Raw genomic sequence first — 55279 nt, forward strand, 5'->3', positions numbered from 1 at the left:
CGCCGGTCCTGTGGAAGTATCTGTACCGCTACGCGAAAAAACACCAGGCGCGGGGAAATGGATTTGGTTACGGGATGGTCTATCCCTCCAACCCTGATAGCGTGACGCGAACGCTGTCTGCGCGGTATTACAAAGATGGCGCAGAAATCTTGATCGATCGTGGCTGGGATATGGCCCTGGGTGAGCGTGATTTCGACGATCCGCAGAACCAACAATATCGCCCACGCAGATTAACACCCAGAGAGTGCGCCCGGTTAATGGGCTTTGAGACGCCTCAGGGTTATCAGTTCCGTATCCCGGTGTCAGACACCCAGGCGTATCGTCAGTTTGGCAACTCTGTTGTGGTTCCCGCATTTGCCGCCGTGGCCAAATTGCTGGAACCGAAAATTAAACAGGCCGTTGCGCTGCGCCAGCAAGAGAGTCAGCATGGCGGACGTACACGATAAGGCGACGCGCAGTAAAAATATGCGGGCGATAGCGACCCGCGATACGGCGATCGAACGGCGCCTCGCCAGCCTGCTGACTGAACAGGGAATTGCATTTCGCGTGCAGGATGCCACTCTTCCCGGACGTCCGGATTTTGTCATCGACGAGTACCGCTGCGTCATTTTCACCCACGGGTGTTTCTGGCATCACCACGATTGCTACCTGTTCAAAGTGCCTGTCACTCGCACCGAATTCTGGCTGGAGAAAATTGGCAAAAACGTCGAACGGGACAGTCGGGATCTTCTGCAACTCCAGGCGCTGGGGTGGCGTGTATTGGTCCTGTGGGAATGCGCCTTGCGCGGGCGGGAGAAACTCGATGACGCGGCGTTATCTGAGCGAATTGAAGAGTGGATCTGCGGGGGCGGGGCCGCTGCGCAGATCGACACTCAGGGGATTCACTTACTGTAGTGATTATTTGGATTCAGCCGCGACGATAACCGGTTTTGCCGGAAACAGATATTTCCCTAGCGTGACCAGTACCACCGCAAAAACAATCACTCCCAGCGCCAGCCATTCGATAAACGCGAGGCTTTCACCGCCAAGCCCTGTTCCCAGCAATACCGCGACAACCGGGTTCACGTAGGCATAACTGGTTGCCAGAGCGGGACTGACATTGCGTATCAAATACATGTATGCGTTGATCGCGATGATGGAACCAAAAAGGGCAAGATAGCCCACGGCTAAAAAGCCGGAAAGTGTTGGTGTGGCGGTGAGTTTCTCGCCCGAGATAAAAGAGGCGCACATAAGCACAACCCCTGCGGCAAGCATCTCAATGGCACCCGCCATCATCCCGACAGGTAACGCAATACGTGAACCGTATACCGAACCAAATGCCCAACTCATTGAACCAATCAGAATCAATACCGCGCCCCAGGGATTTCCGCTTAAGTTTCCACCGCTGTTAAGCATGATGATCCCCGCAAGGCCAATAGCGATCCCTGCCCACTCTAATTTTCGCGTTTGAATACCAAAAAAGCAGCTAAAGCAGAGGGTAAAGAGCGGAACGGTAGCGACCACGACGGCGGCGATACCGGAAGGCACGTTCTGATGTTCCGCGACGGTGACAAGTCCGTTCCCGACCGCCAGCAACAGGATGCCAATCAGCGCCGCGTTCAGTAGTGGGCGCAGGGGAGGGAGCTTGTGCCCGCGAAGGAGTAAAAATGCCGTCAGGAGAATCCCCGCCGACAGGAAACGCACGCCAGCCATCATCAACGGCGGCCAACTTTCCACCCCAATACGAATCACGAAGTACGTGGAACCCCAAATAATGTACAGCGCGAAAAGCGCGCTAAAAAGTGGTAACAACTGCCTGAAGCGCATAAATCCTCACGGTGGAAATAAAAAGGAGCAACATAGTAAACTGCAAAACTATGTGTCTGGCGAGATTTATAATTACTCTGTATTGTTAGAAAAATGTTGCTAAGTCGGTCGGTTTCAGCTTTACCGGTTTTACTTCATACTTGCAGTGTCAAAAAGAAAAACACAGAGGGAATTATCTTGGCAGGAAGTAGCTTATTAACGTTGCTCGACGATATCGCCACGTTGTTGGACGATGTCTCTATGATGGGAAAACTGGCTGCGAAAAAAACGGCCGGTGTGTTGGGCGATGATTTATCGCTTAACGCGCAGCAGGTCTCTGGCGTGCGGGCTAACCGTGAGCTTCCTGTGGTCTGGAGTGTGGCTAAAGGCTCGCTGGTTAACAAAGTGATCCTGGTGCCTCTGGCGCTGCTCATCAGTGCTTTTATTCCCTGGGCCATCACCCCGTTACTGGTGATTGGCGGGGCATTTCTCTGCTTCGAAGGCGTGGAAAAAGTGCTCCACACTCTAGAGGCGCGAAAACACAAAGAAAGTCCGGCAGACCGTCAGCAACGTCTGGAGGCCATCGCCGCGCAGGATCCTCTCACCTTCGAAAAAGACAAAATTAAAGGGGCAATTCGTACTGACTTTATTCTCTCCGCCGAAATTGTAGCTATTACCCTGGGGATTGTTGCGCAGTCGCCATTGCTGAATCAGGTGCTGGTGTTGTCGGGGGTTGCTCTGGTTGTCACCGTCGGCGTTTACGGACTGGTGGGGATCATCGTAAAACTGGACGATATAGGTTTCTGGCTGGTGGAGAAAACCAGTGCGGTGGCACAGTTTGTGGGGAAAGGCTTGTTAATCGTTGCTCCCTGGCTGATGAAAGCATTGTCCATTGTCGGGACGCTAGCGATGTTTTTGGTAGGGGGCGGAATTGTGGTACACGGTATCGCGCCGTTACACCATGCCATAGAACATTTTGCCCAGCAGCAAACCGCGTTTATTGCACTCATCCTGCCGACGCTGCTTAACCTCGTGCTGGGCTTTATCGTGGGCGCCATTGTTGTTGCCCTGGTAAAAGCGATTGCGCGCGTTCGGGGCGTATCGCACTAATTGCACCCTGGCAAAGTACGCAAAAAAGGCCATCGTCGTCTAAGGTGAAACAGTTTCACCTGAAGAGGAGGCAGGTATGGTGTTTGTTGTCAGCGAGGAAGTGACCATGAAAGATGGCGGGCCTCGTATGATTGTCACCGGTTATTCCAGTGGAATGGTCGAGTGCCGTTGGTATGACGGATTTGGCGTAAAACGGGAAGCATTCCATGAGAATGAACTCGTGCCCGGTGACGGAAGGCGAATTCGGGAAGAAGCCTGATGAAGAAACGCCCGGTGAATGCCGGGCGTTTTATTTTTAGTAAACAAAAATACGGTTGTAATGCAACACATGGCGGCCGGGTTATGTCAGGATAAGGACATTCAACTACCAGGGAGTCGTCAGAGTGCCGCACGAGACAACGATGGAAAGCAGGAGCTGGCTGAAAAGGTCCCTTCGACGTTTCAGGCCAGGACACGTCGTAAATCTCTGTTTTGTGGCGGTGATGATCTTCTCTACCTTGCTCACCTGGCGTGAAGTCGTTGTACTTGAAGACGCCTATATTTCCAGCCAGCAAAATCACCTGGATAGCGTCGCGAACGTCCTGGACCGACAACTGCAATTCAATGTCGATAAACTGATTTTTTTGCGAAACGGTATGCATGACGCGCTGCTTACGCCGCTCGATTTTGCGATATTACATGGCGCCGTTACCCAATTTGAGCAACTGCGAAAGCAGCGTTTCTGGCAGTTAGAGCTCGACCGTCGTCGCACCCTGTCACTTAATGGCGTTTCTGATGCGCTTGTCGAGCAGGGCATTCTGCTCACCCGTGATAACGCGAATCTGGCGAATGAGCTGACGGCCGCACTAGAGGCCGGTTATCTGATGCGTCTGGCCCATTCAACTGCCCCAATGGCACATCAGGCGATGTATGTCTCGCGCTCTGGATTCTATGTGGCAACACAACCCACCACGCACGGCGCGGATATTCTTACCCGCTATTATGACTATGTGACTCAGCCGTGGTTTAAACAGCAGACGCAACGACTGAATCCGCAGCGCGGCGTCCGCTGGTTTACGTCCCCGGCGAACCCGGCCCGTGAAGGGCAGCAAATGGTCACGGTCAGTGTGCCGTTGGATCATGAAAACTACTGGTATGGCGTGCTGGCCATGGACATCCCTGTTTTATCCATAAAGCGTTTTCTGGAAGACGCCATCGTAAAAGACGTGGAAGGTGAGTACCAACTCTACGACAGCCAACTCCGTTTGCTGACCACCTCAACCTCCGAGAAGCGCAAGGTCAATGTGTTTGATGAGCGTGAACAAGCCATGCTCGTCGAAGACATTGCGAAAGACACCGTAGGCGGTAAGCATGTAGGAAGTCGCTACATCAGTTGGGAACGACTGGACAATTTCGATGGCGTGCTGGTGCGTGTGCATACCTTAAAGGAAGGGCTGAGAGGGGACTTTGGTAGTATCAGTATCGCATTGGGCCTGTTGTGGGTGCTTTTTACGGGCATGTTACTGATTTCGTGGGGTGTTATCCGGCATATGGTCAGCAACATGTTTGTGATGCAAAACTCGCTGCAATGGCAGGCCTGGCATGACACCCTGACCCGGCTGTATAACCGGGGTGGACTGTTTGAAAAGGCGCGCATCCAGGCTAAACGCAGCCTGGAGGGGAGACAGCCTTTCTCGGTGATTCAGCTCGATCTGGATCACTTCAAGAGTGTGAATGACCGTTTTGGGCATCAGGCTGGCGATCGGGTGCTTTCACACGCGGCAGGATTAATCAGCGGAACGCTGCGCGCACATGATCTTGCCGGGCGTGTCGGTGGTGAGGAGTTCTGCATTATTCTGCCGGGGGCAACACTCTCCCAGGCTGAGCGGATTGCGGAGCGTATTCGCCGTCGGATCAATGGCAAAGAGATCCTGGTCGCGAACAGCACCACTATCTGGATTAGCGCCTCGTTTGGCGTCAGCAGTTCGCAGGAAACGGGCGATTATGACATTGAACAGCTACAGTCGCTGGCAGACCAGCGGCTTTACTGGGCCAAACAGACCGGACGTAACCGCGTGTGCGCCAGTGATGCCGATCAGAGCATGGCGATGAAATAATCCATCCCTTCGCGCCAGCCCTCCGGGCCTTCCTGTTGCGTATGGTATACCCGTTGCGGGGTATCCGCCTTTAACCTGACGCCTTCGCGGTTTAGCCCTTTCACGATCACCGCATAGTCCATAACATCCAGAAGCGGGGCATCATTCGGCCCATCTCCCAGACCCAGGGTGATAGGGTGTTTCTTCCATTGCCGCTGATACTCACCTGTCAGCCAGTTTGCCGCCAGATCTTTGCCAACGGACGTGTCCAGTACATGCCAAAAGCGCGCGCCGTGAAGAAATTGCAGGCCAAGCTCGTTGAGCTTTGCGGCAAACTGCGCCATTCGTTCGTCACTGTCACGCCAGATAAGCGAAACTGAAGCTTCATGCAGACGCGTCAGCGCTGACTGGGTGCGGCTAAGTCCGGTCCATTCGGCAATGACCAGCTCATCAACATCGTCGAATGTCGTAAATTTATAGCGTCCTTTGTCGCGAAGTTTGTTCAGCACCATGCTGATGTCTGCGTGGGATGTGCCGGCGATTTGACGAGGATAATCAGGGTGGCTCTGCCAGTGGGTGTCTAACTGAATGACGGCACCATTTTCCGCGATGAACGGTAACCCTTGCAGGTCGAGCGTTTTTTGGAGATACAGCATCTCTGCGGCGGTTTTGCTGCTACACAGGATCACCGGAATATGATGTTCGCGCAGGGCGGTCAGCCAGTCCGCTGCAGGCTGCCATTCATAAGTATGACTATCCAGTAAGGTGCCATCCAGATCGGTAAAAATCAGCAGGGGATTATGGAGTGATAGCATTTTTATACCTCGACACCTGTAAGACCACAGCCTTACAACCAGGATAAATCTTAAAACTCAATACCTTTGTAGAGACTACCAGACAGGGAACGCTCCCGGCATACCCTGACGGTACGTAGGGGATTTCTCAATTCAGCCACAATCATTAATAAGAATAATCATTCATGATAAAAATATTTGCTTGTCTTGCAAAAAAATTGCAGATAAGGTTTGGAGCACATCAGATTTCCTGGTGTAACGAATTTTCAAGTGCTTCTTGCATAAGCAAGCTTGATCCCGGTCCTCAGGACCGGGATTTTTTTCGCCTAAAGTCAGCGATTGACTTCCGTTACGCTGAAGTCATGAATATCGAGCTCGAAAGCGTCGGCTAATTCATGCCATGTATGGTCATCACGGCCATCGACGCTGGCTCTATCAGGGTCGTTCTCGCTTCGATGAATTTCGCTCTCGCTGATTTCATTAATTGCCGCCAGCAGGGCGTCAACATCGATACTGACATCGCGATTGGCCATATCGCTGAACTCTTTCGCGGTTTTCATCTTCGATACCTCATTCAACCGTGGCACTTATAAGTATAGACCGTAGAGAAAACCAGCAATCGCGCGGAGCAGACACTGCCAGTAAAACGAAATTGTTCTACACTGGCACAAAGCCACAGGAGGATTACGATGAAGGTGAATGATCGGGTGACAGTCAAAACGGACGGCGGTCCTCGCCGGCCTGGCGTGGTACTGGCGGTAGAAGAGTTTAGTGAAGGCACAATGTACCTGGTTTCGCTGGAAGACTACCCGCTCGGTATCTGGTTCTTTAATGAATCGGGCCATCAGGATGGCATCTTTGTGGAAAAAGCAGAGTAACGCGTAACGTCAGCACGTTTTACCCGGACTGGTGGCAACCCCACCAGTCCGGATGCTTCAGCGCATGTTAACAAAAATACCGTTTGTGACATTATCTGTCAGACGTACCACGTGATAGATAACCTGCTTATTATGCGTTTTTATCTTTCGTTTAATATTCCCCTTATGGGATGACACGGTCTTCGCTTTGATATTCATTTGATCTGAAATCTGAATGGTTCCCTGACCGGCCATCCACATGCGTAACATACTGGATTCAGTCCGGCTTAAAGATAACGTCGGTAAATTAACACCTTCGGAAATATCTGTCTCTTTTTTAAGAATATCGCCAAGGATATCATCCAGTGAATCTGGCTTGATTGATTTAGAACTGATCAATAAATTTTTTCTGACTACCAAATACTCATCGAAATGCACATTGGCAATTGCCATAAAAACGATAAATAACGTATTGGGATGTTGATTAATGATTTGCTTTATTTGCTGACTGTTAGATGGATCATGGATAAAACAGTCCTCATTAATAAACACCACAGATGGCTGGTGTGAATCACAAGCGATGGCGAGTTCGTCAACGGTTTCAATGTCGTTGATTTCCCTTTTCTTCACCCCTCTGCTTACCAGATACCCGGTTAACCCTAGCCGGGTGTAACTGCATAGATCCATAATAATCGTTGACATGGCATACCCTCACTCAATGCGTAACGATAATTCCCCTTACCTGAATATCTTTTAGTAACCCAACTGAACAATAATAGTGGTTCAATATGACAGTTCTGCGATTTTTCAGGCGGACTTACTATCCCGTAAAGTTACGTATAATTTGCCTGGAATTATCTTAAAGTAAAGTAAATGTTGCGTTATGTGAGTGAGGTAAAAACAAATAACAGGCGGCAGATATATCCTGGTAGATGTTTTCGAAATTTAAATTTCGGATAATCCTTAGCAAAACAGGATAAATACTGTGGGTTATTTATTTCGCGGAAGTTCGCTCACCACATCAGCCAATAAATTGAAAACTTCGCCGAATAAGTGTTCGCAAAAAGGCGCAATTAATGGCATGAGGGCAGCCATTAACGAAATACCGATGGTTAATGTTAATGGGAAACCAATCACAAAGATCGACAACTGCGGCGCCATACGATTTAACAGCCCCAGCGCCAGGTTGAGCGTCAATAGCACGGTGATAACCGGCAAGGCCAGCATAAGCCCGTTGATGAAGATCATGCCGCCTGCCCGGGCGAGCGCCAGAAACGCATTACTGTTAACCGGGTTGTCGCCGACAGGAAGGGTATGAAAAGTATCGACCAGCAGCGAAATCAGCCATAAATGCCCGTTAAAGGTCAGGAAAAGCAGCATCGCGAGCATGTCGATGATTCGTGCAAGCACGGGCATATTGAGGTGGCTGGCAGGGTCAACAAAGGTGGCGAAAGAAAGCCCCATCTGTAATCCCATCAGTTCACCGGCGGTACGCACGGCGGCAAAGGCAAATTGCATGGTAAATCCCAGAGCTATGCCTACCATGATTTGCTGCATTGCCAGCCACAATGCGCTGGCGGAGAAAATTGGCACCTCGGTGGCGGGAAGCGAAGGGGCAATCACAAAGGTGATCATCATCCCCAGTCCCAGCTTTACCCGTTTAGGTACCGCGCGCTCACTGAGTATCGGTGCCGTCGAAATGAGCGCCAGCACGCGCAGCAGCGGCCAGAAATACAGATTAAGCCAGTATAGCCACTGTTCGCTCGTTACCTGCAACATCGCGCGTGTTACCCGATGATGTAGGGTAAATTGTTGAATAACGTCCGCACGTAATCCAGCAACAGGTTAAGCATCCACGGACCGGCAACGATAATGGCAATAAATACCGCCACTATTTTCGGAATGAAAGACAGCGTCATTTCGTTGATCTGGGTTGCCGCCTGCAAAATGCTGATAATCAGACCCGTGACCAGAGCGACAAGCAGGAGGGGGGCGGCAAGCGCGAGAGCGACTTTCATCGCCTCGGTGCCCATCATCATGACCGATTCAGGCGTCATTTCGTCCCCTAGCTGTAAAAGCTTTGTGCGAGAGAGCCAACCAGCAGCTGCCAGCCGTCAACCAGGACAAAAAGCATCAGCTTGAACGGCAACGCAATGGTGGCAGGGGGAACCATCATCATCCCGAGCGCCATCAACACGCTGGCGATCACCAGATCGATGATCAAAAAAGGAATGAATATGGTAAAGCCGATCTGGAATGCAGTTTTCAGCTCGCTGGTCACATAAGCCGGGAGCAGGATGCGCATCGGAACCGCTTCCGGCCCCTGCAGCGGCCCGCTATTCGCCAGACGCGCAAACAGCGCCAGGTCAGCCTCGCGGGTCTGGCGTAGCATAAATTCGCGCAGCGGCTGCGCGCCTTTCTCCAACGCCTCCTGCATGGAAATCTTCTCTTCGCTGAACGGCTGATACGCATCGACGTAGATTTTATCAATCACCGGCGACATGATGAAAAACGTTAAGAACAGCGCCAGTCCTAGCAATACCTGGTTTGGCGGCGCAGACGGTGTTCCCAGCGCGTTACGCAGCAGGCCAAAAACAATGATGATGCGGGTAAAACTGGTCATCATCAGCAGGATCGCGGGCAGGAAGGTCAGCGAGGTGATGAACACCAGCGTTTGCACGGGAAGCGTCCAGCTTTGTCCGCCGCCGGGTAATGGCTGACTGACCAGTCCCGGTAACTGAGCAAGCGCGGCGGGAGAGAAAAGCCATACACCCATGAGCGTGAGGGATAACAAACGACGCATCAGGATCTCCCGGGACGCTTTAGCAAGTTCTTCATCATGGCCTGAAAATCAGCAGGAGAGGCCGGTGTTTCGTCTGCACTCCCTGCGGCGGCAGGCAGGGTGTGGAGTAAATTGACAGAGGACGCCGTGACGCCAAGTACCAAACGCGCATCGTCAACCTCCACAATCACCACCCGTTCACGTGGGCCGAGCGAGGCGCTGGCAGACACGTTGAGCCCACGGGCCTTGTTTCCCCTGGGCGCGAACCCCAGGCGTTTAATCACCCAGGCGGCGGCCAGTATCAGCACAATAATCCCCAGCAATGCGCCGCTAACCTGAGCGAGCGGCGAACCGGGAACGGCCGCAGGTTGTGAGACAATGGCCTGGGTTTTCATGATTAACGGCTCAGACGACGCATACGCTCGGACGGCGTAATGATGTCAGTGATGCGTACACCGTATTTGTCGGCGACCACCACGACTTCACCTTGCGCGATCAGATAGCCGTTGATCAGAATATCCAGCGGCTCTCCGGCCAAACCGTCAAGTGCGACAACGGAGCCTTGCGTCAGACGCAGCAGCTCTTTGATCGTCATGCGGGTACGGCCCAGTTCAACCGTCAGTTTGACCGGAATATCCATGATCAGGTCGATATCCTGCAATGTGCCGCTCACATCGCCGCCGCCCAGTTGCTGGAACACGGCATCGGCCGCGCTTTTGCCTGTCGGTGTTTTTTGCTCGTTTAACGCGTCAGCCCACAGATCGTCCAATGCGCCATTGTTGTCATCGGACGGATTATTCATGTCACTCATTTGGGCTGTTCCTCATTCAGCGAATTCAAAATCGGGTTGATCAGATGTTCTACACGTAACGCATACTGACCGTTCACGGTGCCATACTGACTGGTCAGCACAGGTACGCCGTCCACATGAGCAATAATGCGGTCGGGTTTTTCAATCGGCAGTACGTCGCCGGGTTTGAGTTTCAATATCTGGGAAAGACGCAGCGGAACGTCGGCAAAGTTTGCTACCAGCTCCAGTTCTGAGTGCTGAACCTGACGCACCAGATTGTCGCGCCAGTTCTGATCCTCATGGCGTGAGTTTTCCAGCGGTGGGTTAACCAGCAGTTCCCGCAGCGGTTCAATCATGCTGAAGGGGAGACAGATATTGAACTCGCCGGTCAGGTTGCCAATCTCAACGTGGAAAGGGGTATTGACCACAATGTCGTTCGGAGAGGTGGTGATATTGGTAAATTTCACCTGCATCTCGGAGCGCACATACTCCACTTCCAGTGGATTAATGGCTTTCCAGGCGTCGCTATAGCCTTCCAGCGCCAGTTTCAGCATACGGTTAATAACGCGCTGCTCGGTGTGCGTAAATTCCCGACCTTCAACTTTGGTCGGGAAACGACCGTCGCCGCCGAACAGGTTATCCACCGCAATAAACACCAGGCTCGGAGAGAACACCACCAGACCCGTACCGCGTAGCGGTTTCAGGTGGATCAGGTTCAGGTTCGTCGGCACCGGTAAGTTGCGCGCAAATTCGTGGTACGGCTGAATACGGATAGCGCCAACGGTGATATCCGGGCTGCGCCGCAGCAGGTTAAACAGCCCCATACGGAACTGGCGTGCGAAACGTTCGTTAATGATCTCCAGTGCTTGCAGACGCTCACGTACCACGCGGCGCTGAGTGTTGGGATCATAGGGACGAATATCGTTTTCGCTTACGATGCCCGTCGTCGGTTCGTCTTTGGTATCGCTGTCGCCGTTGAGCAGCGCATCGATTTCAGCCTGAGAAAGAATACTATCGCCCATGTCTTTACCGCAGAATAAAAGCTGTATAAAGAACGTCGGTGACTTCCTGTTTCGGTTGTCCAGCAACGAGCGGAGTAGAGAGCGTCTCTTTAATGGCGTCAATCAGTTTTTGTTTGCCGTCTTCCGTAGAGAGCGCGGAGGCATCCTGGCGGGAAAACAGCAACAGCAAACGGCTGCGCACTTCAGGCAGATATTCACTGAGGCGCGAGCGGGTCACTTCATCTTTCAGTCGTAGCGTCACGCCGATATACAGCACGCGGTCCGCATCGCCCAGATTGACGGTAAACGTATCCAGCGCGAAAAACACGGGGGCGGCTGGCGGAGCCGGTTGTGCACTGGCGCTGACAGACGGATGCGTCTGCATACGCCAGTAGCTATAACCCGCAGTCGCACAGGCGGCGAGGGTAATTAGCACCAGCAAAGGGATCCAAATAGAGCGTTTGCTCTTTCTGTTCATCGCGGAGTCAGTCATCTGATACGGGCTTCCTGTTTCGGTACAGCTTATAGGCTGATTATCCCGTGTCCTGTTCCCGTCAAAGCGCGGAAAAGACACGGATAATCATGCTACCTCTGGCGTTAGGCGAAGATATCCACCGCGCCATTGCCGCGGGACGCGTTCTGCAATGAGGCCGGCACGGCCAGATTGCCGTCATCGTCGGCGAGCGGGGACTCTTGCCCCTGAGAGCGGGCGGTCTGTTGTTGCTGGGACGGTGCCTGCTGCTGCCCGCTAAAACTTTCGCTACTGATACTGCTTTGACCCAGTTGGATCCCGCTTTCCGCCAGCTGTGTACGTAAGACCGGTAATGCCGCCTCCAGCGCGGCGCGGACGTGGCTATGCGCCGACACCATCTGCAAGTGCGCCTGGTTGTCATCAAGCTTCAGCGAGATTTGCACCTGACCCAGATCTTCCGGGTGCAGGCGCAGTTCGGCACTCTGCTGCCCCTGACGGGTGAACAACGTAATGTGCTGGCTAAGCGATTGCTGCCATTCATGGCTGCCTAACGGCGCGCTGAGCACCGGCGCGGCCACCGTCGGAAGTGGCTGCGGTTGTGCTGCCGGACTGCTGACCGCCGTCATTGCCAGGCCGGGCGTCACCGGGGAAGGACTGCTTTCGAGATCGGCTTTAGCGGTGGCTGCGGCGACCAGCGGCGTCAACGGCTGAGGCTGACCGGTCTCTGCGCCAGCGCTGTGGATTGCAGTATCCGGCTTCCCTTTTTTCCCGTCATCAGAGGGGAACGTAAAGGCGAGCTCCTGAGCTGTCTGACGCGTCTCGCCACGCAACGCTGTGGTCAGCGAGGTACTGCTTTGGGTCGCAGCGCCGCTGTTGGCGGGCGTTACGATCTGTTGCCCGGGCAGCATGGCAAACAAGGCGCTCAGATTTGCGAGGTCTTCGTCGCTGAGGTGCGGTGTTTTTTCGTCCGTTTGCGCGGATTTGTTCAGTGCCGTCAGCGCGCTGTTTTTCATCGTCGGCGTGAGCGTGGAAAGCCACTGCTGCGCGTCGGTCAAGGTGGTCAAGGTTTCGTCTGCTGCCAGATCCGGGCGCGCCAACAGGTCGGCCAGTTTTTCGGCAGGAGACACCTCGCCATGTTGAGACAACAGGCCTTTTTGCAGCGGGTTACCCGCAGTTTGTATGTCGGCAAACGACAACGGAACCGCTTTCCCCGGCGTGTCGTCCGCGCCTAACGCGCCTGCCAGCAGCGCCAGGAAATCCTGCGCGGCGTCGCCTGTTGTTCCGGCTTTTGAGCCGCCGGTCACGTCTGTCTCCGTCGTTACCAGTGGGGGCAATGTGATCATTCAGGTTTCCTCATGGCTGCACGCTGAGCAAATTCATCCATCTTTTTCTGATCCAGGCGGTTTTCAGCCAGTAAGGCTGCCGCGGTTTGTCGGTCTTGTAAGGTTTGCCAGGCCTGTAGCCGCTGTCGCTTTTCACGCCAGCTATTCAACGCAACGTCGACTTTTTGCGTCCACTGGTTGAGTTGATGGCGATGCTGCTCTATGGCCTTTTCCAGGGTCTGGATAAATTGCTGGTAATTGATCCAACGGTTGCTGGCAATCCCTTGTCCCATATCGGTATTGAGGTTGGTGCGGTATTCATGCTGATAATCGATCAGCATCTTCAGCTGTTCTTCCGCCTGCTGAAATCCGCGCCGCATTTCACCCAACAGGAGTGCGGCATCATCCACCTCCTTTTCAGCCAAATCTTTCAGCGTTGCCAGTGCGCCGTGTTGTGCCATGACGTTTACCCTCCTGCTTTATCACACCGTCGGGAAAATCAGATCCAGAGCCTGAAGGGAATCTTCCCAGTCCGCCCGTTCAAAAATACCTTGTTGCAGAAACGCCTCGAGCTGGGGCCACAACGCAATGGCTTTATCCAGCATCGGATCGCTGCCTTTGGCATAGGCGCCAACGCTGACCAGATCGCGGTTACGCTGGAAGCTGGACAGCAGCTGTTTGAAATTGCGTACCCGCGCGTAGTGTTTCTCGGTAATGAGCGCAGTCATTGCACGACTGATCGACGCCTCAATATCAATAGCCGGATAGTGCCCGGCCTCGGCAAGACGACGGGATAACACGATGTGGCCATCAAGGATCGCGCGCGCGGAGTCAGCAATCGGATCCTGCTGGTCGTCGCCTTCGGTCAGCACGGTATAAAACGCGGTGATGGAGCCGCCGCCGTGAATACCGTTCCCGGCACGTTCGACCAGCGCGGGCAATTTGGCAAAGACGGAAGGGGGGTAGCCTTTCGTCGCGGGCGGTTCACCGATCGCCAGCGCGATTTCACGCTGCGCCATCGCATAGCGGGTTAATGAATCCATAATCAGCAGCACGTGCTGTCCGCGATCGCGAAAATCCTCTGCGATACGGGTGGCGTAGGCCGCCCCTTGCATCCGCAGCAGCGGCGACACATCCGCAGGCGCGGCGATCACCACTGAGCGTGCGCGTCCGTCGGTGCCAAGAATATTTTCGATAAAATCTTTTACTTCGCGGCCACGTTCGCCAATCAGACCCACGACGATCACGTCTGCGCGGGTATAGCGCGCCATCATGCCGAGCAGGACGCTTTTCCCGACCCCGGAACCGGCAAACAGTCCCATACGTTGACCGCGGCCAACGGTTAACAGGGCGTTGATCGGACGCACGCCGGTGTCCAGCACATGCTCAATCGCTGTACGCTGGAGTGGGTTAAACGGTGGGGTAATGAGCGCGCCCGTTTCGGTGGTTTCCGGAGAGGGGAGGCCGTCCAGCGGCTTACCGGCACCGTCCAGTACGCGTCCAAGCAGCGCTGGGCCCAGCGGCAATTGCTTGCCACTTTGCAGCCCATCGCCGTGACCATTTCTGGCATAAACGCGGGCCCCCGGCAGAATGCCTTCAACCTCTTCCAGCGGCATTAAAAACAGGCGCTGGCCGTTAAAGCCGACAACTTCGCACTCGACTTCGTTGGTTTCAGTCCCATCCTGACGCTCAATAATGCAGGTTGCGCCGAGCGGGAGTTGCAGCCCTGTTGCCTCCAGCACCAGTCCGGTGGCGCGGGTCAGCCGACCGTAGCGACGCACGGCAGGCAGTTGTGTCATTTTGGCTTCGAAGTTGTCCAGCGTGTTCAGCCAGCGGGTCAGGCGGGTAGTCATCAGACGACTCCGGGCGCTGCCAGACGGCAGAGTTCTTGCCAGCGCGTGGCGACGCTGGCGTCAAGGTCGCCTTCATCCGCGGAGACTTTACATCCGCCATGATGCAGGGTGGGATCGCCGCGCAGACGCCAGCCGTGCAGACTGAGGGTCGCGCCGAGCATCTCTTCCACGCGTTGTAAATCATCGGGATGGACGCGCAACTGCGGCTTGCCGCTGAACAGTGGCTCCTGTTGTAACAGCTGTTGGATCTGCTTAATCAACGCGGCATTGTCCACCACCGGCGTCTGACCAATCACCTGACGCGCCGCTTCCAGCGCCATCTGCATCAGGCGTGAAGCAATAACGCTGTCCAGCGCATCCAGCGTGTTCTGAAACTCGCTGACCAGTTGCTGCATACGGGCGTGAATCGGCGCCTGCTGGGAACGCGCCTGCGCCTGGCCCTGTTCCAGACCCTGCGCCATACCTTCCTGGTATCCCTGCTGGTGGCCGGACGTTCGACCTTCCGCCAGACCGGCATTGTAACCCTGCTCATGGGCCTGGATTTTCAACTGCGCCAGCTGTTGCTCGAGCTGCTGTTCGGCGCTCAGCGCGGGTTCGTCCTCGACATCAGCAGAGAGCGCATCGTCGTCCTGCTGTGCAGGGACAAATTCCGCAAGCGGCGGGGCGAGATCGTCCGGGGTCCAGATCTTCCACGGCAGTTCGTTAGACATAGGTATCCTCGCCGCTGCCAATTACCATCTCGCCGGTTTCCGCCAGACGGCGCACAATCAGCAGAATCGCTTTTTGTTCGTTCTCGACCTGAGACAGGCGTACCGGACCACGGTTGGCGAGGTCGTCGCGCAGGATGTCTGCCGCACGTTGCGACATATTGCGCAGGAACTTCTCGCGCAGCGGCTGCTCCGCACCTTTCAGGGCGATCAGCAACGACTCGGAATCCACTTCCTGCAGCAAACGCTGGATGCTGCGGTCGTCGACATCCACCAGATTTTCGAACAGGAACATTTCGTCGATAATTTTCTGCGCCAGTTCGCCGTCGAATTCGCGTACCGCAGTAATAACCGCTTCTTCCTGCTGGGTTTTCATCAGGTTGATGATTTCTGCCGCCGTTCTCACGCCGCCCATTTTGCTGCGCTTGAGATTCTGACCGTCGAGCAGGCCGTTCAGTACTTCCGTCAGCTCCGCTAATGCCGCAGGCTGTACGCCGCCGAAGGTGGCGATACGCAGCATCACATCGTGGCGCAAGCGTTCGTCGAACAACGCCAGAATATCCGCCGCCTGGCCGCGTTTGAGATGCACCAGGATGGTGGCGATAATTTGTGGGTGTTCGTCGCGGATGAGGTCGGCGGCGCTCTGTGGTTCCATAAAGTTGAGCGTTTCAATGCCGCTGGCGGTATCGCGGGTTTCGAGAATATCTTCCAGCAGGCTGGCGGCACGTTCTTCGCCCAGCGCTTTTACAAGCACCGAACGCAGGTATTCATTAGCGTTGATATTCAGCGCCGCAAACTGTTCGGCTTCCTGCTCAAACTCCGCCAGTACGTCCGTCAGCTGTTTGTTGGAGATCTGGCGGACATTCGCCATTGCCGCACTCAGGGTTTGTACCTCGCGTTGGGAGAGGTGTTTGAACACCTCCGCCGCGCGATCCTCGCCAATGGTCATCAGCAAAATGACGCTTTTATCGGTGCCGGAAAGGTTATTACTCATGATCGTTATTCATCCACTGGCGAATGACCAGCGCCACGACGCGCGGATCGTTGTCTGACATTTCGCGAATACGCTGGCTCATCACTTCGGCGCCCAGACGTTGATTCGCCCGACGCTGCTGCGTTTGCTCGTCTTTGCTGAGGCGAACCTCGACCGCTTCTTCGGTTTCCTGACGAACTTGCGCCTGTTCCTGCGCCGCTTTCGCTTCTTCAGCACGGCGGGTCAGTTGCGGACGCACCGCTTTACGCCACAGGATCCAGGCAACCAACAGCACCAACAGCCAGCGACCGCCAGAGATCAGTTGTTCGATAAAGACCTGCTGTTTCCAGAATGGCAGTTCACCCGCGTTTTCATCCGTCGCGCTAAACGGCGAGTTCACTACATTCAGCGTATCGCCGCGCTTGTCGGAGAATCCCATCGCTTCACGGGTTAACGCCTCAATCTGTTTCATCTGATCGGCTGTCAGCGGTAACGGCTTACCGTCGGGCAACGTTTTATAGTTGACCACCACCGCGACAGAGAGACGCTGGACATCACCGACGTTCATCTTTGTGTGGCGAATGGTACGGTCTACTTCATAGTTGCTGGTTTCATTACGCTGCGTACTGCGCGGCCCCGCCGAGCTGCTATTGCTGGTCTGCTGGGCGTTTTGACCATTTTGCGGATTGGCTGGCGGCGTGCTGATCGGCCCTGAGTTGGCTGGCGCCGGCTGATTAGACAGTGCGCCTGGAACGCCGCCGGGATACCCAGAACCGACCTGCTCACTGAGGTTAAGCTGGCGCGAACGCAGCACCGCTTGCGAATCATCGCCATTTGGACGGTACTGTTCTTCTGTCTGTTCTTTGTTGGCGAAGTCCAGTTGCGCCGTGACCTGCGCATGTACGTTGCCGTTACCGACGATTGGCGCGAGGATCGATTCGATACGGCGCTGCACGCGGCCTTCCACATCGCTGGCGTATTTCAGCTGTGCGTCGTTGAGATCGCGGCTGCTGGTATTCGACTGGGTTAACAGATGACCCGCCTGATCGACCAGCGTGACATTCCCTGGCGGCAGACCAGCGACGGCACTGGAAACCAGATGCACCACGGCGCTAATTTGCCCTTCATCCAGCGCGCGTCCCGGCTCCAGATTCACCGTGACAGAGGCCGAAGGGGATTTCTGTTCGCGCACAAACAGCGATGGCTTAGGCATCGCAAGATGAACGCGCGCGTGTTTCACCGGTCCCAGCGTTTCGATGGTTCGGGCCAGTTCGCCCTCCAGAGCACGCTGATAGTTGACCTGCTCGCTAAACTGGCTGATACCGAACTTCTCCTGGTCCAGCAGCTCGAAGCCGACAGAACCGCCTTTCGGTAATCCTTGCTGAGCCAGGCGCAGACGCAGTTCATGCACTTTATCGGCGGGAACTTCAATCGCACCGCTGCCTTCCGTAAAACGGTAGGGGATGTTCATCTGGGTCAGTTGCGTGACGATAGCGCCGCCATCCTGATCGGACAGATTGCTGAACAGCGTGCGGTAATCGGGCGCTTTTGCCCACAGCACCATCGCAACCACAATGGCAATAGCGGCAGCTCCCGCTACAATCAGGGGGATTCTGGGATTCGCGCGTAGACGGTTAAGCCACTCGAGAGGTTTAGGTAGGGTTGCAGTCGATGCAGTCGCACTCATCTCGCACCTCGTGACTGATCGTGGACGGCGTTTTTTGCAAAGTGGAACAAGACTCACTCCCGGGTCAGCAAACTCGAAAAATTGACGGTCTCATTATTTGCGGTTTCGAATTTTTCTATGCCTCAAAAACCGAGGTTTTTTATCGTTATTTAGCGCCTTTATCTTATTGACAAGCTGTTAATCTCTGCTGCGTAAAAAATCATCCAGGGGAACAGAATGTCAGCAATACAGGGGATTGAAGGGGTCATCAGCCAGTTACAGGCAACGGCGATGTCCGCGAAAGCGCAAGATGCCCTCCCACAGCCGACCGTGAGTTTTGCCGGTCAGTTACATGCGGCGTTGGATCGTATCAGTGATACATCCACTGCGGCTCGCGCGCAGGCAGAAAAATTCACGCTGGGTGAGCCAGGGATTGCGCTGAACGATGTGATGGCCGATATGCAAAAAGCCTCCGTCTCTATGCAGATGGGTATCCAGGTGCGTAACAAACTGGTGTCGGCATATCAGGAAGTGATGTCCATGCAGGTGTAGCGTAAAGCCTGCATTTTCAACACGCTATACATTGGTATTGTTTTTAAGCGCAATAACGGTAGCGTCGTTCGGTCTTGATGGACTGACGCCGACGCTTCCGCCTCTTCAGATTGCATTGATATCATGCAAACCCATTCTCTATTTTGGTATTTCGCATTCACCGCATTAATTTTCTTTGCGCACAACGTATGCTCTTATTATTAAGCATTCATTTAAATTATGTTTTGGTTAAATACTATCAAAATAAGTAAAGTTTCTTTTATGAGCAATATGGAGTGAAGGGTCATGATTTTGCTACTAAAGAGACAAAATGATAAAGGCGAGTTTGAGGCGTGTATTAATGATGTTGTGGAATATGCCAAAGTAAAGTTTATTATTATCAAATTAATTAGAACTTTCGATTTAGTCCCACTTCCTAATGTTATCTTAATATAAGCACGTTAAACATATCCTAAACGAATTTACGTCCCTGTCTGTTTCGGGGCGGGTACACCTCTGTTTAGTGGAATAACTATGAATTTGGATAACTTGTTTGCGGAAGAAAAAGCGGCCGGTGATTTTTGCTTCGATGGTCAGGTAGCCGGTGTGTTTGACAATATGGTCGATCGTTCTGTGCCATTTTATCAGGAGATCCAGCGGATGACCGGGGAGATGGCGGCAAGCTATACCGTACCGGGAACTCAGCTGTATGACCTGGGATGTGCGACTGGCACGACGCTGGCGTTGCTGGACAATCTGCTGCCGAACAGCGTCTCCTTTACCGGGATTGATAACTCGCCAGAGATGCTGGACAAATGCCGGGATAAATTCGAACAGCTGGGATCGTCCCGCGATGCGCGCTTTCTCTGTCATGACCTCAGAGAGATGTCGGCGCTGAATAACGCCTCCGTGGTGACCCTGCTGTTAACGTTGATGTTTGTCCGTCCTCTGCACCGCAAAATGCTGCTCTCCTCAATTTGTCAGGGAATGAATTCAGGTGGCGCATTAATTCTGGTCGAAAAAGTGGTTTGTGAATCACCGGAGCTTAATCGTCAGTACATCAATTATTACTACAACATGAAACGTCGCCACGGCTACAGCGAACTGGAAATTAGCCAGAAACGCGAAGCGCTGGAAAATGTCCTCATCCCCTTTACTGAAGCTGAAAATCGACAAATGCTGCACGACGCCGGGTTTAGTGGCGTCGAGGTATTTTTCCGCTGGTATAACTTCTGCGGAATGGTGGCTATTAAATGAGGGTATCGGTTGGTAATTTTCTATTTCGCACCCGCAACACGTTATTTCCTTTTTTATATTTAACGCTGTTTCTGGGGCAGACGAGCGCCGTTGACGCACCCACCGCGATGCTGGTTCTCGGGGGACTGATTGTGTTGGCCGGGCAAGGAATACGCATTCTGACCGTGGGGCTGGATTACATTGTGCGCGGGGGGCGTAATCGCCAGGTGTATGCCGATAATCTGGTGCAGAGCGGATTATTTGCGCACTGTCGCAACCCATTGTACCTGGGTAATCTTTTGTTAATCATTGGATTTGGCGTGATGGCCAATAACCTGTGGTATCTAGCTATCACGATGCCGGTCCTCTTCCTGGCGTACACCTGTATTATTGCTGCGGAAGAACGCTACCTTGAGGGGCGTTTCGGTGAAACATATCGGCAGTATTGCGCCCGGACGCCGCGCTTGTTGCCACGTCTGACAGGGTTGCCTCAGACATTGCGCACCTTTTCTTTTCACTGGCGTCGGGTGGTCGTGAAAGAATACAGCACGCTGTGCATTACCCTGTTGATGCTGGTGGCGCTGAGCGCCCGGGGGCTGAACACGGATCCGCAGGACTGGATGATTTCAGGGGCGCTTGCGCTGGCCGTGCTGTTGGCCTGCTTAGGGGTTCGCATGCTGAAAAAATCCGGGAAACTCAGCGCGAGTTCTGCACGCTGACGGGTGATAGAGAGACTCCCGTTGCACGGCGCAACGGGAGAATGTTGTTACTTCTGAATCAAATAACGAATCGTTGGGCCATCCTGCTGAATATCCAGCACCGTATAGCCGTGGTTGCGCGCATCTAACGGAATGTTATTAATGGATTGCGGGCAATCGCTGACCACTTCCAGTATTTCCCCTTTTTTCAGTTGCGGCATGGCTTCCAGCGTGGCAACCGCCGGATAAGGACACGGTTCGCCGACCATATCGAGGCGATAATCCGGTACGATCTCTTTCATACAGATTCCTTAGCAGGCGTCAGCCCGGCACGACGGAAGAAACGTTTTTCCCAGCCAATGATAAGCATCAGGGCGGCAAACAGCAGCAGGTAAGTGACCAACAATCCGCCCAACGGACCAAACGTGTTGAGCAAGTTCACTTTATCCCAGCTGGTAGCCAGCGCGGGAGCGAAATCATCCCAGTAATATGCCAGCAGGGTGGAGCCTATCACGTTGCCTAACCCGACCCACCAGTAGTGGACCTGACCTTCGACCGCACGGTACATCCAGCCGGTTTCGCAACCGCCCGCCAGTACGATGCCAAAGCCAAACAGCAGGCCGCCGATGACCGCGTTCGGGCCCGCCCACATGATCTTCGCCTCTACGCCTAACTGCACGTAGCTGAAGATGCCGATGGCGCTGACCGCCATACCGAAGATGATCGCTTTCGCCATATGGGTACGCCCGGTGATCCACAGATCGCGAAACGCCGAAGTGAAACAGATTTGTGCGCGTTCAATCAGCAGACCAAATCCGACGCCGAACAGCATCGCCAGCCCCAGTTTCGGTTTATCCATTGCCGTCAGCAGTGCCCAGCCGATCATCCCGATAAAAACCAGCATGCCCAGACGGAAGCGGCGACGGGCCTGATCCGGCTTTTGCGTCAACGGAGAAGCCGCAGAGACTTTCTGCATTTTCACCGGGATACGAAAAATGGGCAGCAGGGTGAAGCGGGCGCCGAACCAGGAGCCTATCGCCGTAGCCAGTGCAAAGAACCAGGCATGGAGGGAAAACTGCGGAATGCCCGTGAAAAAGGCGGCCAGATTACAGCCCATTGCCAGACGGGCGCCGAAACCGGCGATGATTCCGCCTATAATTGCTTGCATGATGCGAATACGGCTGCGGGGCATGCGCAATTTGACGTTGTTGGCCCACAGCGCTGCGGCAAAACAGCCGCCGAACATGCCGAGGATCATCATGCCGTCGATGCGGGTCAGGGGAGAGCCTTCCAGATGAATGATTTTGTAGTAACCCCACTCTTCGGCGTGAACATCAAACAGTTGCAGGACTTGACCGCCCCAGCGGGTAAATTCTCCCGTCACCGCCCAGAAGGTGCCGGTGATGCCGAAATAATAGGTGGAGAGAATACCTGCTGCGATGACCGCAGGGGCCGGGGCCCAGAATTTAATCAGATAAGTGTGTTTGAAGTGGTGCCAGGACATACTTTTTAGCCTCTGAACTCAGAAGGAATATAAAGAAGTGCGGATAGTACACCGAACAGATTTTTTTCCCACGACTAAAAAGAAGTAATACCGATGGGATCAAAGTACAGCGTGTACCCAGAAAGGCTGGCGACATCAGGGCTTTAATGCCACAATCCCATTTTCTTCGCATGCAGGATGAATGATGAAAAAATTAGCAATCGTTGGTGCACTACTGGTTCTTGCCGGGTGTGCCGAGGTGGAAAATTATAACGATGTGGTGAAGACGCCAGCGCCAGCCGGTCTGGAAGGCTACTGGCAGTCGAAGGGACCGCAGCGCAAGATGATGAGCCCTGAAGCCATTGCCAGCCTGGTGGTGACAAAACAGGGCGATACGCTGGATTGCCGCCAGTGGCAGCGTGTGATTGCCGTGCCGGGGAAACTGACAATGTTTTCAGGCGAGCTAACCAACGTGACGAGCAAACGTGAGATCTATCCGATTGAACGTACCGGGAGCACGCTGACGTATGATGGCATGACGCTGCAACGCGTGGATCGTCCGACCGCTGAGTGCGCCGAGGAATTACAAAAATCGCCACTGGCGACGCCGTTGCCCTGACAGGCAAACCCCGGCGGTATCGTGCTGCCGGGGTGGTATTTTATAAGGCCTCTTCAATCACCCACACGCTGACGCTTCCCCCGTTGCAGTAAAACGTCGCTTCGCCGTTTTCATCGGTGAGCACACTTTCCTCGCGGTTTCCAAGAAAATCACGCCAGGTTTTATTACCGTAATTCGCGCCTAAGGTGATCGTCTTCTCGCCGTCGTCGCCATTCGAGAGCACCACCACACATCCCGGGTCTTCCTGGGTTCCGCTACGACTGAACGCGATACAGTTAGGGTGATCAAACCAGAGCGTCTGGATGCCGTGGGCGAAACGCTGACGGGCCAGAATCAGCTCATCGAGTTGTTCAATGACCGGCATATCAATGGGGTAAATTTCCCCGTCGCCGCCCTCGTCTTCATAGTGGGCACCGTATAAGTCGGGATAGAAAACAGACGGTACGCCGTTTTCCCGTAGCAGGATCAGCGCATAGGCCAGCGGCTTAAACCACGGTTCGACGGGGGCTTCCAGCGCCTGTAAGGGCTGAGTGTCGTGGTTAGCGACCAGCGTCACGGCATGAAACGGATCGGCTTCGACCAGCGTTCCGGTAAAAATCTGGCTCATGTCGTACTCGCGCCCCTGACGCGACGCTTCGTGAAACTTCATCTGCAAAGGGGCGTCGAACAGCATGGTTTTCCCGTCAACCTGGTTGATATAGGTTTGCAGTTTGTCCACCTCATGCGACCAGTATTCCGCGACGATAAAAAGCGGTTTTGGCGCCACTTCCTGGACGTGCTCGATCCACTCTTTGTAAAACCAGGCGGGAATGTGTTTGACGGCGTCCAGGCGGAAGCCATCGCAATGGGTTTGTTCCATCACCCAGCGCGCCCAGTATTTGATCTCTTCTGTTACCGCGTGATTGCGAAAGTCGATATTTTCGCCCATCAGATAGTCGAAGTTACCCAGTTCGTCATCGACCTGGTCGTTCCAGCCTTCGCCGGTGTAGTCGTTGACGATTTTAAAAATGCCGTCTTCGGTGGGGTTTTCGATATGGTCGATGCCGCTAAAACATTTGAAGTCCCAGATGAACTGCGAATACTGACCGGCGCGGGCAGGGAAGGTGTAGCGCGTCCAGCCTTCACATTCGATGATCTCGTCATCAATCTGCGTGCGGTCCTGCTCGTTGACGCGCTGTACGCGGATGGCTTCTTTCTCATCCGCCCCCATTTTGTGGTTGACCACCACATCCAGCAGGACGGCAATGTCATTGTGCTTGAGCGCATCAATCGCGCCCAAAAGCTGGGCTTTGTCGCCGTATTTGGTGGCAATGGTGCCTTTCTGATCAAACTCACCGAGATCGAACATGTCGTAGGAGTCATAACCCACGGAATAACCGCCAGAAGCGCCTTTATAGGCCGGGGGCAGCCAGACCATATTGATACCGATATCGTTGAGTCCGCCCGCGCGTTCGGCCAGTTCAAGCCACAGCTTGCCGCCCTCAGGGTAATACCAGTGGAAGTACTGCAATAACGTGGGGTTTTTCATCTTCCGTGCTCCAGAAGTCGTTTAGCCGACTTCTGGAGTATGGAAGATAATTGATACTAAGCGGGATTTTATTGTGGCGCGGCAGGGGCGTCGGGAACCAGCAGCATGCCTGAGAGACGACCATAGGCATGGTTGAGTGATTGCTGGCGCGTCGACTGGCCAATCAGGTTGCTCAGCTCATCCAGGCGCTGTTGCAGCAGGACTTTCAGACGCTGTTCGTTATCCAGCGTCTGTTTGATATAGCCCGCAATCAGCTCCTGCACACTTCGCGTAATCCCCGGTGGAGTTTGTGTTTCCACAACCGTTTCAATGCTTTGTAGATAGGAAACTTCCTGTTCCAGTAACAGATCCCATTCACCCCGCTGCGCAAGTTCCAGCAGCGATTGACTGAGCAGCGCAATGCGCTGCCAACGGTTGATAAACTCCACGGCTAAGGTCATTAACGAGACTCCTGGGAAGATACTTTCGGTGAGATCTGCTTCCAGGCTTCTGCAATATTGCCGAGTAACCCTTCCACTTCTTCAATGGCCTGACTGTCATTACGTAAGTTTGCTTGCAGCAAACGGCGGATCATATAGTCGTACAGTGACGACAGATTGGTGGCGACGTCGCCGCCGTTCTCCTCATCCAACCCGGCTTTAAGTCCATTGTCGATAATGTTGATGGCTTTGCTTAACGCCTGGCCTTTAGCAACAGTGTCGCCCTGCTGCATAAACAAGCGCGCACGCACCAGGGCGCTGTTGGCGCCGTCAAACAACATTTCGATCAGCTGATGCGGACTGGCGCTCATTACGGCGCTTTCCACGCCGATTTGTGCATAGGCTTTTGTACCGCTAGCGGTATACATGGTTACCTCGTGTTATCAGGAGCTGCTCATGGCAGAAAACTGCTGGCTCAGGTAGCTACTTGTGCCATTGAGTTTGCTCATCATGGTATCCAGCTGCGTAAACTGCGCCTTATAACGGGCGACGGTGTCGTCGATACTGGCGCTTACTGCAAGATACTGTTTGGTCAGCTTTTTCAATGTCGCATTAATACTGTCCTCGGCGCTGTCGATAATGCCATCATCGGCGAGGTAGGCTTTCACTTCGGTGGCAATTTTGGTGGTAATACCGGTTTCTTTACCGTCACCGACCAGCAACTGGCGCGTTGCCGTCGTATTCTCTTTTAGCGCTTTATCCAGCTTCTCGTCGTCAATCTTCAGCTTGCCGGTTGTCCCGTCAGTGGTAATGCCGATTTCACTTAAGGTTTTGAACGGGCCGTCGCTGCCGCTGTTGGTAAACTGCGCGCGGATCCCGGTCTGGATCGTACGTACCACGCTGTCGCCAATCAGCGCACCGTTGCTCTGATCCTGCGTTTCCGCGCCCGGATCCACTTCGGTGTATTTCGTCAGGGAGGTAAAGGTATCCATCAGCGAGTTGTACGCATCCACCCAACCTTTAATCGCTTCTGTCGCTTTGTCATTACTTTTGGTGACGGTAAGGCGTGCGTCAGTCACCTCTTTGGTCAGATTGAGCGTGACGCCCTGCGGCGCATCGGTAATGGTGTTGCTCGGGCGTTCAATATCGATGCCGTTAACGGTCAATTGCGCATTCTGCGCGCTGACCAGCTGTTTCATATTGCCGGTGCCCGTTGTGCTGTCGTAGGCCAGCAAATCGTTGAGCTTGCTGTCGCCTTCCACGGAAACGGTCATTTGATTCTCGGTACCGGTGTCGGACGTCAGCACCAGTTGATAATCGCCTTCTTTTACTTTAACGATGCTCGCGGAAACACCGCTGTCGGCATCGTTAATCGCGTCACGAATACCTTCCAGCGAGGTCTGGTCTTTCGTGAGTTTAATTTCCAGCGGCTCTTTGCGGCCTTTTTGTTCAATTTTGAGGGTGCGGCTTTCTGCGGAGGTATCGCCCAGCGCATCTTTTGTTGAACTGATATCAATATTGGTACTTAGCGATTGTGCCTGCGCCAGTTTATTGACGCTGATGGTATAGATGCCAGGTGCTGCGCCTGCGGTGGTGGTGGCGGTCAGGTCTTCGGTGCTACTGGTCACGGTGGTGCTCTTAAACAGATCGGCATTATTCAGCGTGGTATTGGCTGTCTGGAATTTTTCCAGCGCGCTTTTCAGCGTGCCATAGGCCGTCAGGCGCGCAGTGTTAGCGCTCTGCTGTTGCGTGATCGGCGTTAAACGTCCTTTTTCTGCAGTGGTCAGGTTCGTCAACAATGCATCCAGCGGTAAATTTGAGCCGACGCCCAGTGATGAAATCGAAGCCATGCCTTATTCCTTGTGATTGCAAACAGTAGTTAACCGCGTTATCGGCAATCTGTTGGCAAAGTTTAATAATAGTTTCAGGAAAATAATGCGCGGAATAATGGTGAATAAAGAGGGTATTTCGTGGACTAAAAAAAAGAGGGCAGAAATTAAAAATTTTCTAAAGTTCGAATTTAAGGTGCCGATACAAGGGTTACGGTAAGAAACCGTGGGCAACAGAACAGCCCAATAAACATCAAGTTGTAATTGATAAGGAAAAGATCATGGCACAAGTCATTAATACAAACAGCCTGTCGCTGTTGACCCAGAATAACCTGAACAAATCTCAGTCTACTCTGAGCTCCGCTATTGAGCGTCTGTCTTCCGGTCTGCGTATCAACAGCGCGAAAGACGATGCGGCTGGCCAGGCGATCGCTAACCGTTTCACCTCTAACATCAAAGGTCTGACTCAGGCTTCCCGTAACGCTAACGACGGTATCTCCATTGCGCAGACTACCGAAGGCGCGCTGAACGAAATCAACAACAACCTGCAGCGTGTACGTGAACTGACTGTTCAGGCAACTAACGGAACTAACTCCGACAGCGACCTGACCTCCATCCAGAACGAAATCACCCAGCGTCTGAGCGAAATCGATCGCGTATCCGGTCAGACTCAGTTCAACGGCGTGAAAGTACTGGCTCAGGACAACACCCTGAAAATCCAGGTTGGCGCAAACGACGGCGAAACCATCGATATCGATCTGAAAAAAATCGATACTCAGAGCCTGGGTGTGGCTGACTTCCGCGTGAACGGCGCGCAGAAAGCGACCGCCAGCGACCTGATCTCCAAATTTGGTGCGACCGGTACTGATAACTACAGCGCTACTGTTGGTGGTGCTGCTGCAACTGTAAATGTTGACGTTAAGTCTCAGAATGTCACTTCTGGTGGTAATGCGCTTTATGTCAGCGCGGCCGATGGTAGTCTGGTGACTACAGCGACCACCCCGAATACGGCTTCTGCTGCCTATACCACTACTGCAACGGCTAACGGTTCTGCAACGAGCATGGCGGCGCTGGGGGCGAGTGCGAAAGTCGGTGATAAATTCAGTTTTGACGGTATGGAATTTACCAAAACCGCGGATGGCACTGATCCAGAGTTTGGTAACGGTAGTTATACGGCTAAGGTTGATGGTAAAACAGTAACCTTTACCGTCGACTCTTCAACCGCTGCTGCGGGCACTGGGGCAAAAGTCAGCACTGACGTTGATCTGTATGCAAGCCAGAACGGTACTCTGACTACTGCTGCAACGACCGCGAACAAAGCTGCGACTGTCACTGACCTGCAGAACGCTAATGCAACCAAAACCGGTAGCACCCTGAAATCAAGCGGCGCTACCTATGATGTTGATGTTGATGGCAACGTAACCACTGGTGCAGGTGCCAACAAGAAAACCATGTACATCACTACCGGCACCAACGGTAGCGCTAAACTGGTTAACGAAGACGTTGCGAAAGCCAGCACCAGCACTGAAGATCCGCTGGCTGTCATTGACAATGCGCTGGCACAGGTTGACGCACTGCGTTCTGACCTCGGTGCGGTACAGAACCGTTTCGATTCTACCATCACCAACCTGGGCAACACCGTCAACAACCTGACCTCTGCTCGTAGCCGTATCGAAGATGCTGACTACGCGACCGAAGTGTCCAACATGTCCAAAGCGCAGATCCTGCAACAGGCGGGTACCTCTGTTCTGGCACAGGCCAACCAGGTTCCGCAGAACGTTCTGTCTCTGCTGCGTTAATTCACACTTTTCGCGCAAACCCCGCTTCGGCGGGGTTTTTTACGCCCGTCATTTACCCGTAACCCCTAAATAACCCCTCATTTCACCCACTATTCATCCGATTAAAACCCCTGCAGAAACGGATAATCATGCCGATAACTCATTTAACGCAGGGCTGTTTATCGTGAATTCACTGTATACCGCTGAAGGTGTAATGGATAAACACTCGCTGTGGCAGCGTTATGTACCGCTGGTGCGTCACGAAGCATTGCGCCTTCAGGTGCGTTTGCCCGCGAGCGTAGAACTGGACGACCTGCTACAGGCAGGCGGCATCGGGTTATTAAATGCAGTTGACCGATATGATGCTCTGCAAGGAACGGCATTTACCACTTACGCAGTGCAGCGTATTCGTGGAGCGATGCTGGATGAACTACGCAGCCGGGATTGGGTGCCGCGTAGCGTCCGACGCAATGCTCGCGAAGTGGCGCAGGCGATGGGGCAACTGGAACAGGAATTAGGGCGTAACGCGACGGAAACTGAAGTGGCGGAGCGTCTGGCGATTCCTGTGCAAGAGTATCGTCAGATGTTGCTCGATACCAATAACAGCCAGCTCTTCTCCTATGACGAGTGGCGGGAAGAGCATGGCGATAGCGTCGAGCTGGTGACTGAAGAACATCAGCAGGAAAACCCGTTACAACAACTTCTTGAAAGCAATTTACGCCAGCGCGTGATGGATGCCATTGAGGCACTGCCGGAACGTGAACAACTGGTGTTGACGCTCTATTACCAGGAAGAGCTCAATCTCAAAGAGATTGGCGCTGTCCTGGAGGTTGGCGAGTCACGGGTGAGTCAGTTGCACAGTCAGGCGATCAAACGTCTACGCACCAAGCTGGGTAAGTTATAGGCGGCGGTTATCGCGCCGCTGAAAAATGCCGCACAACGAATTGACTACCAGGAGTTCTCATGACGGTGCAGCAATCTAAAAGACGGCCACTAAGCCGCTACCTCAAAGATTTTAAACACAGCCAGACGCATTGCGCGCATTGCCACAAACTGCTCGACAGGATCACGCTGGTCCGTCGTGGGCAGATTGTGAACAAAATTGCCATTTCCAGACTGGATTCGCTGTTTGATGATGCCGCCTGGCAGCAGGAGCAAAAAGAGTGGGTCGCTCTGTGCCGTTTTTGCGGTGATCTGCACTGCAAAGAGCAGAGCGACTTTTTCGACATCATCGGCTTTAAACAATTTTTGTTTGAGCAGACCGAAATGAGTCATGGCACGGTGCGCGAATACGTCGTCCGCCTGCGCCGACTCGGCAATCATCTCACGGAACAAAACATTACCCACGATGTGGTGCAGGACGGTTTTCTTGATGAAAGCCTGTCTCCCTGGTTACCCGAAACCAGCACCAATAACTATCGGATCGCACTGCGCAAGTATGAACAATACAAAGCGCATGCCGTCCCTGGACAGATGCAGAATTCCTGCTGTTCCGCGACTTCTGATATATATTAAAAAAGCATAAGATGTAGCGGAGTCGTTTTTGTGATTAACGGCAAACCCTCTACACTACCGTGATAAATAACAACTTTCGGGGTAACTATGAAATTAGCACTTCTGGGACGTCAGGCTCTGATGGGTGTGATGGCTGTTGCACTCGTCGCCGGAATGAGCGTGAAGACTTTTGCAGATGAAGGTCTGTTAAATAAAGTGAAAGAGCGCGGTACGCTGCTGGTAGGACTGGAAGGGACATATCCTCCGTTCAGTTTTCAGGGCGATGATGGTAAGTTGACCGGTTTTGAAGTAGAGTTTGCGCAGGAGTTGGCGAAACATCTGGGGGTTAAAGCTGAGCTGAAACCGACCAAATGGGACGGTATGCTGGCATCGCTGGATTCCAAACGTATTGATGTCGTCATTAATCAGGTGACCATCTCCGACGAACGTAAGAAGAAATACGACTTCTCTACCCCGTATACCGTTTCGGGTATCCAGGCGCTGGTGAAAAAAGGCAATGAAGGCAGCATTAAAACTGCGGCTGACCTGAAAGGTAAGAAAGTGGGTGTGGGTCTGGGAACCAACTACGAAGAGTGGTTGCGCCAGAACGTTGAAGGTGTCGACATCCGCACTTACGATGATGACCCGACCAAATATCAGGATCTGCGCGTGGGGCGTATCGACGCTATCCTGGTGGATCGCCTGGCGGCGCTGGATCTGGTGAAGAAAACCAAAGACACGTTGGCGGTGACCGGTGAAGCGTTCTCCCGTCAGGAATCGGGCGTTGCGCTGCGTAAAGGTAACGACGATTTGCTGAAGGCGGTGGATGCGGCGATTGCCGACATGCAGAAAGATGGCTCGCTGAAAGCGCTGTCTGAAAAATGGTTTGGTGCAGATGTGACGAAATAATCGTCAACAATGCAAAAAAAAGGCGCTTTAACGGGCGCCTTTTTTATTTCATCCGAATGAACGTGCATAATAAAAAGAACACCACAACACAATAAACATCGGAGGCTATATGCCACTGCATAATTTAACGCGCTTTCCACGTCTGGAATTTATCGGCGCGCCAACGCCGCTCGAATACCTGCCGCGTTTTTCTGACTATCTGGGACGCGATATTTTCATCAAACGGGATGACGTTACGCCGATGGCGATGGGCGGCAATAAACTGCGTAAGCTGGAGTTTCTGGCGGCGGATGCGCTGCGCGAAGGGGCGGATACGCTGATTACGGCGGGCGCGATTCAGTCTAACCATGTCCGCCAGACGGCGGCGGTGGCGGCAAAACTGGGATTGCACTGCATTGCGTTGCTGGAAAATCCCATTGGCACCACGGCGGAAAATTATCTGACTAACGGTAACCGCCTGCTGCTCGATCTGTTCAATGTTCAAATCGAAATGTGCGCCGCGTTGAACGACCCGGAAGCACAACTCCATGAGCTGGCAACCCGCGTTGAAGCGCAAGGATTTCGCCCTTATGTGATACCGGTTGGCGGCTCGAACGCCCTGGGCGCATTGGGCTATGTGGAAAGCGCACTGGAAATTGCCCAGCAGTGTGAAGGCGCGGTACAACTTTCTTCCGTGGTGGTGGCGTCAGGCAGCGCCGGGACGCATGCGGGGCTGGCGGTGGGGCTGGAACAACTGATGCCGGAGGTTGACCTGGTAGGGGTGACCGTTTCGCGTAAAGTTGCCGACCAGCAGCCTAAAGTGGTGGCCCTGCAACAGGCGATTGCCAAAGAATTAGAACTGACCGCATCGGCGGAGATCCTGCTGTGGGATGACTATTTTGCGCCGGGCTACGGTATGCCGAATGATGAGGGGATGGAAGCGGTGAAACTGCTGGCGCGTCTGGAGGGCATTTTGCTGGACCCTGTTTATACGGGGAAAGCGATGGCGGGCCTGATTGATGGCATCAGCCAGAAACGCTTCAAAGATGAAGGGCCAATTCTGTTTATTCATACCGGTGGCGCACCTGCGTTGTTTGCCTACCATCCTCACGTATAACAACCAGGTCGAAAAACGCGAATGCAAGAAAGTATCCAACTGGTGATTGATTCTCTGCCGTATCTGCTCAAAGGGGCGGTGTTCACGCTGCAACTGAGTATTGGCGGGATGTTTTTTGGTCTGCTGCTGGGGTTTATTCTGGCGCTGATGCGCATGTCGCCGCTGTTGCCTGTCCGGTGGCTGGCGCGCTTTTATATCTCTATTTTCCGGGGGACGCCTCTGATCGCCCAGCTGTTTATGATCTACTACGGTCTGCCGCAGTTTGGTATTGAGCTGGACCCTATCCCGGCGGCGATGATCGGCTTGTCGCTCAATACGGCGGCGTACACCTCTGAAACGCTGCGTGCGGCGATCTCCTCCATTGACAAAGGTCAGTGGGAGGCGGCGGCGAGTATCGGCATGACGCCGTGGCAAACGCTGCGCCGCGCCATCTTACCGCAGGCTGCCCGTGTGGCTTTGCCGCCGCTGAGCAACAGTTTTATCAGCCTGGTGAAAGATACCTCGCTGGCGGCGACGATTCAGGTGCCGGAACTGTTCCGTCAGGCGCAGTTGATCACCTCGCGTACGCTGGAAGTCTTCACCATGTATCTGGCCGCCTCGTTGATCTACTGGGTGATGGCGACGGTGCTATCGGCACTGCAGAACTACTTTGAAGACCAGCTTAACCGCCAGGAGAAAGATCCAAAATGAGTGCCATCGAAGTCAAAAACCTGGTGAAAAAATTCCATGGGCAGACGGTGCTGCACGGCATCGATCTCGAGGTCAAACCGGGTGAGGTCGTCGCCATTATTGGGCCAAGCGGTTCGGGCAAAACCACCTTACTGCGCAGCATCAATCTTCTGGAAGTGCCGGAAGCTGGCACGATCAAAGTGGGGGATATCACCATTGATACCGCCCGCTCCTTAAATCAGCAGAAGGGATTGATTCGCCAGTTGCGTCAACATGTGGGTTTTGTATTCCAGAACTTCAATTTGTTTCCGCACCGTACGGTGGTGGAGAACATCATTGAAGGTCCGGTGATCGTCAAAGGTGAATCAAAAGCGGAAGCAACGGCCCGTGCGCATGAGCTGCTGGCAAAGGTAGGGCTGACCGGGAAGGAGACCAGCTACCCGCGGCGCTTATCCGGCGGGCAGCAGCAACGTGTGGCGATCGCGCGTGCGCTGGCCATGCGCCCGGAGGTCATTTTGTTTGATGAACCGACCTCTGCGCTCGATCCTGAGCTGGTGGGGGAGGTACTCAATACTATCCGCCAGCTGGCACAGGAAAAACGGACCATGGTGATTGTGACGCACGAGATGAGTTTCGCCCGTGATGTGGCTGACCGGGCGATATTCATGGATCAGGGACGAATTGTGGAACAGGGTCCTGCAAAATCGTTATTTAGCCATCCGCAGCACCCACGCACTCGCCAGTTTCTTGAGAAGTTTCTGATGAAATAAATGGTCTTGCGATACTCGCCCGAAATAATCCTCTTCTGGGCGAGTATATTTGAATAAATATGACTCCATCCCGCCTGGTTAATGCATTTTCACCCTAATAATGATGGGTATATTGAAATAAAGTTCAAGTAATCCTCTTCCTGACCGATATTTTATTCATATAAACTCCATTTATGTGGTAGCGTGTTTACTCATTTAAAATGATAATCAATCTCAGAGGTGGTATCCCCTGATATGCAGGAAAATGATTTCTTCACCTGGCGACGGAGTATGCTGATACGCTTTCAGGAAATGGCGACGGCAGAAGATGTTTATCGGGAATTACAGCACCAGACGTGTCAACTGGAGTTCGATTATTACGCATTATGCGTTCGTCATCCGGTCCCGTTTACACGACCAAAAATCTCTCTTCAAACGACATATCCTCAGGCGTGGATTACCCACTATCAGTCTGAAAACTATTTTGCTATTGATCCGGTGCTGAAACCGGAAAACTTCAAACAGGGACATTTACCCTGGAATGACGCATTATTCAGTGATACCCAGACACTGTGGGATGCGGCACGCTCCCACGGTTTGCGAAAGGGGATCACCCAGTGCTGTATGCTGCCGAATCGTGCGCTGGGGTTCCTTTCCGTCTCACGGTCGAACGTACGCAATGTGCCCTTTGCCTCTGATGAAGTCGAGCTGAAACTGCAGCTACTGGTGCGTGAGAGCCTCTCCGTGCTTACGCGGCTGGAAAATGACATGGTCACGACGCCGGAGATGCGTTTTAGCAAGCGAGAAAAGGAAATCTTAAAGTGGACGGCTGAAGGGAAAACGTCGTCTGAAATCGCCATGATCCTGTCGATTTCGGAGAACACCGTCAATTTTCATCAGAAGAATATGCAAAAGAAGTTTAACGCACCAAACAAGACGCAGATTGCCTGCTATGCTGCGGCTATCGGTTTGATTTAAATGTAATTTTTGTGTTCTGGCGCAAAACCGGCCGAAAGCGCTGCTCTCAGCCGGTTTCATCTTATTGTCGGTAAGCTTGTTTAATTTGCTTAACAGTGTTGGAAAATACCGCTGCTTGTGATTTGTCTTCAATCAGCGCGATCTGTTTTTCCATTTTAAGAATCACGCGCCCTGCGTCGGCTTGTCCCACTGCCTGCAGCATCAGCGTTAACATGGCTTTCAGGCAGGTGACTTCGTTAGCCAGTTCTTGATTATTCTCGGCAGTGGAAAAATCAGGCGTACTCATTTATTTTCCTCGTTCTGTTACAGTGAAAAAGTGCGATGGCAAATGTTAAGGCGGCGGAGTATACCATAAGCCGCGCTAAAAATAGCAGTGGTTGTTTTTTCGTCGAAACTTCAGCCTGAGCCATTAAAATAAACAACGTCTTGCAGTGGATATATTTTCTTCACCCATTGTTTATGACGCGTATTTTACTCGTTAATTATTGTTACAAAGTTGCTTCCTATTTATCATTTAAGCCGAAGGGCGTGAATTTTTTGTCACTATTCTGAAACTTCAAGAGAGATATAGTCGATGGGAATGGCTGTTTTACGGGGAAAGTTTCCACATTCCGTACAATCTAATTTCCAAAAACGAGAACAAAATCTAAGGGGCGGTGTTTTTTGCGTTTCAAAGTTGAGATAAAACCCGCTAATATATGGCCGAGTAACTATCAGTAGCGTTATCCCTATTCTGGAGATATTCCTTTGATCAACGTTCTTCTTGTTGATGACCACGAACTGGTGCGCGCAGGGATACGACGCATTCTGGAAGATATAAAGGGCATAAAAGTCGTCGGCGAAGCATGTTGCGGTGAGGATGCTGTTAAATGGTGTCGCACAAATACCGCTGACGTCGTGTTGATGGACATGAACATGCCCGGAATTGGCGGTCTTGAAGCGACGCGTAAAATTGCGCGTTCAACGGCTGACATTAAAGTGATCATGTTGACGGTCCATACGGAAAATCCGTTGCCCGCCAAAGTCATGCAGGCGGGTGCAGCAGGGTATCTGAGTAAAGGTGCGGCTCCGCAGGAAGTGGTGAGTGCGATTCGTTCCGTGTTCTCCGGGCAACGTTATATTGCTTCCGACATTGCACAGCAGATGGCCCTTAGCCAGATCGAGCCAGAAAAAACGGAAACCCCGTTTGCCAGTTTGTCTGAACGCGAGTTGCAGATTATGCTGATGATCACCAAAGGCCAGAAGGTGAATGAGATCTCAGAACAGCTGAATCTCAGTCCTAAAACGGTGAACAGTTATCGCTATCGGATGTTCAGTAAACTAAACATTCATGGTGATGTAGAGCTGACTCACCTGGCAATTCGTCATGGCCTGTGTAATGCGGAGACGTTAACAAGTCAGTGAGCCTTCAGTTTGACGCGAAAGCGTTTTTAAAAACCGTTACCAGCCAGCCCGGCGTTTATCGTATGTATGATGCTGGTGGTACGGTTATTTATGTCGGTAAAGCGAAGGACCTGAAAAAACGGCTTTCCAGCTATTTCCGCAGCAACCTTGCTTCGCGGAAGACCGAAGCGTTGGTCGCGCAAATTCAGCAAATTGATGTGACGGTCACCCATACGGAAACCGAAGCGTTACTGCTTGAGCATAACTACATCAAGCTGTATCAGCCCCGCTATAACGTGCTGTTGCGTGACGACAAATCCTATCCCTTTATTTTTCTGAGTGGCGATACGCATCCGCGTCTGGCTATGCACCGTGGTGCCAAACATGCCAAAGGCGAGTATTTTGGCCCGTTCCCAAACGGCTATGCCGTGCGTGAAACACTGGCGCTACTGCAAAAAATCTTTCCGATTCGTCAGTGTGAAAACAGCGTTTACCGCAACCGCTCGCGCCCCTGTCTGCAATATCAGATTGGACGTTGTCTTGGTCCCTGCGTGGGGGGGCTGGTCAGCGAGGAAGAATACGCCCAGCAGGTCGAGTATGTCCGTCTGTTTTTATCCGGCAAAGACGATCAGGTTTTGACGCAGTTGATCGCGCGGATGGAAAACGCCAGCCGCAATCTGGAATTTGAAGAAGCCGCGCGCATTCGCGATCAAATACAGGCTGTGCGTCGTGTCACCGAAAAACAGTTTGTGTCGAATACAGGCGACGATCTTGATGTTATCGGGGTAGCTTTCGACGCGGGAATGGCCTGCCTGCACGTGCTCTTTATACGCCAGGGCAAAGTGCTGGGCAGCCGCAGCTATTTCCCTAAGGTGCCCGGTGGGACCGAAATGGGCGAAGTCGTGGAGACGTTTGTCGGGCAGTTCTATCTGCAAGGCAGTCAGATGCGAACGCTGCCGGGTGAAATCCTGCTGGATTTTAATCTGAGTGACAAAACGTTGTTGGCGGACTCTCTGTCGGAACTGGCCGGACGTCGGGTCAATGTGCAGACGAAACCACGTGGCGATCGCGCAAGGTATCTCAAGCTGGCGCGTACCAATGCCGCGACAGCGCTGACGACGAAACTTTCTCAGCAGTCAACCATTACCCAGCGTTTGACGGCGCTGGCGACGGTGTTGAAACTACCTACGGTAAAACGCATGGAATGTTTCGATATTAGTCACACCATGGGCGAGCAGACGGTCGCCTCCTGCGTGGTCTTTGACGCCAACGGACCACTGCGTGCTGAATATCGTCGTTACAACATCACCGGCATTACGCCTGGCGATGATTATGCGGCGATGAATCAGGTGCTGCGTCGACGTTATGGCAAAGCGATTGAAGAAAGTAAGATCCCGGACGTTATTCTGATAGATGGCGGAAAAGGGCAGCTTGGGCAGGCGAAAGCGGTCTTTGCTGAACTTGATGTACCCTGGGACAAACAGCATCCATTGCTACTTGGGGTAGCGAAGGGCGCCGATCGTAAGGCGGGTCTGGAAACACTGTTCTTCGAACCGGAAGGTGAGGGGTTCAGTTTGCCCCCGGATTCTCCGGCGCTACACGTTATCCAGCATATTCGCGATGAGTCTCACGACCATGCGATCGGCGGGCACCGTAAAAAACGGGCGAAAGTCAAAAACACCAGTACGCTGGAAACCATCGAAGGCGTTGGTCCTAAACGTCGGCAAATGCTGTTGAAATATATGGGTGGTTTGCAAGGATTACGTAACGCCAGCGTAGAAGAAATTGCAAAAGTGCCGGGTATTTCGCAAGGTCTGGCAGAAAAGATCTTCTACTCGTTGAAACATTGAGGTCTCTGTAGCAACATAGGGGTAAATTCTCTGACAACAGATAGTTACCCGTCACTATGCAATTTAATATTCCTACATTGCTCACGCTGTTTCGCGTCATACTGATTCCCTTCTTTGTACTGGCGTTTTATCTGCCATTCAGTTGGGCACCGTTTGTGTGTGCGCTCATCTTCTGTATTGCAGCCGTAACTGACTGGTTTGATGGTTATCTGGCGCGTCGCTGGAATCAAAGTACCCGCTTTGGCGCGTTTCTTGACCCGGTGGCAGATAAAGTGCTGGTCGCTATCGCAATGGTCCTGGTGACAGAACACTACCATAGCTGGTGGGTGACATTACCCGCCGCAACGATGATCGCCCGTGAAATCATTATTTCCGCATTGCGCGAATGGATGGCGGAACTCGGTAAACGCAGCAGCGTGGCCGTCTCCTGGATCGGGAAAGTCAAAACAACATCACAAATGGCGGCGCTGGCATGGTTGTTATGGCGTCCAAACATTTGGGTAGAGTATGCCGGGATCGCGTTATTCTTTGTCGCAGCCATACTGACGCTGTGGTCGATGCTGCAATATTTGAGCGCTGCACGCGGGGATTTGCTTGATCAGTGATCGTTTCGCCGCAAATTTCAGCAAACGATCGTGAGTGACGAAAAATATCGTTGACTCAGTGCGTCAGGTAAGTAGAATGCAACGCATCGAACGGCAGCACAGATTGCCAGACGATAACAAAATCAAGTGATTAACAAAGTTACTTGGTGATGCGGGAATAGCTCAGTTGGTAGAGCACGACCTTGCCAAGGTCGGGGTCGCGAGTTCGAGTCTCGTTTCCCGCTCCAGTTTAAAGACATCGGCAATTGCGGGTGTCTGGCTGAAAAGCCTGAAGAATTTGGCGCGTTAGCAAAGCGGTTATGTAGCGGATTGCAAATCCGTCTAGTCCGGTTCGACTCCGGAACGCGCCTCCACTTTCTTCCCGAGCCCGGATGGTGGAATCGGTAGACACAAGGGATTTAAAATCCCTCGGCGTACGCGCTGTGTGGGTTCAAGTCCCACTCCGGGCACCATGGGAAAGACAAGTATAATCAAAGCAATAAGCAGTGTCGTGAAACCACCTACGGGTGGTTTTTTTGTTTTTGTACCTTCCCTTCACCATTGTTTCGCCATTCGACTTCGCCATAAGAATAGGGCCTCAGCGCATGTGTTTTAATGTGCATTAATCCACTGGGCTACAATCGGTCCAGGTTGTGCAGGGATCTTTTCAAATCCTTAACGTAGTCGTGATGCACATGGAAGAAATAAACAAGCTCTATTCCAAACTACATAAAATCCAGAACAAATCTGGTCGTGAATTTTTTGAACGCTCAAAACTGATAATGGCTTCAATTTTTACGGTATTGTTTTATGATAATTATCCAGTGGCCAAACGATCAACTAAAGCCAACAGTTTGATATAACTCATATTATGAGCCGAATGTTGCTCATAGCATGCAATTTTAAGGGGATTGTAAAATGCGAGTTTTAATCGCAGCGGTGGTGTTTATTTGTAGTGTTTTAGTTCCAGCCCATGCGGATGGCTGGTATATCAATAAACGTGGCGAACCCACGGTCATGTCGGAAGATGGGTACTGGTACATGATACTTTCAAGAACTGTCAAGGGCGATATAAATGCTTACCTTTTGCCCCGTAGCAGAGCTGAATGTCAATCATCCGGAAGCACATCCAGCATGTACGTGAATGGGACTAAGTTGCGTTGGTGGCAAAACTGCGATCCAGAAATGGGGATGTACTGGTACGCCTATACACAGGCAGGAATCAATCACCTCATTGGTGAATTTATCCGCCGTCAAACAGTTACTATTCGGGACGGCAAACTAACAATACTGTTTTCCGCTGCGGGGTTCAATAGCACAGCGCGTCAGTTCATTGATGATGTTTCTGATCCTGGATTATAAGATGGAGTAGACGAGCTTTTGAGCTTAACGTCTTTGGCCATTATTTCAATGGGGACGTCTCTACTGCCGCAGGTGTTTTGTTTATCTCAAGCAGTAGAAGGTTTGACTGAAAGATTTTTCATCATGAGTAACCTTCTCTGCTAAAACCATTGTGATTGCTAAATTGGCAAAGTGAGTATGCCGGAAGATCTCAAAATGTGAATGGCTCGATTATGCGGGATACTTACAGTGTCACTTCTAACATAGCGATCTGTTCCGCTGTATCGGCTTTCCGGTTCGTCTCTGGCCTGATTCAGTCTGCATAGCCCTTGATGAATCTACCCATCTTAGGAATGTATTCGCTCTGGTTAATTGACCATTCGCATTTTCTGGATTAACCGTTTGCGGATGGGCCGATCATCTTCAGCAGCATTATTGAGGTTAACGTTCATCTCACCTTGCACTGAATTCCAATGCACGTAGCTTCCAACCCTTCAATTTCGCTGACTTTCCATTTTGCCTTGTGATACTTCTAAACCCACAAACTCAACTGGATTCGTTGGCGTTGATATGTTTTGCAGAAAGTTTCGCTTCCAGCATTTTAAGGCAAAACGGTAACGCAAAGGCGCTCACAGCACAAAGCAAGATAAGCGTTTTTATTCCGCCGCTGCTAAATCCCTAGTCTGATAAAAGCAGTGAAGAGATAAAGAATGCTGCCGTTGTACTCAGCGACATCAGCGCAGCCTGCAGGGTCAAAAATCCGGCCCGGTTATTTTCATCCGTAAAACGGATTGATACTGCTGAGGAAGCGACCAGACTGGAGTATGAAGCGCCCAGAAACATCACAATGAAAGCCCAGTATGCGCTGATATTGCATAAAGGGAAAAGGAGACTTATTCCAAACAGCAGAGTGGACGCAAAACCTAGCCCAAATCCCGTAAAAGATGTGGAAAGCCTGCCCGTCATCTTTGTTGCAACAAACTCTGCCACGCTTCCAACGACAAACAACCATTCTGGCGCATGCATTGTTTTTAAAAGCAACGGAACCAGTATAGGGACAATCAGCATGGGGCTGAACAGTGCCAGCGCATTTCCTGAAGCAAAAAGCAGCATCTCGGGCGACACGTGCAATGTTTTTCCAGGTAAACCGTTAAACTCCGGTTCTGGTATGTCCTTCAGAATAAGGGGTAAGGCAGCAAAGCAGAGCAGGGCTGCCAGCACAAGTGCGACTCGCCAGTTGTAATATTCGTAAAGAAAAAGTACACAGGGCATGCCCGCGATACTGACCACTGAAAAAGAGGTAATTATCGTGGCCAGCATACGTGTGCGCAGCTGCTCTGGTGAAAGTTTGATCACTAATGCCGTCCCCACACCCATAGTGGTGCCACCGATAAGACCGGCAGAAAAACGCAGCGTCAGCAAAACAGGATAACTGTCAGTCGTCAGTATCATCAGAGTCAGGCCACCAAGTAAAAACATATTACTCAAAAGAAATTTTTTCTGGTTGAAACGGTCAATCCAGTGCCAGGTGGTTATGCCAGAAATGACGGAGGTTAAGGTATAGATTCCGGATACGTAACCAGCCCGCATACTGGTAATGCCTGCCTCAAACGTCAGCCGCTATATTGCCCAACCGGAAGCACGGCTTAGTATTCGGTTGATTGAGCGCAGTACCCGGAATCTTCATAGTTATCCCAGACATACTTTGAGACTTCACGAGGCCAGGCACTGCCATTCCGCTCTTGAATACACTCAATGATCTATTGTTTCATGCTTTCCCTGGTTACCATCATATCTCCTGAGCTATTCCCGTTAATAATATACCAGTGATACTGCTTTTAGCTGTGAGTTCAACGGGTTAATGCAACACTGCCGACGTAAGCGATGGCTACCGAAGCCGTGATGATTTATACGGTATATGTCTATTTACGCCAAAGGAAGGACACTATGGCGATGGCTATAGTGTCCCGACACTGATGGTTTAAAACGGTCCCCAGTTAATCGCCACGCCAATCAGCAGCATGATGACGCAAATGACAAACCAGATGGCGATCACGGGTGCCACAAAACGCAACCATTTGCCATAAGGCACACCGGCAGTGGCTAATACGGCCATCAGAACACCGGAGGTTGGGTTCATGCAGTTGACGATACCTTCACCGAGCAAGACTGCCTGGACCATCACTTGACGCGTCAGACCAAGGTTATCGCCAAGCGGAGAGAAGATAGGGATCAGCAGTGCCGATTCACCGGAACCTGAAGAGATCCCAAAATGAATCAACGCGGCGCTGATAAACATCCCGAGGGTCGCCGCATGTATCGGCACCGGCTCCAGTAAATCGGATAAGCTCCCGACAATCGGATCCAGTACGTTGCCTTGCTGCAACACTAGCGAGATGGCTGCGGCCATACCGACGATAAATGCGCCTTTTACCAGCTTCGAACAGCCCGCGAGAAAGGTATTCGCAATCTCTGATCCGGACAGGCGTCCAATGAGCCCTACGATTATCGTCAGCAGGATAAACATCGCTGACATCTCATTGGTGCCCCAATGGAATTGTATCGTCCCGGCTATAAACAAGATCAGTGCCAGCACGGTGATGGCTAAAACCCATTTATGGCGTCCCGTAACGTTCAACACTTCATTGCCTGAAGCTTCCAGAGTGGGGCGCACAGAACCCTGCTGTCGGCTACGGCGAATTGACCAGATCAAATAGGCGGCAGCGGTAATGATAAATAACAGGCAGGTGATACCACGCAGCAGCATGCCGGAAAAGAGCGGTAACTGCGCCAGATGTTGTGTGAGCCCCGTCGTTGCAGGATTGAGGATCGCCACATTAAAGCCCGCCGCGCAGGTCAGGTAGACCAACGATGCCCCCAGTATTGGCGGTAATCCCATCGAACGCGCGATCAGCAACCCAATGGGCACAAACGCGACCACGGCATTCACCACGACGCCAGTAGTACCCAGCAGGCCGAAGATGGCGGCAAAAATCAGCACGAGCCATTTGTCGCTGAGTTTCGTGCTGTGCGATAAAGAATTAAGCGCAGTCGCAATGGCGCCGGTTTTTTCGATGACGGCTAGCACGCCACCCGTAAACAGAATCAGAAAAATAATCGACGCTTGTTTTACCATGCCTTTGGCTATCGCCGTGAAGATTTCCAGCGGATAGACGCCACTTTGCGCAACGGCATGCAGGCTGCCTTTCACCGCAAACTTGATACCGTCGCGCGTTTCATAATCATAAACGCCAGCGGGAATAATCCAGGTCGCGACGGCGGCAAGCACCAGGATAATAAACAGCAACAGATAGGGACTTTGCCCTTTATCCTGCAAGGAGACCGGAGGTGAGTACGAATCAACGTGGGATTGCGTCATGATTTCCCCCTTCAGCAATGATCCCCGCCACTAATGCCGCGCGTAGTGGCACATTGGCGATGTTGATATGTTCATGCTTAGCATGGATTCCGGAACCGGTCGCACCAAGGCCATCCAGGGTGGGTAATCCGAGCGCGGCAGTAAAATTACCGTCGCTGCCGCCGCCAACGCTTTCACCTTCCACGGTGAAGCCTAGTGCTTCCGCCACATGCTGCGCCCGTGTAAATAACGTACGCGCTGCGGCCGTCTGCCGCATCGGTGGACGACCCTGCCCACCGCTGACCTGCAGCGTGATACGCGGATCGTAGGGGCGCAATTGAGAAATTGCTTCATGAATACTCGCAGCTTCTTCTTGCGATGTGACCCGGGTGTCTATGCCGAGATACGCGCGATCGGCCACCACATTGAAGCGGCTGCCACCGTTGGCAATCCCTACGTTGACGGTAGTGCCACGCTCAGGTGCATTGAGGCTATTCAGGTAGAGAATGTGCTGCGCCATCTCTTGTATTGCGCTGGCACCTTCTTCTGGATTATTACCGGCATGTGCCGCCAGCCCGTGGATAGTTATTTCATAGTGGCCCGTGCCTTTTCGCGCGACTTTAAGCGCGCCGCTGCCCGCGACGGCTGGTTCAACGACTAACACCTGCGCGGAACCGCGCGCATGTGTTTCAATCCATTCACGCGAACTCGGGCTGCCCAGCTCTTCGTCACTGTTACACAGGAAAACGATACGTTGGTGCCCGAGCAAGTTGAGCTGTTGCAACGCGCGCACTGCCCAGATGGCCTGCACCAGCCCGGATTTCATATCCAGAATACCCGGCCCGTATAATTTACCGTCTTCCTCACGAAGAGACAGCACACCCTTGTCCCATACCGTATCGAAGTGACCTATCAGCGTCGTTTGCGGCCCGTCGCTACCGAGAGTGAATTTGCGGTGGTTGCCGTAGTGTACTTGTTCATCGATTTCCGCCTGCACGCCTAAACGTTGCTGGAAAATGTCCTCCAGCACCCGACCACACGCATCAACCGCCGTTTTATCATGTGATGGCGATTCTGCCAGTACTAACCGTTTAATATCATTCAGGATGTCAGATGCGTGTTGTTGCAGATACGTTTTTATATTTTTCATGTATTTTTCCGTCTGTCTTGGTTGTCACAGGCAGTATGCGCAGAATTGGCATTGTAAAAAATGAGGAGTGATGATTATTATTGTTGCCCTGTGAGCAACGAATAAGCCAAAAATATGACGTTCTCCACCTATCCAGAAAAATCCATCGGGTATTTGTATGAAGTTGGCGTACATGGCGGTATTCGACGTGCGGCCGATGCGTTGGGCATTAATCCGTCGGTAGTGAGTCGTCAGTTATCTGAACTGGAAAGAACGTTACAACTGCCGTTACTCGAACGACGTGGCCGCAACGTGGTATTAACGGATGTCGGGAAACTGCTGGCAGAAGACTATGCGCTGACGGTGCAACGGCGCAAACAACTCGAGCGTCAGTTGCAGGATTTGCGCCATATGCGCGGTGGATCGGTGAACTTGCGCGTCGGTCAGGGCATGGTGGAAGAGGTGGTCAGGCATGTCATCAGTGAATTTTCCCTGGCGTATCCTGCGGTCTTCGTCAACATTCAGTCTGGCGATATGCAAACCACCCTTACGCTACTGGCTAAAGGGGAAGTGGATATGTCGGTGAGTTTTGGACCGTCCGCGCCGCCGGGTTTGAAGTGTAATAGTTTTCGGCGTGGACCGATTTGCGCCATTGTACCGCCCGATCATCCTGTCGCCGCTTTACCTGCTGTTACCGCCGAAGAATTAACGCGCCACCGCTTAATTGTCATGAGCGAAGATTTTGGTATACAGCGTTATCTGAATGCCATTTTTAAAAATGAAGGCCTTATTTTTACGCCCGCATACCGCTGTAATCTGTTTACCAGCGCTATCGCCTTATGCCAGACCGGACAAGGCGTCGCATTTATGACGCCGCAAACATTGAAAAGTATTCAATTTCGCGAGCAATTGGTGGCTGTCCCTATTGATCATCGTATTGCTCGTGAAAGTCTGTGTCATTTGTTGCGCTCTAATGACCATCGTATGACGCCAGCAGCGAATTATCTGTGGCGTTTATTAAATAGCTATTTTGCCGGGTTACCCTAACGGTCATATTGGTGGGGATAACGCTCACCAACACAATAAACCGCGACGTTGCGGTTATCTGCGAATGGGGCATTTGCCATCAATCCTTCGCGGGCGGGGTAATTCCTGCACCCGTCTATAAAGCCTTCCCTGGCACTTTTAAATGATTACCTAAATGTAATACGTTTCGTTCAATGATTCGTTGCAACGTCATGTTTGCTCTGGTCAATCACTGCTTAAGTACGGTGCTTTAATTCAGTACCGCAGGTCTTTATGAAAGCATACCCGCTTCAGCCTCTCTGCAACGTTCACGGTTTTCCAGCCACTCGATCAAAATGGAGCCCCAACTGATGTCCGCTTGCAGTGCGGCCTTCGCCTTGTTCGGATCGCGTGCGCGGAGTGCCTGGATGATTTCATGATGCTTGTGTGTTTCCAGATCTAAATCGCGCTGCGGCACCTCAATATGAAACGTTCGCAAAATCGGTCCCATACTGACCCACATGTTTTCGAGCGTTTTAAGCATTACGGGCATCCTGGCTGCGCTAATGAGCCTGAAATGAAATTCCCAGTTAAGCATCGAGGCTTTTTTAGCATCGCTGACAAACACGTCGAGAAAACGCTGTTGCAATTCTTCCAGCGCGTCCAGTTCTGCCGACGTAATGCGCTCAGCCGCAAGGGCGGCGGCTTCACCTTCCAGAAGATGGCGTATCAGTTGAATCTCTTTAAGTTGTTCCACTGTCATTTCTGGGACAAAGATGGCGGTTGCTGCCTTCATCTCCAGCGCCTGTTCACTGACGAGCCGGAAAATAGCCTCCCGAACGGGGGTGATAGAAACGGCAAATTCGCTGGCCAGTTGAGATATTCTCAGTCGTTCTCCAGGCTGGTACTGCCCATCCATTAATGCCAACCGAATGCGTCCATAGACGCGCTCACTCAGATTTATTTTTTCAATCGGTTGATACACGAAACACCTCCTTCCAGGGACTGACGCTCATAACGTGTCAGGTTCGTCACAGTATTGCAACATTGATTTTACAGTTTGGTGATGACTAAGATATATCATGTATTATGTATTAATGTTACTTAAAAGGATACAACGATGAATATCAGTGGAACCACCCGCGTGGTAGTGCATCTCGCTTATCCCGCCCGGCATTTGCGGACTCCGACGTTTTTTAATCCGCTCCTTCAGCAATTGGGGCATGACGCTGTTCTCGTCCCCTGGCAAGTACAGCCATCAGAGTTAGCGCGAGTGTGGGAAGGGCTACGGCAGGTTGAGAACCTCGCGGGCGTCATTGTGACGATCCCTCACAAAGAGGCGGTAGCGCAACTTTGTCACGATCTCAGTGGCGCAGCGGAACAGCTTCAGGTGTGCAACGTTGCGCGGCGGAACGCGGATGGAACCTTCTCCGGTCAGTTTTTCGATGGTGAGGGTTTTGTGCTCGGCTTGCGAAATCAGGGGCATCACCTTGCAGGACGCAACGCGTTGCTTCTCGGCGCGGGTGGGGCGGCAACCGGTATTGCTCAGGCGTTACTCGCTGCGGGCGTGTCAACGCTCGGTATTCACAACCGTACCGAAGCGAGAGCACATTCCCGCGTTAATCAGCTTCGTGCTCTGTTTCCACAGCGGGAGATCCAGGTTGCCGACGCAAATGGTCAGGGGTACGACCTGGTGGTGAATGCGACGTCCCTTGGGCTGAAAAGTGATGACCCATTGCCTGTGGATCCTGAAACTCTGGTGCCGGGTACCCTTGTTGGCGAGGTCGTCATGAACCCTGATGTCACGCCACTTCTTCAGGCGGCGCAGAACCGTGGATGTGTGATTCACAAAGGTTCTCACATGATTGTCGGACAGTTGTCACTGATTGCTGATTTCCTGTTTGGAAAACCGCCAATCGGTAAAGGCAGGGGTGACACGCTGCGCTGATCGTCTCTATTGATTGCCCTCAGCACGTCAAAAATCAAGATATATCATGCATCAAATAACAGTGAAGGAGAGTGGGTATGAATGCGTTGATCTTTGGTGCTCCTGGTCGTTACATCCAGGGCCCCGGTTTGCTGGATAGCAGTGGTGAACATCTGGCGCGGGTAGGTAATCGGCTGGCGGTGATTACCGACAGTGCCGTCTGGAAAATAGCCGGAGAACGGCTGGTGGCCAGTTGTCGCCGCGCCAACGTTGAGGTGCAGTGGCTTCGATTTGATGGCGAAGTTACCCATGCAGCACTGGTGGCGCTTCGCGCAGAAGCCTGCGTTCACCAGATAGATGGCCTGATAGGGATGGGCGGTGGCAAGTGCATTGATGCAGGAAAAGCCATGGCGCACACATTCGGATTGCCACTGGTCACCATCCCGACGGTTGCGTCGAATGATGCGCCCTGTTCAAAAAACTATGTCATCTACGACGAAAACCATCGACTCAGCGAGGTGGGGCATCTGCCTCGTAGTGCGGCCTATGTGCTGGTGGATACTCAGTTGCTTGCGCAAGCACCGCGTTCGTTCCTGATTGCCGGGATCGCTGATGCGCTGACCAAACGGTTTGAAGCAGAACAGTGCCAGAAGGCGGATGGCATCAATATGTTTGGTGCACGTCCGGCACTGTCAGCGCTGGCGCTGGCGCGTTGTTGCTACGACATCCTGCGCGAAGATGCCGCCGCCGCACTGTCTGTCGCGGGAAGTGGTACGCCTGACGCCGCCTTTGAACGTGTTATCGAAGCCGTCATTCTGATGAGCGGTCTGGGCTTTGAGAGCGGCGGTTTGTCTTTGGCGCACGCGATGACCCGTGGTCTTTCTGCGATAGCCAATGCCAACAGCCAGCCACACGGATTGCAGGTTGCCTACGGACTGATGGTGCAACTCACGGCGGAAAATCGGAGCGAGGCTTTCATCGCAGATTTACGCGCCTTTTATGCCCAACTCGGACTGCCCGTTCGTCTGGCTGACCTTGGCGTGAACGCGGTCACTCCCGAACTGCTTGAGCAGATCGTGGCGCCGACACTCGGCGCACCCCACGCCCGAAATTTTAGCCCCGCGCTAAATAGCACCAACCTTACCGAGGCAATGCAATGCCTCGAAAACACCTAATCCTGGCCTAACGCACGAAGAGGATATTGTATGTCGCTACCCCAATCCCGGTTTGAAGAGTGGCAAGCCACTGATTATATACCGACCCCGGAAAAGCTGGCCTTTCTTCGCAACCGGGCGCGCTTTGTTCGACTCGAAACAATTCGACTGATTGAGATTGCAAAAACGGGGCATTACACCTCTGTTTTCTCAGCGGCCGAAATTTTCTCTGCGCTCTATTACGACGTCATGACGATCCGTCCGGATGAACCTAAATGGCGTGGACGTGACCGATTTTTAATGGGTAAGGGGCATGCGGCAGTAGGGCAGTTCCCCATTCTAGCGGATCTCGGCATCATCCCGACCGAATGGCTTGACGACTATACGCGGCTGGGCAGCCCACTGGGCGATCACCCGGACATGCGTAAAGTTCCAGGCATTGATTTCTCCTCCGGCTCTATTGGTCACGCGCTGTCTGGCGCTCTGGGCATGTGTCTGGCACAGCGCAATATGGACGAGGAGTTCGATGTTTTTGCACTGCTCGGCGACGGCGAAATGCAGGAAGGCCAGGTGTGGGAAGCGGCGCTGGGCGCAGCGCATCACAAAGCCAATCGCCTGATCGCCATCATTGACCGGAACGGCTATCAGCTCGACGGCAAAGTGGATGATGTTCTGGGTGTTGAACCTCTGGATGAGAAGTGGCGCGCCTTTGGCTGGGAAGTGCATGTGGTAGATGGTCACGATCTCGCTGCCCTCACCACGGTACTGCGTAAAGTGAAATGTGACCGCAAACGCCAACAACCGGTGTGCATCATTGCCAGGACGGTGAAGGGCAAAGGCGTGTCGTACATGGAAACTGAACCGGGATGGCATTTGGGCTATCTCGCCCCTGATGATGCTGCCCGCGCTATTGCTGAAATTGAATCTAAGGAGATCTGAAATGACCACGACGAATACCGCACCTCTCAATCCGAACTCCTGGCAGTACCGTGGTTTGAACATGATCAATCCGGGTCTCGATCATCTTTCCAATGGATTAATGGAGCTAGTCAGAAACGGCCATCCTGTCGTGGCGGGCTCTGCTGACCTACAGTATTCGAACGGCCTGAATCGTTTTGCGAGCGAGTATCCTGACCGGTATTACCCTTTCGGCATCAGTGAGCAGAACATGGTGACGGCGGCGGCGGGAATGGCAAGCTGCGGCCTGGTTCCCTGGGTGGCGACGTTTGCGTCGTTCCTCGGGTTGTTGTGTTGCGAGCAAATCCGTATGGATATTGCCTATTCAGCGCTTCCGGTGCGTCTTGTGGGCCACCATACCGGTATCTCGCTTGGATTTTACGGCACTTCCCATCATGCGACCGAGGATATTGGCACGATGCGATCCATTGCTGACCTGTCGATTGTCTCGCCCGCGGATGGCGCCCAACTGGAAGCGGCTATCAGAGCCTCAGCGGATTACGATCGGCCTATCTACTTTCGCATTGGCCGTGGTCGGGATCCGGTGGTGTACAACAGCGATACTACGTTCCAGTTCGGTAAGGCAATTATCCACAGTATCGGTGAAGAATTAACGATATTTGCCTGCGGCATCACTGTTCATGGCGCACTGGAAGCCGCACGGGAACTCAACGCGATGGGGCATTCCGTTGGGGTTATCGACATGGCGAGTATTAAGCCTCTGGATCGTGATGCGATTCTGGAAGCTGCGGCCAGGAGTAAGAAGCTGATGACCGTTGAAGAGCACAACGTTCTCGGCGGCTTAGGAGCCGCTGTTGCAGAAGTGCTCTGCGATGAGGGGGTCGGTAAGAAACTCAGACGCCATGGTATCTATGACGAATACAGTCTGATTGCGCCACCCACGCATCTGTACGCGCATTACCAACTCGACGGCCCCGGTATTCGGGATGTTGCCCGGGAATTCCTGACCGCGTAATCCCAGGTCCTGGTCTTCAGCATGCATTTATCCAACGCACGTATAATCCTGGAAAACGCTATGAATAATAATACTGAGACATTATCGAGCCTGTCAGACATCGCTTCCAAACCACACCTCAGCCTGCGGAAAAAGTCGCTATTCGCAACAGGTGTCGGCAACCTGCTGGAATGGTTCGACTGGACCGTTTACACCGTTGCATCCATCTACATTGCCGCCGCGATGTTCGATAAATCGAACCCTACGTCGGCATTGCTCAGCACCCTGGCGGTGTTTGCGGCGGGGTTCTTGTTCCGGCCTCTGGGGGGGATCGTGTTCGGCAATCTGGCTGACAAACTGGGCCGGCGCCGGGTTCTCCTGACCACCATGATGCTGATGGCGGGCGCGAGCCTTGCGATTGCATTAATTCCTTCTTATGAACAGTGGGGCGCCTGGTCGTCTGCGGCGCTACTGGCAGCCCGACTTGTTCAGGGGTTTGCGCATGGCGGCGAAACGACCACCTCTTATGCCTACATTGCTGAGATCGCTCCCCCCGCGCGCCGTGGTTTGTGGTCAAGCAGCGTTTTTTTTGCCGTCGGTAGCGGTGCGCTGATCGCGACGCTCTACCTCGCATTGTTGACATCCTGGTTACCGGATGAGGCGATGAAGGAATGGGGCTGGCGTATTCCCTTTGCGACAGGCAGTGTTTTAGCACTGTTCGCATTGTGGGTCCGTCGTAACATGATGGAAAGCGAACATGTCGGTGCGGCATCAAAGCAGGCAACGATTAAGCCATGGAGCAAAGCGAAAATCTTTAAAGTCGGTTTTCGTCTTTTCCTGTACGAGGCTGGCGCGACCTTAACCTACTACACCTGGGTCTCATCGGCAGCCATTTACGCCATCAGTATTCAGGGGATGCCTGCGAATAAAGCCTTCGTTGTCAGCTGTATTGCTCAGGTCATTTACCTCATGTTCCTTCCCGTCGCGGGTTGGTTGTCTGACCGCTGGGGACGTAAAACGTGTACCCTGATTTCGCTGGTGGGTATTGCAGCCACGGTGCTTCCGCTCTGGCAACTCATGTCGGCGGAGCCATGGACGCTTGCTGTCGCTCAGACGTGTGGTTTACTGCTGATTGCCTTTATTACCGGAAGCAAACCGGCGGCGATTTCCGAACAGATCCCGACCCAGTATCGGACCCGGATGTTTGGCATCTGCATCTCTCTGGGTATCGCAATCTTTGGTGGCACCGCGTCTTATCTCAGCACATGGTTGTATTCAAGTGGCATCGGGTGGATCTTTAACGTCTATCTGATTGCCGTCTGCCTTATTTCCTGCATCGTGGTTCTGATGTGGAAAAACAACACCGGTCGCCCGATGGAAGAGATCGAATAAACCGTCGCAGGTATGATTTTGGTGGATAACATGAGCCGGGGCACTGTCGATGCCCCGGCAAGTGAGACACTCATAAAATACGCAAATAATGGTGTTGAGCAATCCGATAAAAAGTCATTTCCAGATAGTCATCAGACGTTGACATTCCCTGCGCCGCTCCTGTGTTCACCAACATGATAAACCACGACGTTGCGGTTATCTGCGAATAGGCATAGTTGTCATGAACCCTCCGCGGGCGGGATTATTCCTGAATCCGTTTCGGGCAGGATTATTCATAAATCCATCACGTGCCGGGTTGCCGATGAAGCCATCGCGGGCAGGATTTCCGCTACGTATGCCAAAACTATCAATAATGATGGGATCAACGATGACGACGTGGTGAGAACCAAAGGGGCGGATCTTCCTGTTTTGTGCGTTAAGCGTAAAACCGATGTCTCCACCGAAACTGTTTAGATTATTACCGGCAATCACCGCGATGCGTAATTCTCGCTCCCTGTCGACCTGGTGCTGCAGGGCGCTGGCTGCGGCATACGAGGAGGCCATCAGAAGTAGCGCAAGGGCGATGGATGAAGACGCCCGTAGCAGTTTCATGATTAATCCTCATTTAAAGTATGGTTAATAAAGTATAGCTTTTTGCAGGCGTGACACCCGTTTGGGCGGTTCAAATAAGCACTATACTGACAAATGACAGCAGGTGATGGTTCCTGTTTGCTGACCCTCTTAAGGCCGGAGACGATCATTAGCGACTTCATCTCTTTGGCGGTAATGTGTGCGACATTACTCCTCTTTAGCGGTATGACGCCTGCGGCGGAAAATTTCGCTGTGGCATCGGCTTTTTCGCAAAGCGAAAAGACGACTAATCCGATCGGCCTCTCCCAGCAACAGTTTCAGCATATTCACTCTTATCAGGTGCTGTTGCGCTCCTCGTCACCTCAGGATGAAAGCAAAATCATTCGCTATAGCTATCGCAAACCGGGATTTGTGAGGATGGATTTCACCCGGCCACACCCCGGCGCGCTTCTGATCTATAGCCCGGTCAGCCGTAAAGTGAAGTTATGGCCCTTTGGGTTGGGGACATTTCCGGTGTTGAACCTTTCCCCGACAGATTCATTGATACAAGACGATCACGGTCATCGGGTGGATCAATCCGACATCGGCGTCTTGCTGAGCAATATTCGCCGGTTACAGAACGATGGGACAACCGTGACTGTCGGTGAAGAGACGCTGGCGGGACGCGCCACATTACATCTGTCCGTGACGGGACCAAAAGGTGTGAGTGTCGATGACGTTAATCGGTATGACATTTGGCTAGATAAATCTCATGGACTCCCGGCCAAAGTCATCAGCTACGACCGGCAGGGAAGCCTGCTGGAAACCGTCCTGATGGATGCCATGGTGATCAACATTCAGTTCCCCGCTGATTTTTTCACACCGTAATGGGAGTTTAGGTTTATGGCTGAATACCAGTTTACCACCACCTGGCGGGTTGAAGCCTCTGTACAGGAGGTATGGGAAGTGCTCTCTCATCCTGACCACTGGCCTGAGTGGTGGGCAAGCCTGGAGCAGATCACTGAAATCGAAAAAGGGGATATCCAGGGGATCGGGGCGTTGCATCGTTATACCTGGAAAGGGGCTTTACCTTATCGAATAACCTTTGATATCCATGTCCTGAACATCACCCCTTTTTATCTGCTGGAAGGCGAAGCCAGTGGTGAAGTTGAAGGGCGCGGAGTGTGGTCAATTTCAGATAATGGGGTGGAAACGATTGTCAGGTATGACTGGAATATACGAACCAATACCCGGTGGATGAATTATCTCGCGCCTCTGGCGGCGCCTGTTTTTCGCTGGAATCACCATACCGTGATGCGTAATGGCGCAAAGGGCCTGGCCCGTAAATTAGGTACAAATGTCGAAATGTATGGCGTCAACAACGGGTAATACACGTTCGTATTACCCGTATTTGACATCACGTTACTCTGTTTTTGGGTTTGAGAGCCCTTCGGCTTTTGCTCTGTCCAGCACACCTGCAACGATCCGATCGCACCGTGCGCCATCAAACGCGAAGGTGTCGTTCAGTGCGATGTCCATTTGGCTGGCCAGTCCCTCACGGAGCAGGCTGCGGGCGCGAAAGAAACGGGTTCGTACCGTCGCTTCGGGGATATCCAGCGCGTGTGCAATCTGTTCCACGCTCAGTTCCTCGACCGCCCGGAGCATGAAGACCGTACGAAAAGCCTCGGGTAGCAAGTCGATACGGGCTTCCAGAAGTTGGCGCATTTGGGTTTGCATCACGGCATAGTCCGGGTGATGTTCAGGATTATCGCTTAACGATGCCTGGATGTCAGAGTCAATGGCATTCATGGCAGCATCCAGGGGAATAACGGAAGCGGTTTTTCGCCTCAGACGTCCCAATGATTCATTCACCACAATACGCACCAGCCAGGTTGAAAGCATGGCCTCAGAACGAAACCCCTTCAGTGCGCGCCAGGCGCTCAGATAGGCCTCCTGAAGCGCATCTTCGGCCTCCGCATCGTTCTTCAAAATGCTGCGCGCGGTCCGAAACAGGAGTCGGTTATGGCGGCGCATGATTTCCGTAAATGCCGACGCATCCCCCAACGCGGCTTGTGAGACGAGATCAGCATCGGGGAGATGGGCCGAGGGCAGTCCAGAGGACAGAGGTTGTGTATTCTGCATAGCGTCTCCTGTGTGCGGAACCTGTTTTTCACATCGACAGTGGATACCGCCTTAGTAACCGTAAAACGTTTCACTGCGCACGCTGTCCTCATCGATGCCAGACATCGTGAGCGCTTGACACATTGCCTCCACCAGGGCGGGCGGGCCGGAAACGTAGAAGGCCGGGTTATCCAGCCCTGCCACAACTCGTTTTATCCAGTCACTGTCGATGATCTGCGTTGCGCCATCCCAGGATTGGCTCGAATGCGCCATATCCGTCATGGTCGCCATTAACTGAAATCGCTGATTCTGCTGCTCAAGCTGCTGTAATTCCTCCAGAAAGGCCGCATCTTCGGGGTGATGATTGCTATACAGCAGGATCAATTGCTGCGGCGTCTGCTGTTGGGCTGCGTGGCGTAACATGCTCATGAAGGGGGTGATCCCGATCCCCCCGGCGATGAGAACAGCCGTGTATTCTGTATTTTTGGGTAAGGTGAATGATCCAAAAGGGCCATTGATCTGAACTTCAGTCCCAATGGGCAAGGCACACAACGTACGTTTAAAAACGCTCTCGCCGATGCGAGTCGCGACCACCAGTTCGTCCTCCTCGGGTGCAGTGACAATGGAAAAGGTGTGGCGGGTATCCGATGACCGGGTGTCAGTTTGATGTCCCGGCAAAATGAGATTGATGGCTTGCCCCGGTTTGTGGCTGAACCCGACGGGTTTTTCGAAGTGGAAAGCCATCGTGCCTTTGGCAATCTGGCGGCATGCAGTCAGATGAACGTTATACTCGGCCATGATGAAACTCCGGTATTAAACTGAGGCCGGTGTTTTCTTACCTTGAATAAAACACCGTCTCGTAGCACGTCAGCGTCGAACTTAGGGATAATGACCTTGTGATTATTTTACGGATGGAGGAGGATTCTGGTCACGGGAACGCCCTACGCCATGATGGTAGACGAGCGTTCCGCCAAGCCAGCCTCCTGCCATCAGGCAAATAAATCCTGCGGCATCTAACAGTAAAGATAGCGTGTCCGGCTCCTGCAGGCGCATATTCTCAAGGCCCGTCACCAGACGGGTACAAAATAGCGCGAAAGCAACGCACATCAGGCCCATGTGCCACCAGACCATCCGCATCGGCGCGCCTTCTGGCACATGAGACAGCTCGAACATGCCCGCAATCATGGCGATTAACGCCATAAAACAGCCAACGGCGAGCAGTCCGCCAGACCAACGCCAGGCCGTCTCACCAAACCACAGCCCGGCAACATCGGCGGCAACGGCCAGTGACCAGCAGGCGATGGGAAAATGGACCAGCGCCGGGTGCAGCGGATGACGGGTCATCACAGGAACACGCTAACCAGCGTGAGA

Annotated in this window: 62 protein-coding genes, 3 tRNA genes and 2 pseudogenes (2 of these 67 running past the window's edge); 33 read left to right on the forward strand and 34 right to left on the reverse strand. The window is 52.7% G+C overall.

Annotated features, from left to right (window positions below):
- Nucleotides 1-446: the 3' portion of a DNA cytosine methyltransferase gene (locus JM656_RS08735; protein WP_203360821.1), read on the forward strand. The gene continues 985 nt to the left of window position 1, outside the view; the window shows 446 of its 1431 coding nt (coding positions 986-1431); its start codon lies off the left edge, out of view; it ends in the stop codon at nucleotides 444-446.
- Nucleotides 427-894 (forward strand): very short patch repair endonuclease, encoded by a 468-nt coding sequence (locus JM656_RS08740; protein WP_203360822.1) that lies wholly within the window; start codon nucleotides 427-429, stop codon nucleotides 892-894. Before JM656_RS08735 ends, JM656_RS08740 begins: the two co-directional genes overlap by 20 nt.
- Before the next feature lie 3 nt (nucleotides 895-897).
- Here the strand turns inward: JM656_RS08740 and yedA are convergent, their stop codons facing one another.
- Entirely contained in the window at nucleotides 898-1806 is a 909-nt protein-coding gene (gene yedA, locus JM656_RS08745; protein ID WP_203360823.1) for a drug/metabolite exporter YedA, read from the reverse strand.
- A 171-nt stretch (nucleotides 1807-1977) separates the two neighbouring features.
- Between yedA and JM656_RS08750 the strand changes: the two genes are divergently transcribed.
- From JM656_RS08750 to dgcQ, 3 genes are all read left to right on the forward strand, one after another.
- A complete protein-coding gene (locus tag JM656_RS08750; protein WP_203361251.1) occupies nucleotides 1978-2895 on the forward strand; it encodes a DUF808 domain-containing protein in 918 nt (305 codons plus the stop codon).
- Between the two features lie 76 nt (nucleotides 2896-2971).
- Nucleotides 2972-3154, forward strand: coding sequence for a YodC family protein (locus tag JM656_RS08755; RefSeq protein WP_203360824.1), 183 nt, complete (start codon nucleotides 2972-2974; stop codon nucleotides 3152-3154).
- Nucleotides 3155-3278: 124 nt separating this feature from the next.
- The gene (gene dgcQ / locus JM656_RS08760; protein WP_203360825.1) at nucleotides 3279-4991 is read left to right on the forward strand and encodes a cellulose biosynthesis regulator diguanylate cyclase DgcQ; all 1713 of its coding nucleotides are present in this window, start codon (nucleotides 3279-3281) and stop codon (nucleotides 4989-4991) included.
- Here dgcQ and JM656_RS08765 read toward each other — a convergent pair.
- Both JM656_RS08765 and yodD read right to left on the reverse strand, forming a co-directional pair.
- The gene (locus JM656_RS08765) at nucleotides 4970-5785 is read right to left on the reverse strand and encodes a mannosyl-3-phosphoglycerate phosphatase-related protein (RefSeq protein ID WP_203360826.1); all 816 of its coding nucleotides are present in this window, start codon (nucleotides 5783-5785) and stop codon (nucleotides 4970-4972) included. The two genes, dgcQ and JM656_RS08765, sit on opposite strands and share 22 nt — an antisense overlap.
- Before the next feature lie 311 nt (nucleotides 5786-6096).
- Nucleotides 6097-6324 carry a YodD family peroxide/acid resistance protein gene (yodD, locus tag JM656_RS08770; RefSeq protein ID WP_203360827.1) on the reverse strand — a complete coding sequence of 76 codons (228 nt, stop codon included), beginning with the start codon at nucleotides 6322-6324 and terminating at the stop codon, nucleotides 6097-6099.
- Nucleotides 6325-6453: 129 nt separating this feature from the next.
- On the opposite strand from yodD, the gene dsrB reads away from it, so the two are divergent.
- Nucleotides 6454-6642: a protein DsrB gene (gene dsrB / locus JM656_RS08775; protein ID WP_176167543.1), complete on the forward strand. Its 189-nt coding sequence runs from the start codon at nucleotides 6454-6456 to the stop codon at nucleotides 6640-6642.
- A 57-nt stretch (nucleotides 6643-6699) separates the two neighbouring features.
- Here the strand turns inward: dsrB and rcsA are convergent, their stop codons facing one another.
- The 14 genes and pseudogenes from rcsA to fliF all read right to left on the reverse strand — a co-directional run bounded on the left by rcsA (nucleotide 6700) and on the right by fliF (nucleotide 18208).
- Nucleotides 6700-7323: a transcriptional regulator RcsA gene (gene rcsA / locus JM656_RS08780; RefSeq protein ID WP_203360828.1), complete on the reverse strand. Its 624-nt coding sequence runs from the start codon at nucleotides 7321-7323 to the stop codon at nucleotides 6700-6702.
- A gap of 300 nt (nucleotides 7324-7623) precedes the next feature.
- Nucleotides 7624-8400, reverse strand: a pseudogene (fliR, locus tag JM656_RS08785) (flagellar biosynthetic protein FliR); the annotation flags it as partial.
- A gap of 8 nt (nucleotides 8401-8408) precedes the next feature.
- Nucleotides 8409-8678 carry a flagellar biosynthesis protein FliQ gene (fliQ, locus tag JM656_RS08790; RefSeq protein ID WP_162383191.1) on the reverse strand — a complete coding sequence of 90 codons (270 nt, stop codon included), beginning with the start codon at nucleotides 8676-8678 and terminating at the stop codon, nucleotides 8409-8411.
- A gap of 8 nt (nucleotides 8679-8686) precedes the next feature.
- Nucleotides 8687-9424 (reverse strand): flagellar type III secretion system pore protein FliP, encoded by a 738-nt coding sequence (fliP, locus tag JM656_RS08795; protein ID WP_203360830.1) that lies wholly within the window; start codon nucleotides 9422-9424, stop codon nucleotides 8687-8689.
- On the reverse strand, nucleotides 9424-9801 hold the full coding sequence (fliO, locus tag JM656_RS08800; RefSeq protein WP_203361252.1) for a flagellar biosynthetic protein FliO: 378 nt from the start codon (nucleotides 9799-9801) through the stop codon (nucleotides 9424-9426). Before fliO ends, fliP begins: the two co-directional genes overlap by 1 nt.
- Nucleotides 9801-10214, reverse strand: a complete 414-nt coding sequence (fliN, locus tag JM656_RS08805; protein WP_192612595.1) for a flagellar motor switch protein FliN — start codon at nucleotides 10212-10214, stop codon at nucleotides 9801-9803. Before fliN ends, fliO begins: the two co-directional genes overlap by 1 nt.
- On the reverse strand, nucleotides 10211-11215 hold the full coding sequence (gene fliM, locus JM656_RS08810; protein WP_203360831.1) for a flagellar motor switch protein FliM: 1005 nt from the start codon (nucleotides 11213-11215) through the stop codon (nucleotides 10211-10213). Before fliM ends, fliN begins: the two co-directional genes overlap by 4 nt.
- A 4-nt stretch (nucleotides 11216-11219) precedes the next feature.
- A complete protein-coding gene (fliL, locus tag JM656_RS08815) occupies nucleotides 11220-11687 on the reverse strand; it encodes a flagellar basal body-associated protein FliL (protein ID WP_203360832.1) in 468 nt (155 codons plus the stop codon).
- Nucleotides 11688-11791: 104 nt separating this feature from the next.
- Nucleotides 11792-13009, reverse strand: a complete 1218-nt coding sequence (fliK, locus tag JM656_RS08820) for a flagellar hook length control protein FliK (protein WP_203360833.1) — start codon at nucleotides 13007-13009, stop codon at nucleotides 11792-11794.
- A complete protein-coding gene (fliJ, locus tag JM656_RS08825) occupies nucleotides 13006-13449 on the reverse strand; it encodes a flagellar export protein FliJ (protein ID WP_192612591.1) in 444 nt (147 codons plus the stop codon). Before fliJ ends, fliK begins: the two co-directional genes overlap by 4 nt.
- A gap of 21 nt (nucleotides 13450-13470) precedes the next feature.
- Nucleotides 13471-14841 (reverse strand): flagellar protein export ATPase FliI, encoded by a 1371-nt coding sequence (gene fliI / locus JM656_RS08830; protein ID WP_192612590.1) that lies wholly within the window; start codon nucleotides 14839-14841, stop codon nucleotides 13471-13473.
- The gene (gene fliH, locus JM656_RS08835) at nucleotides 14841-15551 is read right to left on the reverse strand and encodes a flagellar assembly protein FliH (RefSeq protein ID WP_203360834.1); all 711 of its coding nucleotides are present in this window, start codon (nucleotides 15549-15551) and stop codon (nucleotides 14841-14843) included. The genes fliI and fliH overlap by 1 nt, the downstream gene beginning before the upstream one ends.
- Complete coding sequence (fliG, locus tag JM656_RS08840) at nucleotides 15544-16542, reverse strand: flagellar motor switch protein FliG (protein WP_203360835.1); 999 nt, start codon at nucleotides 16540-16542, stop codon at nucleotides 15544-15546. The genes fliH and fliG overlap by 8 nt, the downstream gene beginning before the upstream one ends.
- A complete protein-coding gene (fliF, locus tag JM656_RS08845; protein WP_203360836.1) occupies nucleotides 16535-18208 on the reverse strand; it encodes a flagellar basal-body MS-ring/collar protein FliF in 1674 nt (557 codons plus the stop codon). Before fliF ends, fliG begins: the two co-directional genes overlap by 8 nt.
- 216 nt (nucleotides 18209-18424) lie before the next feature.
- Between fliF and fliE the strand changes: the two genes are divergently transcribed.
- The 3 genes from fliE to JM656_RS08860 all read left to right on the forward strand — a co-directional run bounded on the left by fliE (nucleotide 18425) and on the right by JM656_RS08860 (nucleotide 20673).
- Nucleotides 18425-18739, forward strand: a complete 315-nt coding sequence (fliE, locus tag JM656_RS08850) for a flagellar hook-basal body complex protein FliE (RefSeq protein ID WP_203360837.1) — start codon at nucleotides 18425-18427, stop codon at nucleotides 18737-18739.
- A gap of 513 nt (nucleotides 18740-19252) precedes the next feature.
- The gene (cmoA, locus tag JM656_RS08855) at nucleotides 19253-19975 is read left to right on the forward strand and encodes a carboxy-S-adenosyl-L-methionine synthase CmoA (protein WP_203360838.1); all 723 of its coding nucleotides are present in this window, start codon (nucleotides 19253-19255) and stop codon (nucleotides 19973-19975) included.
- Nucleotides 19972-20673: an isoprenylcysteine carboxylmethyltransferase family protein gene (locus JM656_RS08860; protein WP_203360839.1), complete on the forward strand. Its 702-nt coding sequence runs from the start codon at nucleotides 19972-19974 to the stop codon at nucleotides 20671-20673. Before cmoA ends, JM656_RS08860 begins: the two co-directional genes overlap by 4 nt.
- 47 nt (nucleotides 20674-20720) lie before the next feature.
- Here the strand turns inward: JM656_RS08860 and yedF are convergent, their stop codons facing one another.
- Nucleotides 20721-20954 carry a sulfurtransferase-like selenium metabolism protein YedF gene (yedF, locus tag JM656_RS08865; protein WP_203360840.1) on the reverse strand — a complete coding sequence of 78 codons (234 nt, stop codon included), beginning with the start codon at nucleotides 20952-20954 and terminating at the stop codon, nucleotides 20721-20723.
- Nucleotides 20951-22156: a selenium metabolism membrane protein YedE/FdhT gene (gene yedE / locus JM656_RS08870; protein WP_203360841.1), complete on the reverse strand. Its 1206-nt coding sequence runs from the start codon at nucleotides 22154-22156 to the stop codon at nucleotides 20951-20953. Before yedE ends, yedF begins: the two co-directional genes overlap by 4 nt.
- 184 nt (nucleotides 22157-22340) lie before the next feature.
- On the opposite strand from yedE, the gene yedD reads away from it, so the two are divergent.
- Entirely contained in the window at nucleotides 22341-22754 is a 414-nt protein-coding gene (yedD, locus tag JM656_RS08875) for a lipoprotein YedD (protein ID WP_203361253.1), read from the forward strand.
- A gap of 40 nt (nucleotides 22755-22794) precedes the next feature.
- Here the strand turns inward: yedD and amyA are convergent, their stop codons facing one another.
- The 4 genes from amyA to fliD all read right to left on the reverse strand — a co-directional run bounded on the left by amyA (nucleotide 22795) and on the right by fliD (nucleotide 26551).
- Nucleotides 22795-24282 carry an alpha-amylase gene (amyA, locus tag JM656_RS08880; protein WP_203360842.1) on the reverse strand — a complete coding sequence of 496 codons (1488 nt, stop codon included), beginning with the start codon at nucleotides 24280-24282 and terminating at the stop codon, nucleotides 22795-22797.
- 68 nt (nucleotides 24283-24350) lie between these two features.
- Nucleotides 24351-24722, reverse strand: a complete 372-nt coding sequence (fliT, locus tag JM656_RS08885) for a flagella biosynthesis regulatory protein FliT (RefSeq protein ID WP_203360843.1) — start codon at nucleotides 24720-24722, stop codon at nucleotides 24351-24353.
- On the reverse strand, nucleotides 24722-25129 hold the full coding sequence (fliS, locus tag JM656_RS08890; RefSeq protein WP_192612578.1) for a flagellar export chaperone FliS: 408 nt from the start codon (nucleotides 25127-25129) through the stop codon (nucleotides 24722-24724). The genes fliT and fliS overlap by 1 nt, the downstream gene beginning before the upstream one ends.
- Nucleotides 25130-25144: 15 nt before the next feature.
- The gene (gene fliD, locus JM656_RS08895; RefSeq protein WP_203360844.1) at nucleotides 25145-26551 is read right to left on the reverse strand and encodes a flagellar filament capping protein FliD; all 1407 of its coding nucleotides are present in this window, start codon (nucleotides 26549-26551) and stop codon (nucleotides 25145-25147) included.
- A 260-nt stretch (nucleotides 26552-26811) separates the two neighbouring features.
- Between fliD and JM656_RS08900 the strand changes: the two genes are divergently transcribed.
- The 8 genes from JM656_RS08900 to sdiA all read left to right on the forward strand — a co-directional run bounded on the left by JM656_RS08900 (nucleotide 26812) and on the right by sdiA (nucleotide 34203).
- A complete protein-coding gene (locus tag JM656_RS08900; RefSeq protein WP_203360845.1) occupies nucleotides 26812-28329 on the forward strand; it encodes a flagellin in 1518 nt (505 codons plus the stop codon).
- Nucleotides 28330-28492: 163 nt separating this feature from the next.
- A complete protein-coding gene (locus tag JM656_RS08905; RefSeq protein ID WP_192612575.1) occupies nucleotides 28493-29212 on the forward strand; it encodes an RNA polymerase sigma factor FliA in 720 nt (239 codons plus the stop codon).
- A gap of 59 nt (nucleotides 29213-29271) precedes the next feature.
- Nucleotides 29272-29823: a flagella biosynthesis regulatory protein FliZ gene (gene fliZ / locus JM656_RS08910; protein ID WP_203360846.1), complete on the forward strand. Its 552-nt coding sequence runs from the start codon at nucleotides 29272-29274 to the stop codon at nucleotides 29821-29823.
- Between the two features lie 87 nt (nucleotides 29824-29910).
- Nucleotides 29911-30711: a cystine ABC transporter substrate-binding protein gene (tcyJ, locus tag JM656_RS08915; RefSeq protein WP_192612573.1), complete on the forward strand. Its 801-nt coding sequence runs from the start codon at nucleotides 29911-29913 to the stop codon at nucleotides 30709-30711.
- A 109-nt stretch (nucleotides 30712-30820) separates the two neighbouring features.
- Nucleotides 30821-31807: a D-cysteine desulfhydrase gene (gene dcyD / locus JM656_RS08920; RefSeq protein ID WP_203360847.1), complete on the forward strand. Its 987-nt coding sequence runs from the start codon at nucleotides 30821-30823 to the stop codon at nucleotides 31805-31807.
- Nucleotides 31808-31828: 21 nt separating this feature from the next.
- Nucleotides 31829-32497, forward strand: a complete 669-nt coding sequence (gene tcyL, locus JM656_RS08925; protein WP_192612571.1) for a cystine ABC transporter permease — start codon at nucleotides 31829-31831, stop codon at nucleotides 32495-32497.
- A complete protein-coding gene (gene tcyN, locus JM656_RS08930; protein WP_203360848.1) occupies nucleotides 32494-33246 on the forward strand; it encodes an L-cystine ABC transporter ATP-binding protein TcyN in 753 nt (250 codons plus the stop codon). The genes tcyL and tcyN overlap by 4 nt, the downstream gene beginning before the upstream one ends.
- A gap of 234 nt (nucleotides 33247-33480) precedes the next feature.
- Nucleotides 33481-34203, forward strand: coding sequence for a transcriptional regulator SdiA (gene sdiA / locus JM656_RS08935; protein WP_203360849.1), 723 nt, complete (start codon nucleotides 33481-33483; stop codon nucleotides 34201-34203).
- Nucleotides 34204-34264: 61 nt separating this feature from the next.
- Here the strand turns inward: sdiA and JM656_RS08940 are convergent, their stop codons facing one another.
- Both JM656_RS08940 and JM656_RS22280 read right to left on the reverse strand, forming a co-directional pair.
- Complete coding sequence (locus JM656_RS08940) at nucleotides 34265-34489, reverse strand: DUF2594 family protein (RefSeq protein WP_203360850.1); 225 nt, start codon at nucleotides 34487-34489, stop codon at nucleotides 34265-34267.
- Between the two features lie 17 nt (nucleotides 34490-34506).
- Nucleotides 34507-34596 (reverse strand): annotated as a pseudogene (locus JM656_RS22280) (hypothetical protein); the annotation flags it as partial.
- A gap of 354 nt (nucleotides 34597-34950) precedes the next feature.
- On the opposite strand from JM656_RS22280, the gene uvrY reads away from it, so the two are divergent.
- The 7 genes from uvrY to JM656_RS08975 all read left to right on the forward strand — a co-directional run bounded on the left by uvrY (nucleotide 34951) and on the right by JM656_RS08975 (nucleotide 39382).
- Complete coding sequence (uvrY, locus tag JM656_RS08945) at nucleotides 34951-35607, forward strand: UvrY/SirA/GacA family response regulator transcription factor (RefSeq protein ID WP_203360851.1); 657 nt, start codon at nucleotides 34951-34953, stop codon at nucleotides 35605-35607.
- A complete protein-coding gene (gene uvrC / locus JM656_RS08950; RefSeq protein WP_203360852.1) occupies nucleotides 35604-37436 on the forward strand; it encodes an excinuclease ABC subunit UvrC in 1833 nt (610 codons plus the stop codon). The genes uvrY and uvrC overlap by 4 nt, the downstream gene beginning before the upstream one ends.
- A 56-nt stretch (nucleotides 37437-37492) precedes the next feature.
- Nucleotides 37493-38041, forward strand: coding sequence for a CDP-diacylglycerol--glycerol-3-phosphate 3-phosphatidyltransferase (gene pgsA, locus JM656_RS08955; RefSeq protein ID WP_192612565.1), 549 nt, complete (start codon nucleotides 37493-37495; stop codon nucleotides 38039-38041).
- A gap of 151 nt (nucleotides 38042-38192) precedes the next feature.
- Nucleotides 38193-38268: transfer RNA gene (locus JM656_RS08960), tRNA-Gly, on the forward strand.
- 52 nt (nucleotides 38269-38320) lie between these two features.
- Nucleotides 38321-38394, forward strand: a tRNA-Cys gene (locus JM656_RS08965).
- A gap of 12 nt (nucleotides 38395-38406) precedes the next feature.
- A tRNA-Leu gene (locus JM656_RS08970) sits at nucleotides 38407-38493 on the forward strand.
- 445 nt (nucleotides 38494-38938) lie between these two features.
- A complete protein-coding gene (locus JM656_RS08975; RefSeq protein ID WP_203360853.1) occupies nucleotides 38939-39382 on the forward strand; it encodes a hypothetical protein in 444 nt (147 codons plus the stop codon).
- Nucleotides 39383-40039: 657 nt separating this feature from the next.
- Here JM656_RS08975 and JM656_RS08980 read toward each other — a convergent pair.
- From JM656_RS08980 to JM656_RS08990, 3 genes are all read right to left on the reverse strand, one after another.
- Nucleotides 40040-40951: an MFS transporter gene (locus JM656_RS08980; protein ID WP_203360854.1), complete on the reverse strand. Its 912-nt coding sequence runs from the start codon at nucleotides 40949-40951 to the stop codon at nucleotides 40040-40042.
- Between the two features lie 391 nt (nucleotides 40952-41342).
- Nucleotides 41343-42740 carry a YfcC family protein gene (locus JM656_RS08985; RefSeq protein WP_203360855.1) on the reverse strand — a complete coding sequence of 466 codons (1398 nt, stop codon included), beginning with the start codon at nucleotides 42738-42740 and terminating at the stop codon, nucleotides 41343-41345.
- Nucleotides 42721-43869 carry a M20 family metallopeptidase gene (locus tag JM656_RS08990; RefSeq protein WP_203360856.1) on the reverse strand — a complete coding sequence of 383 codons (1149 nt, stop codon included), beginning with the start codon at nucleotides 43867-43869 and terminating at the stop codon, nucleotides 42721-42723. Before JM656_RS08990 ends, JM656_RS08985 begins: the two co-directional genes overlap by 20 nt.
- Nucleotides 43870-43983: 114 nt before the next feature.
- Here JM656_RS08990 and JM656_RS08995 point away from each other — a divergent pair, with 114 nt between their 5' ends.
- Nucleotides 43984-44895, forward strand: coding sequence for a LysR family transcriptional regulator (locus JM656_RS08995; protein ID WP_203360857.1), 912 nt, complete (start codon nucleotides 43984-43986; stop codon nucleotides 44893-44895).
- Nucleotides 44896-45145: 250 nt separating this feature from the next.
- Here the strand turns inward: JM656_RS08995 and JM656_RS09000 are convergent, their stop codons facing one another.
- Complete coding sequence (locus JM656_RS09000; protein ID WP_203360858.1) at nucleotides 45146-45838, reverse strand: GntR family transcriptional regulator; 693 nt, start codon at nucleotides 45836-45838, stop codon at nucleotides 45146-45148.
- A 135-nt stretch (nucleotides 45839-45973) separates the two neighbouring features.
- On the opposite strand from JM656_RS09000, the gene JM656_RS09005 reads away from it, so the two are divergent.
- From JM656_RS09005 to JM656_RS09025, 5 genes are all read left to right on the forward strand, one after another.
- A complete protein-coding gene (locus tag JM656_RS09005; RefSeq protein WP_203360859.1) occupies nucleotides 45974-46801 on the forward strand; it encodes a shikimate dehydrogenase in 828 nt (275 codons plus the stop codon).
- Between the two features lie 77 nt (nucleotides 46802-46878).
- Entirely contained in the window at nucleotides 46879-47955 is a 1077-nt protein-coding gene (locus JM656_RS09010) for a glycerol dehydrogenase (protein ID WP_203360860.1), read from the forward strand.
- A 30-nt stretch (nucleotides 47956-47985) separates the two neighbouring features.
- Nucleotides 47986-48873, forward strand: coding sequence for a transketolase (locus JM656_RS09015; RefSeq protein WP_203360861.1), 888 nt, complete (start codon nucleotides 47986-47988; stop codon nucleotides 48871-48873).
- A 1-nt stretch (nucleotide 48874) separates the two neighbouring features.
- Nucleotides 48875-49867 (forward strand): transketolase family protein, encoded by a 993-nt coding sequence (locus JM656_RS09020; RefSeq protein WP_203360862.1) that lies wholly within the window; start codon nucleotides 48875-48877, stop codon nucleotides 49865-49867.
- Nucleotides 49868-49927: 60 nt separating this feature from the next.
- Entirely contained in the window at nucleotides 49928-51238 is a 1311-nt protein-coding gene (locus JM656_RS09025; RefSeq protein WP_203360863.1) for an MFS transporter, read from the forward strand.
- Nucleotides 51239-51433: 195 nt separating this feature from the next.
- Here JM656_RS09025 and JM656_RS09030 read toward each other — a convergent pair whose 3' ends face one another.
- A complete protein-coding gene (locus JM656_RS09030; protein WP_203360864.1) occupies nucleotides 51434-51829 on the reverse strand; it encodes a hypothetical protein in 396 nt (131 codons plus the stop codon).
- Nucleotides 51830-52003: 174 nt separating this feature from the next.
- Between JM656_RS09030 and JM656_RS09035 the strand changes: the two genes are divergently transcribed.
- A complete protein-coding gene (locus JM656_RS09035) occupies nucleotides 52004-52675 on the forward strand; it encodes a DUF1571 domain-containing protein (protein WP_203361254.1) in 672 nt (223 codons plus the stop codon).
- A gap of 15 nt (nucleotides 52676-52690) precedes the next feature.
- Nucleotides 52691-53176 carry an SRPBCC family protein gene (locus tag JM656_RS09040; protein WP_203360865.1) on the forward strand — a complete coding sequence of 162 codons (486 nt, stop codon included), beginning with the start codon at nucleotides 52691-52693 and terminating at the stop codon, nucleotides 53174-53176.
- A 33-nt stretch (nucleotides 53177-53209) separates the two neighbouring features.
- Here JM656_RS09040 and JM656_RS09045 read toward each other — a convergent pair whose 3' ends face one another.
- The 4 genes from JM656_RS09045 to JM656_RS09060 all read right to left on the reverse strand — a co-directional run.
- Nucleotides 53210-53929, reverse strand: coding sequence for an RNA polymerase sigma factor (locus JM656_RS09045; protein WP_203360866.1), 720 nt, complete (start codon nucleotides 53927-53929; stop codon nucleotides 53210-53212).
- A 51-nt stretch (nucleotides 53930-53980) separates the two neighbouring features.
- Entirely contained in the window at nucleotides 53981-54706 is a 726-nt protein-coding gene (locus tag JM656_RS09050) for an FAD-dependent oxidoreductase (RefSeq protein ID WP_203360867.1), read from the reverse strand.
- A gap of 102 nt (nucleotides 54707-54808) precedes the next feature.
- Nucleotides 54809-55252 (reverse strand): DUF2231 domain-containing protein, encoded by a 444-nt coding sequence (locus tag JM656_RS09055; protein ID WP_238929236.1) that lies wholly within the window; start codon nucleotides 55250-55252, stop codon nucleotides 54809-54811.
- Nucleotides 55252-55279 carry the final stretch of a hypothetical protein gene (locus JM656_RS09060; protein ID WP_203360869.1) on the reverse strand. It continues 311 nt past the right edge of the window, so the window shows 28 of its 339 coding nt (coding positions 312-339); its start codon lies off the right edge, out of view; its stop codon occupies nucleotides 55252-55254. The genes JM656_RS09055 and JM656_RS09060 overlap by 1 nt, the downstream gene beginning before the upstream one ends.

The organism is Citrobacter sp. R56, assembly GCF_016811995.1.
Classification (GTDB): Bacteria; Pseudomonadota; Gammaproteobacteria; order Enterobacterales; family Enterobacteriaceae; genus Citrobacter_D; species Citrobacter_D enshiensis.

What these genes read in the sequence shown, in the direction of transcription:
- JM656_RS08740 (WP_203360822.1), top strand. Translation starts at nt 427, where the DNA reads ATGGCGGACGTACACGATAAGGCGACGCGCAGTAAAAATATGCGGGCG.
- yedA (WP_203360823.1), bottom strand. Translation starts at nt 1,806, where the DNA reads ATGCGCTTCAGGCAGTTGTTACCACTTTTTAGCGCGCTTTTCGCGCTG.
- JM656_RS08755 (WP_203360824.1), top strand. Translation starts at nt 2,972, where the DNA reads ATGGTGTTTGTTGTCAGCGAGGAAGTGACCATGAAAGATGGCGGGCCT.
- JM656_RS08765 (WP_203360826.1), bottom strand. Translation starts at nt 5,785, where the DNA reads ATGCTATCACTCCATAATCCCCTGCTGATTTTTACCGATCTGGATGGC.
- yodD (WP_203360827.1), bottom strand. Translation starts at nt 6,324, where the DNA reads ATGAAAACCGCGAAAGAGTTCAGCGATATGGCCAATCGCGATGTCAGT.
- dsrB (WP_176167543.1), top strand. Translation starts at nt 6,454, where the DNA reads ATGAAGGTGAATGATCGGGTGACAGTCAAAACGGACGGCGGTCCTCGC.
- rcsA (WP_203360828.1), bottom strand. Translation starts at nt 7,323, where the DNA reads ATGTCAACGATTATTATGGATCTATGCAGTTACACCCGGCTAGGGTTA.
- fliQ (WP_162383191.1), bottom strand. Translation starts at nt 8,678, where the DNA reads ATGACGCCTGAATCGGTCATGATGATGGGCACCGAGGCGATGAAAGTC.
- fliP (WP_203360830.1), bottom strand. Translation starts at nt 9,424, where the DNA reads ATGCGTCGTTTGTTATCCCTCACGCTCATGGGTGTATGGCTTTTCTCT.
- fliN (WP_192612595.1), bottom strand. Translation starts at nt 10,214, where the DNA reads ATGAGTGACATGAATAATCCGTCCGATGACAACAATGGCGCATTGGAC.
- fliM (WP_203360831.1), bottom strand. Translation starts at nt 11,215, where the DNA reads ATGGGCGATAGTATTCTTTCTCAGGCTGAAATCGATGCGCTGCTCAAC.
- fliL (WP_203360832.1), bottom strand. Translation starts at nt 11,687, where the DNA reads ATGACTGACTCCGCGATGAACAGAAAGAGCAAACGCTCTATTTGGATC.
- fliK (WP_203360833.1), bottom strand. Translation starts at nt 13,009, where the DNA reads ATGATCACATTGCCCCCACTGGTAACGACGGAGACAGACGTGACCGGC.
- fliJ (WP_192612591.1), bottom strand. Translation starts at nt 13,449, where the DNA reads ATGGCACAACACGGCGCACTGGCAACGCTGAAAGATTTGGCTGAAAAG.
- fliI (WP_192612590.1), bottom strand. Translation starts at nt 14,841, where the DNA reads ATGACTACCCGCCTGACCCGCTGGCTGAACACGCTGGACAACTTCGAA.
- fliH (WP_203360834.1), bottom strand. Translation starts at nt 15,551, where the DNA reads ATGTCTAACGAACTGCCGTGGAAGATCTGGACCCCGGACGATCTCGCC.
- fliG (WP_203360835.1), bottom strand. Translation starts at nt 16,542, where the DNA reads ATGAGTAATAACCTTTCCGGCACCGATAAAAGCGTCATTTTGCTGATG.
- fliF (WP_203360836.1), bottom strand. Translation starts at nt 18,208, where the DNA reads ATGAGTGCGACTGCATCGACTGCAACCCTACCTAAACCTCTCGAGTGG.
- fliE (WP_203360837.1), top strand. Translation starts at nt 18,425, where the DNA reads ATGTCAGCAATACAGGGGATTGAAGGGGTCATCAGCCAGTTACAGGCA.
- cmoA (WP_203360838.1), top strand. Translation starts at nt 19,253, where the DNA reads ATGAATTTGGATAACTTGTTTGCGGAAGAAAAAGCGGCCGGTGATTTT.
- JM656_RS08860 (WP_203360839.1), top strand. Translation starts at nt 19,972, where the DNA reads ATGAGGGTATCGGTTGGTAATTTTCTATTTCGCACCCGCAACACGTTA.
- yedF (WP_203360840.1), bottom strand. Translation starts at nt 20,954, where the DNA reads ATGAAAGAGATCGTACCGGATTATCGCCTCGATATGGTCGGCGAACCG.
- yedE (WP_203360841.1), bottom strand. Translation starts at nt 22,156, where the DNA reads ATGTCCTGGCACCACTTCAAACACACTTATCTGATTAAATTCTGGGCC.
- yedD (WP_203361253.1), top strand. Translation starts at nt 22,341, where the DNA reads ATGAAAAAATTAGCAATCGTTGGTGCACTACTGGTTCTTGCCGGGTGT.
- amyA (WP_203360842.1), bottom strand. Translation starts at nt 24,282, where the DNA reads ATGAAAAACCCCACGTTATTGCAGTACTTCCACTGGTATTACCCTGAG.
- fliT (WP_203360843.1), bottom strand. Translation starts at nt 24,722, where the DNA reads ATGACCTTAGCCGTGGAGTTTATCAACCGTTGGCAGCGCATTGCGCTG.
- fliS (WP_192612578.1), bottom strand. Translation starts at nt 25,129, where the DNA reads ATGTATACCGCTAGCGGTACAAAAGCCTATGCACAAATCGGCGTGGAA.
- fliD (WP_203360844.1), bottom strand. Translation starts at nt 26,551, where the DNA reads ATGGCTTCGATTTCATCACTGGGCGTCGGCTCAAATTTACCGCTGGAT.
- JM656_RS08900 (WP_203360845.1), top strand. Translation starts at nt 26,812, where the DNA reads ATGGCACAAGTCATTAATACAAACAGCCTGTCGCTGTTGACCCAGAAT.
- fliZ (WP_203360846.1), top strand. Translation starts at nt 29,272, where the DNA reads ATGACGGTGCAGCAATCTAAAAGACGGCCACTAAGCCGCTACCTCAAA.
- tcyJ (WP_192612573.1), top strand. Translation starts at nt 29,911, where the DNA reads ATGAAATTAGCACTTCTGGGACGTCAGGCTCTGATGGGTGTGATGGCT.
- dcyD (WP_203360847.1), top strand. Translation starts at nt 30,821, where the DNA reads ATGCCACTGCATAATTTAACGCGCTTTCCACGTCTGGAATTTATCGGC.
- tcyL (WP_192612571.1), top strand. Translation starts at nt 31,829, where the DNA reads ATGCAAGAAAGTATCCAACTGGTGATTGATTCTCTGCCGTATCTGCTC.
- tcyN (WP_203360848.1), top strand. Translation starts at nt 32,494, where the DNA reads ATGAGTGCCATCGAAGTCAAAAACCTGGTGAAAAAATTCCATGGGCAG.
- sdiA (WP_203360849.1), top strand. Translation starts at nt 33,481, where the DNA reads ATGCAGGAAAATGATTTCTTCACCTGGCGACGGAGTATGCTGATACGC.
- JM656_RS08940 (WP_203360850.1), bottom strand. Translation starts at nt 34,489, where the DNA reads ATGAGTACGCCTGATTTTTCCACTGCCGAGAATAATCAAGAACTGGCT.
- pgsA (WP_192612565.1), top strand. Translation starts at nt 37,493, where the DNA reads ATGCAATTTAATATTCCTACATTGCTCACGCTGTTTCGCGTCATACTG.
- JM656_RS08975 (WP_203360853.1), top strand. Translation starts at nt 38,939, where the DNA reads ATGCGAGTTTTAATCGCAGCGGTGGTGTTTATTTGTAGTGTTTTAGTT.
- JM656_RS08980 (WP_203360854.1), bottom strand. Translation starts at nt 40,951, where the DNA reads ATGCGGGCTGGTTACGTATCCGGAATCTATACCTTAACCTCCGTCATT.
- JM656_RS08985 (WP_203360855.1), bottom strand. Translation starts at nt 42,740, where the DNA reads ATGACGCAATCCCACGTTGATTCGTACTCACCTCCGGTCTCCTTGCAG.
- JM656_RS08990 (WP_203360856.1), bottom strand. Translation starts at nt 43,869, where the DNA reads ATGAAAAATATAAAAACGTATCTGCAACAACACGCATCTGACATCCTG.
- JM656_RS08995 (WP_203360857.1), top strand. Translation starts at nt 43,984, where the DNA reads ATGACGTTCTCCACCTATCCAGAAAAATCCATCGGGTATTTGTATGAA.
- JM656_RS09005 (WP_203360859.1), top strand. Translation starts at nt 45,974, where the DNA reads ATGAATATCAGTGGAACCACCCGCGTGGTAGTGCATCTCGCTTATCCC.
- JM656_RS09010 (WP_203360860.1), top strand. Translation starts at nt 46,879, where the DNA reads ATGAATGCGTTGATCTTTGGTGCTCCTGGTCGTTACATCCAGGGCCCC.
- JM656_RS09015 (WP_203360861.1), top strand. Translation starts at nt 47,986, where the DNA reads ATGTCGCTACCCCAATCCCGGTTTGAAGAGTGGCAAGCCACTGATTAT.
- JM656_RS09020 (WP_203360862.1), top strand. Translation starts at nt 48,875, where the DNA reads ATGACCACGACGAATACCGCACCTCTCAATCCGAACTCCTGGCAGTAC.
- JM656_RS09025 (WP_203360863.1), top strand. Translation starts at nt 49,928, where the DNA reads ATGAATAATAATACTGAGACATTATCGAGCCTGTCAGACATCGCTTCC.
- JM656_RS09030 (WP_203360864.1), bottom strand. Translation starts at nt 51,829, where the DNA reads ATGAAACTGCTACGGGCGTCTTCATCCATCGCCCTTGCGCTACTTCTG.
- JM656_RS09035 (WP_203361254.1), top strand. Translation starts at nt 52,004, where the DNA reads ATGTGTGCGACATTACTCCTCTTTAGCGGTATGACGCCTGCGGCGGAA.
- JM656_RS09040 (WP_203360865.1), top strand. Translation starts at nt 52,691, where the DNA reads ATGGCTGAATACCAGTTTACCACCACCTGGCGGGTTGAAGCCTCTGTA.
- JM656_RS09045 (WP_203360866.1), bottom strand. Translation starts at nt 53,929, where the DNA reads ATGCAGAATACACAACCTCTGTCCTCTGGACTGCCCTCGGCCCATCTC.
- JM656_RS09050 (WP_203360867.1), bottom strand. Translation starts at nt 54,706, where the DNA reads ATGGCCGAGTATAACGTTCATCTGACTGCATGCCGCCAGATTGCCAAA.
- JM656_RS09055 (WP_238929236.1), bottom strand. Translation starts at nt 55,252, where the DNA reads ATGACCCGTCATCCGCTGCACCCGGCGCTGGTCCATTTTCCCATCGCC.